The following is a 57,671-nucleotide window of genomic DNA, read 5'->3' on the forward strand; positions in this document are numbered from 1 at the left end:
AGAACCCTCCCGGCCCTCTCCCCCCCCCCCCCCCCCTTGCTCTCCCCGTTTCCCCCCCTCCCCCCAAGAGAGGAACCCCCCGCGAACCGGGAGCACGCCCGGGCCCGCTTCCCTCAAGACAGCGCCGGAGGGCGTGCGGCGCGAGTTCACTGCAAGCGATACTCGGTCCCGGCGGCGCCGATGTGGTGAACAATGGGCCCATGGCGAATGTACTTGGACGCACCCCTTCCCGTGACGAAGGCCGCACCCTGCCGCGCGGTGAGACCGTGGGCCGCTACACGGCCTACCTCGAGGCGCAGAAGGCCGTTGACTACCTCGCCGACCACAAGTTTCCGGTCGAGCGCGTCTCGATCATCGGCAACGACCTGAAGACCGTCGAACGGGTCACCGGACGGCTCAGCTACCCGCGGGTGGCCCTGGCCAGCGCGGCAACCGGCGCGTGGTTCGGCTTCTTCGTCGGGCTGATCCTCACGCTCTTCGGCGGCAGCGAACCGTACAGCAGCGTGCTCTCCTCGATGGCGCTCGGCGCCATGTTCTGGCTTCTGTTCGGGGTGATCACCTACGCATTCCAGCGCGGCAAGCGTGATTTCACCTCCACGAGCCAGGTCATCGCCACCAGCTACGACGTGATCGTCGATCCGTCGGTCGCCGGTGAGGCGCGCCGCCGGCTCCAGCAGCTGCCCATGAACGGGCAGGCGCTGCACCCCGGCGGACCCGCGGCCGGATGGGACCGGCCCGCCGAGGGCCCGGCCGGTGGATTCCAGCCCCCCGCCCCGCAGGGCGGATTCCCCCCGGGGGCGCCGGAGGTGCCCCCCGGGCCGGCCGCTGCCGGCGCGCCGGCTCCGGCCGGCTCCCCGGGCGAAACCGCCGAACCTGCGGCGCCCCGGCGCGGCAGGTACCCCGACCTGCCCGACGGCCGGCCCCAGTACGGGGTCCGGGTCGACACCCCCGTGGAGGACCGCCCGCGGCCCGAAGGCACCCCCGGCGGGGATACCCCCGCCGCAGCGACGGAGGAACCGGCCGGCGGTCACGGCCAGCACGGCTCGACGAGGGTCGAGCCTCCCCGCGACGGCCGGTAGGACCCCGGCGGCAGACAAAGAGCCCGGCACCGAATGGTGCCGGGCTCTTTGTCTGCCGGTTCGGGCGGCGGTGGAGCGGCTACTCCCCGGTCGGGCTGTAGATGCCCGCCATCCAGGCTTCGACGTCGTCCGGGTCGCGCGGCAGGGCGGCGCTGAGGTTGACCGGTCCGTCAGCGGTCATGAGGATGTCGTCCTCGATGCGTACGCCGATACCGCGGTACTCCTCGGGCACCGAGAGGTCCTCGGCCTTGAAGTACAGGCCCGGTTCGATGGTGAACACCATCCCTTCGGTGAGCACGCCGTCGAGGTAGAGCTCCCGGCGGGCCTGCGCGCAGTCGTGGACGTCCATGCCGAGGTGGTGGCTCGTGCCGTGGGGCATCCACCGCCGGTGCTGCTGGCCTTCCGGGGCGAGCACCTCCTCGAGCGGCACGGGAAGCAGGCCCCAGTCGTTGAGCCGCTCGGCGAGGACCGTGACGGCCGCGGTGTGGATGTCGCGGAACCTGCGCCCGGGCCGGGCCGCGGCGAAGGCCGCGTCGGCGGCTTCAAGGACCGCCGAGTAGATCCTGCGCTGGACCTCGGAGTAGGTGCCGTTCACCGGCAGGGTCCGGGTGACGTCGGCGGTGTAGAGGCTTTCGGCCTCCACCCCGGCGTCCAGCAGGAGCAGGTCCCCGGCCGAAACCCGGCCGTTGTTCCGGATCCAGTGGAGCACCGTCGCATTGTTGCCCGAGGCGGCGATGGTGTCGTAGCCGAGGTCGTTGCCCTCCTCCCGGGCACGGGTGAAGAACGCGCCCTCCACCACGCGCTCCCCGCGGGGGTGGGAGATGGCCCGGGGGAGCTGCTTCACCACTTCGTGGAAGCCGTTGACTGTGGCGTCCACGGCGGCCTGGAGCTGCTCGACCTCCCAGGAGTCCTTGATCAGGCGCAGCTCCGACAGGGCTTCGGCAAGTTTTGCATCGAGGGCGTCGGACTTCTCGAGGTCCACCCCGGTGTTGATGCGCGAGGTGTCCACGAGCGCGTCGGCATTGAGGTCGACCTCGCGCAGCAGCCGGATGGCGATGCCGCCGATCTGCGGCACGCCGGCGTCCTTGGTCACTGCCGTCTCGAGGTCGTCCAGATCGGCCGTCTGGAGTCCGAGCAGGGCCGAGACCTGGGCGCGGGAAAGGCGCGGGCCGATCCAGAACTCGCCGTAGCGCGCATCGGCGTAGAATTCGGCGCTGTCCCGGCCCGCCAGCTCCCGGAAGTACAGGGTGGCTTCGTGGTTGCCGCCGTCGTCGCCGGTCCCCGGCTCGACGGGTTCCATCACCAGTACCGCGTCCGGCTCATGGTCAAGGCCCAGTCCGGTCAGGTGGGCGAACCCGGAGTGCGGGCGGAAACGGTAGTCGGTGTCGTTGGATCGGACCTTCAGCGGTCCGGCCGGGATGACCAGCCGCTCGCCCGGGAACTGCTCCGAGATGGTGCGGCGGCGCTGCGCGGCGAAGCGGGCCACGGGAGCCTCCTCGGGAAGGCCGGCGTCGGAGGGGGCCCAGCTGCCCGCCATGAAGGCCTTGAACGCGGCGGAATCCGGGCGCTGGGACCGGTTCTCGTTGCGGCTCGACAGCGGCTGGTCTTCGGGGGTGACCGGGGTGGCGTCGGCCCCGGTCCTGGACACGTTCGGAATCTCTGCTGTACTCACGAGTCAATGGTCCCACCGGTCCCGCGGGCGGCCAAACACGCGGTCGCGGCGGCACGGCGTTCCGGTGCGGGCCGTTCGTCCCGGGAAGGGGGAATCGGCCTCCGCTGGCGTAGATTGGGTTGGTGAGAATCGACCTGCACACGCACTCCAACGTCTCGGACGGTACTGAAGACCCCGCGGTGCTGATCGCCTCGGCACGGCGTGCCGGCCTCGATGCCGTCGCACTGACAGATCACGACTCGACGGCGGGGTGGGCCGAGGCCGCGGAAGCCGCCGCGGCCGAAGGGATCCAATTCATCCCCGGCATGGAGGTTTCCTGCCAGAGCGACACCGGCATCAGCGTGCATGTGCTTTCCTACCTGCACGACCCCGCGCACGCGGGCCTGCTGGCCGAGGTAGAGAAGTCGCGGGCGGCGCGGCTGTCCCGCGCGCAGCGCATGGTCGAACGGCTCGCCGATGATTTCCCCATCAGCTGGGAACTGGTCCAGGACCACGTGGCGGAGGGGGCGACGGTGGGACGCCCCCACATCGCCGACGCCCTCGTCGCCCTGAACGTCGTCGCGGACCGCTCCGAGGCCTTCGAACGGATCCTCACCGTGCGCTCGAAATACTGGGTGGGACATTACGCACCGCACCCGGCGGTCGCGGTGGAACTGATCCGGCAGGCCGGGGGCGTGCCGGTGTTCGCCCATCCCTCGGCATTCGCCCGGGGGCGGGTGATCGGCGACGCGGTCCTCAACGAAATGATCGATGCGGGCCTGCTGGGCCTGGAGATCGACCACCGCGACAACCCGGAGGACGCGCGGGCCGCGCTCCGGCGCACCGCGGCCGAACACGACCTGCTCATCACCGGCTCCAGCGACTACCACGGCGCCGGCAAGCCGAACCTGCTCGGGGAGAACCTGACCGCTCCGGAAGCCCTCGAACGGATCATCGAGCGCGCGGGCGGCCGTCCCGTCCGGTAGGGGCGCGCCCGGCCGCGGTCGAGGCGGGCCCCCTCAGGCGCTGCTGCGCCCGGCCGGTTCGCAGTAGGGCGCAAGGCGCCGGCGCATGATCTCCACGGCCTGCGGGTTCTGGTCCACGCACACGAACCGGCGCCCCAGCTTCGCGGCGACGGCGCCCAGGGTGCCCGAGCCGGCGAAGAAGTCGAGGACCCAGTCGCCTTCGCGGCTGCTCGCGGCGACCGCCCGGCGCAGCAGGCCCTCCGGTTTCTGCGTCGGGTAGCCCGTCTTTTCCCGGCCGGTGGGCGAGACGATGGTGTGCCACCACACGTCTGTGGGGAGTTTGCCGAGTGCGGCCTTCTCCGCGGTGACCAGCCCCGGCGCCATGTACGGTTCCCGGTCCACCTCCGCGCTGTCGAAGTGGTACCGGGCGGGGTCCTTGACGTAGACGAGGATATTGTCGTGCTTCGCCGGCCACTTCCGCTTGGCTCGGGCCCCGTAGTCGTACGCCCAGATGATCTCGTTGAGGAAGCACTCCCGGCCGAACAGCGCATCGAGCATCACCTTGGCGTAGTGCACCTCGCGGTAGTCGAGGTGCAGGTACAGGGTGCCGTCATCGGCCAGGAGGCGCCAGGCCTCGATCAGCCGCGGGGCGAGGAAGTCCCAGTAGTCCTCGAACGCGTCGTCGTAGCTGGCGAGCATCCCCTTGACGGTGGAGTAGCTCAACCCCTTGAACCCGACCCGGTCCCCGGTGCCGTCCGCATTGCGGACCATGCTCATCTGCTGCCGGCGCTGGGCCCGCCCCGTGTTGAAGGGCGGGTCGACGTAGATCATGGTGAAGGCGCCGTCGGGCAGCGTGGGAAGGTAGGCGGCGTTGTCTGCGTGGACCACCAGGTTGCTGCCGCCCGGGGTCCAGGCAGGTGCGGTCATCGGGTGCTACTCCTCCGAGCCGCGGGCGGGGTTGGCGACGACTTCGCCGTTGCGCCGGCGGGTGCGGGTGCGGCGGGTCCGCTCGGCGGAGGCGGTCTTCGGCGCGCCCGTGTCGGCCGCGCCCTCGGCCGCGGGGGAGCGGCGGCGGCGGGCCGCGCCGTTCTCGCCGGCCTCGTCCGGGGAGGACTGGCCGGCGGAGCTGCGGGCGCCGGAGCGGGAACGCGAACGGCTGCGTCCGCCGTCACTGCGTCCGCCGTCGCCGCGGGCGCCGTTACGTGCGGGACCGTCGCCGCGGCCGGCCGGTGCGCCGGTGCGGGCCTTCTTGCCGGTCTCGCCGAGGTCCTCGAGCACCTCGGCGTCGATGCCGGCCAGTTTGCGGGCGCCGCGCGGGAGCCGACCCTTGGTGCCCTCCGGGATGTCGAGGTCGGTGAACAGGTGGGGCGAGGAGGAGTAGGTTTCGATCGGCTCGGGCGAATCGAGCCCCAGGGCCTTGTTGATCAGGCCCCAGCGCGGCACGTCGTCCCAGTCGACGAACGTGACGGCCGTGCCCTTCTTGCCGGCGCGGCCGGTGCGGCCGACGCGGTGCAGGTAGGCCTTCTCGTCCTCGGGGCACTGGTAGTTGATCACGTGGGTGATGTCCTCGACGTCGATGCCGCGGGCGGCGACCTCGGTGGCCACGAGCACATCGATCTTGTCGCCGCGGAAGGCGCGCAGGGCCTGCTCTCGGGCGCCCTGGCCGAGGTCGCCGTGGATGGCACCGGCGGCGAAGCCGCGGTCGATGAGTTCCTCGGAGAGCTTCGCGGCGGTGCGCTTGGTCTTGGTGAAGATGATGGTGCGGCCGCGTCCGCGGGCCTGCAGGATCCGTGCGACGACCTCGGCCTTGTCGAGGTTGTGGGCGCGGTAGATGACCTGGCGGATGTCCTTCTTGGTGATGCCCTCGTCCTCGGGGTCCGCGGCGCGGATGTGGGTGGGCTGGGTCATGTACCGGCGGGCCATGGCGACCACGGGTCCGGGCATGGTGGCGGAGAAGAGCAGCGTCTGGCGCACCGGGGGCGTGGCGGCGATCAGCGTCTCGACGTCGGGCAGGAAGCCGAGGTCGAGCATCTCGTCGGCCTCGTCGAGCACGACGATCTTGACGTTCTTCAGCACGAGCAGCTTCTGGCGGTGCAGGTCGATGAGGCGTCCCGGGGTGCCGACGACGACCTCGACCCCGCGCTGCAGCGCCTCGATCTGCGGCTCGTAGGCGCGGCCGCCGTAGATGGTGACGATGCGGGCGTTGCGCTTCTTCGCCGCCGTGGTGAGGTCGCCGGCGACCTGCACGGCGAGCTCGCGGGTGGGGACGACGACGAGGGCCTGGGGCGCGCCGGGGACGGGGAGCTTGTCGTAGCCCTCATCGTCGGGGCCGACGACGCGCTGCAGGGCCGGGATGCCGAAGCCGAGCGTCTTGCCGGTTCCGGTCTTGGCCTGGCCGATGATGTCGTGGCCGCCCAGCGCGATCGACAGGGTCATCGCCTGGATGGGGAAGGGGTGGAGGATTCCCGCGTCGGCCAGGGACTCGACGATATCGGGGCGCACGTTGAAGTCGGCGAAGGTCTCGGGGACCTCCTTGTGGGGCTCTTCGGTGGTGACGAGCGTGTCCTCGACGTCGATGGCGTCGTCGCTGTTATCGGCAAGGAGGTGGTGCGAATCCGCAACCGGGCTGTTCTGAGTGTTCAATTACGTACCGTTCATTAAGGCCGAGCGGCCACCGAGGCTCAACGGGTGGCTGGGATTGGCATCCAGCTCGGAGCACATCGGAGGCGCAGGGCGTCCAGTGGAAGCCGATCGCGGGCTTGCAACTGCGTGCCGGCTGGGAGGCGAAGCGCCAGCGCCGACTGGGAAAAACTCGGGACCGAGTAGGTACTGCGGGTCATCGGGGTAGATCGATAACGACCGGGCATCCATTACTACGAGGCAAGTCTACCCTGTGGGCGTGGTGGGAACGGGCACCGCGCCGTCCGTGGCGCCGGGTGCGGCAAGTTCGAAGCGCACGGTGCGGCGGGCGGTGTCGGCCTCGACGAGCCGCACGCTGACCAGGGAGCCCGCGGTGAGCTCGCCGTAGCACTTCGCCTCGATGGCCGGATCGATCAGCTGCACGGTGCCCGACGGGCGGCTGCGCGGGCCGGCGTCGCCGTTGCCGTGCCGCGACCCGGTCAGCACCACGGCCCGGAAGTGCTTGCCCACATCATCGCGCAGGAGCGCGGCAGCCAGGGCGTCCATGGCGCCGGACTCCATCCGCGCCGAGGTCGAGTTCGCGGCGGCCATCTGGGCGTTCAGCTCGGGCAGCGCCTCGCGCGCCCACTGCGGCACCGGCCGGCCGGCGCACAGGGCCTCGCAGATCACCAGCACGAACCGGTCCACGAGGCGGCGCAGCGGCGCGGTCGTGTGGGCGTAGGGTGCGGCGATGGCGGCCTGCACCACGGCCTCCGGCACCTCCCCGTCAAAGGCCGTGTACCCGGCGCCACGGAACAGCGACGCGGCGGCGTGCATCAGGGCCAGCTGCTCGGGCCGGTCGGTGTCGAGGCTGCGCAGGAACCCCCCGTACGCCATTCCCTCGGGCCAGGCCCTGCCGCAGGCGGCGGCCTGCCGGCGGAACTTCGCCAGCGCCGCCTCGTCCGGAGCCGGCATGGTGCGCAGGATGCCGATGCGGCCCTCGATCATGATCTGCGCGGCCGCCATCCCGGTCATCAGGGAGATCTGGGCGTTCCAGTCCTCCGAGGGCAGGGCCGGGGCGGTCACCAGGAAGTATCGGCCCCGCTCGAAGCCGATCTCCTGCGCGGGCAGGTTGAGGCTGGCCCCGCCGCGCTGCAGTTCGAGCTCGATGCGCTTGAGGCCGATCTCGCGCAGCAGCAGGAGGTTCTCCGGTGCCCGGCCGGAGCGGAGGCTTTCCTCGACCTCCGCGTAGGTCAGCTGCGTGCGGCTGAGCACCGAGGCGCGCCGCACGGACGCGGAGGTCACCGCGCCGGAGGAATCCAGGTCGAACTCCCAGACGTAGGCCCCGCGCACCACCTGAGGCAGCAGGCTTGCGGCGTTCTCGGCGATGACTTCCGGGTGCAGGGAGATCCGCCCGTCCGGGGCGTACACAGTCTGGCCGCGCAGGCGCGCCTCCGCATCGACGGCTCCACCCGGCCGGACGAAACCCGGAACGTCGGCAATGGCGTACCAGACCCGGTAGCCCGTTCCCCGGCGCCGCAGGTGCACGGCCTGGTCGAGGTCGACCGATCCGGGCGGATCGATGGTGATGAAGTCGAGGTCGGTGAGGTCCTCGCCGGGGGGCTGATAGGCCGCGACCGCGGCTTCGGCCTCGGCCAGCACCTCCGGCGGAAAGGCGATCCGCAGCTCAAGTTCGTCCCGCAGGGCGCGCAGGGCACCGGTCAGGTGATGCTGTGAGGCGCTGTCCCCGGGATCCAGATGCGAATACGGCACACGCTCACCGTAATACAAGCGCCCGGCTCCCGGCAGGGGAGGCAGGCGGTCCGGCCGCTCCACGGGCCGTGCCGGCGGCGCGCGGCCCACGGAGGCCAGGCACCTGCGGCCCTTCTGTAGTGTTAGCAGCATGAACAACCGCACGAACGAAGGCGTCCCCTTCGCCCCGGATGGAGCCGGAGCCTCCGCTCCGGCGGACGCCCCCGGCCGGGTGGAAAACCCCCGCTACGCCCGCTTCATCGCCGACCTGCTGGGGGTCATCGCCTACGGGGAGCTCTCCGGATTCGAACGGCTTTCCTCGGACGCGCGGTTCTCCCCAACGCTCGCCGACCGGGCGGGCATCGGACGCCTGGCCGTGCAGGAGTTCCAGCACTTCGAACTGGTCAGCAGCCACCTCGCGGAGCGCGGGGTCGACGTCGAGCAGGCGATGGCTCCGTTCGTGGCCTCGGTGGACGCCTTCCACGAGCGGACCCGGCCGGCGGACTGGTTCGAATCCCTGATGAAGGCCTATGTCATCGATGCGATCTCGGGGGATTTCTACCGGGCGCTGGCGGACCGGCTCGACGACGACACGCGGGGACTGATCGGCAGGATCGACGCCGACGACGATACCCCGCTGCTTGGCCGGCGCCTCAAGGAGGCGCTCGCGGACGACCCCCGGCTCGCTTCCCGGCTGGCCCTGTGGGGGCGGCGGCTCGTGGGGGAGGCCCTGACCCAGGCCCAGCGGATCGGGATTGAGCGCGAATTCCTCGGCGGGCTGCTGTTCGCCGATACGGCGGACCCGGCCGCGCACACGACGGCGCTGTTCGCCCAGCTCACGCGCAACCATTCGCGCCGGATGAGCGCCCTGGGCCTGACGGCCTGACGCCCCGGCCCGCCGCCGGCGGGCCGGGGAGGAAGCCCTAGAGGGCCCCGAAACCGACGCGGCGCTGCTCTTCGGCGCCGATCTCGACATAGCCCAGGACCTTCGAGGGAACGATCACCGTGCGGCCCTTCGAATCGGTGAGCCGGAGCTCGGATCCGCCGTTCATCGCCGAGGCGACCACCTCCGCGATCGCTTCGGCGGACTCCGAGGACTCCAGAACAATCTCCCTGTTGACGTTCTGAATACCGATCTTTACTTCCACGGCGGGTGCCTCCTGTGTAGTGAACCTATAAGCCCTTGGAAACCTACTCTAGATCTCCTTGGGGAACCGACTGATTCCGCGCCAAGCTAAACGGTAGATCAGCTCACTGGCCGTATCGATGTCGAGGCTGCCGTCGGTCTCCAGCCAGAACCGGGCGCTGATCTGCGCCATGCCGGCCAGTCCGCGTCCGAGCAGGGTCGCCTCCACCACCGACAGTTGGGTGTCTTCGGCGATGACCTCGGCGATGGCGCTGGCGAAGTGGGCGTTGAACGCTTCAAGGCGGGCGCTGACCTCCGGGTCATTGCTGACGTCGGATTCGAACACGAGGCGGTGGGCCTTGCTGTCGCGGGCGATGAAGGAGAAATAGGCACGCATCGTGGCCTGCACCCGGACCTTGTTGTCTCCGGTGGATCGGAGGGCTTCAAAGAGCAGGTCGGTCAGTTCGGCGAGGTGGTTCTCCAGCAGCGCCAGGTACAGTTCGCGCTTGCCGGGGAAGTGCTGGTACAGCACCGGTTTGCTGACCTTGGCCGCCTCGGCGATGTCGTCCATGGCGGCGCCGTGGAAACCATGGGCCACGAAGACTTCGTGCGCGGCACTGAGGAGCTGGCGGCGGCGCTCGTCGCGCGGCAGCCGAAGCGCTTTTCCGTTTGGCGAAACTTCTGCGCTCACGTCCTGCAACCTCTGTTCTGTGGTCCGTCCCGGCCTAGTTTACCCAGCGTGCCCGCCGGGGCCGATTCGGCTGGCAGGGACGAGCGCGCGGGCATACATTGAAGGCATGAGCGCACACCCTCGAACCGCCGGCGCGCCGGGGCTTCCTCCGCTGCCGCCGCTGGTCGATCCGCACCCCGGACTGACCGACGAGGAGGTCATCCGGTACTCCCGCCACCTGCTCATCCCCGAATTCGGCCTTCAGGCCCAGCGGCGGCTCAAGAACGCCAGGGTGCTGGTCATCGGGGCCGGGGGCCTCGGCTCGCCCGTCCTGCAGTACCTCGCCGCCGCCGGCGTGGGCACCCTGGGCATCGTCGACGACGACACAGTGGAGATCTCCAACCTGCAGCGCCAGGTGATCCACGGGGTCACCGACCTGGGCGACCTCAAGGCCGCCTCGGCGCAGCGCAGCCTGGCCGAACTCAATCCGCTCGTGGAGGTGGTCCTGCACACCGAACGGCTGACCGCCGGAAACGCCCTTGATGTGATGGGCCGGTACGACCTCGCCGTGGACGGCACCGACAACTTCTCCACCCGCTACCTCGTCAACGACGCCGCCGCACTGCTTGGAATGCCCTACGTATGGGGTTCGATCCTCCGCTTCGACGGGCAGGTGAGCGTGTTCTGGGAGAAGCACGGCCCCGGCTACCGGGACCTGTACCCGGAGGCGCCGCCGCCCGGCTCGGTCCCGTCCTGCGCCGAGGGCGGGGTCCTGGGCGTCCTGTGCGCCTCCATCGGCTCCCTCATGGGCACCGAGGCCGTCAAGCTCATCACCGGCGTGGGACGGACCCTGCTCGGGCGGGTGCTGATCTTCAACGCCCTCGAGATGTCCTGGCAGGAGATCACGGTGCGGAAGGACCCCACGGCGCCGCCGGTCACCGGGCTGGTCGACTACGACGCATTCTGCGGGCTGGGGCCGGCCGCCGCGGAGGAGGTGCCGTCGATCGGGGTGCGCGAACTCGCGGAACTGCTGCGCGGCAGGGAACGGGGCGAGGAGGCGTTCGACCTGATCGACGTCCGGGAACCCGGCGAGTACGGCATCGTCCGGATCGAGGGCGCCCGGCTGATCCCGAAGGACGAGGTCCTGGCCGGTGGCTACACCCCGGAGCCCTCCCTGCCGGTCTACGTGCACTGCAAGTCCGGCAAACGTTCGGCGGAGGTGGTGCGCCACCTGAGGGGCCAGGGGCACCGTCAGGTCTTCAACGTCGACGGCGGCATCCTGGCGTGGGTGTCCACTGTGGAACCGGGCCAGCCGGTCTACTGACGGAGGGTTGTCCGGGCCGCGGCGGTCAGGCTGAGGCGGCCGCGGGCGGCTCGTGGCTGATCGGGCACTGCGCCGCGTCGCCGCTGCCGGCCGGGTGCGGAATGCCCGCCGGGTGGAGTGCCGGGCGTGCGGGCGCCCCGGAGGGTGCCGCCGGGGCCGATGCCTCGGCCGGGCGCAGGTCGATGCCGTAGAGGGCCTCGAGCGCTGCGGTGTAATCGTCCTGGCGTCCCTCGGCGGCGAGCTCACGGGCACGCACGGTGGGGATGTGGAGCAGCTGGCGCACCATGCGGCGCAGGGCCAGCTCGACCTCCTCTGCCGCGGCGGTGCAGCCGTGCTGGGCACGCACCCGGTCCATCTCCGCATCGAGCACCTGCTGCGTGTGCCTGCGCAGGGCGACGATCGCGGCGTCCATCGCGCGGGTGTTCTGCTGCTCCTCGAAGGCCTCGGCCGCCTGCTGCACCAGTTCGCCGGCCTGGCGCAGGGTCTCCGCCTGCTCCTCGGGGGCGGCGAGCCGGACCGACTCGAGGGTGATCAGCTCGACGTTGTCGAGATTGGCCACGGCGGGATCGAAATCATGGCTCAGCGCCAGGTCGATCACCACCAGGGGGCTGCTTACGCCCTCCCGGATCGCCGCGAGGTCCGAGGCCTCGATGCGGGCGTCGCTGCCGCTGCAGCCGAGAATCACGTCGGCCCCGCGGATGGCCCCGGCCAGGGAGTCGGCGTCCAGGGCACGGCCCCCGCGGGAGGCGACGAACGCCTCCGCGCGGCCGGAGGAGGAAAACACGGCGATCCCGCCGGCCTTCTTTTCATTGAGCAGGGCCATCGTGGCACCGGCATAGGCGCCGGTCCCGAACAGGACAACCGATTTCTGCGACCAGTCGGCGCTGCCGGAGATGTCGCCGGCGAGTTCGAGGGCCACCGAGACGACCGAACGGCCGTCGCTGCCGAGCACGGTGCGGGCCCCGACGTCCTTGGCGGTCCGGGAGGCGGCTTGGAAGAGGCGCACCAGCCCCTTGCTGGCCGCGCCCGAGGCCTGCGCCTCGATCAGGGCACGGCGGACCTGCCCGGCGATTTCGCGCTCGCCGACGACGGCCGAGTCGAGGCCGGCACCGACGGCGAACAGGTGCTTGGCCACCGAGCCACCCTTCTTGGTGACGAAGGCGGAGGACACCGAGGACTCGGGGACGCCGGAATAGCTGCTGATCGTGGAGATGATGGCGGAGCGGGCGGCCTCGGCGTCCTCTTCGGACGGGGCCTCGAAGTAGATCTCGAAGCGGTTGCAGGTCGACAGCACGACGGCGCCGGACACCGGGCGGCCGTCCGCGAGCACGACTGAGGGGACCTGGGGCGCTCCCACGCTGAGGCGGGCAACGGTTTCCAGGTCCACATTCGAGTGAGTCGCAACGAGAGAAAGTAGAACCACAGCTCTCCAAGCATAGCGATCCGATGGTTGCGGATGGTAATAGGAAACCCTAAGTGGAGCCCTTGTTTCACGGCGTTCCGGGGCCCGACCGCGGAATCCCGGGGGCGCGGGCGGGGGTGATTTTCGCCACCCCGCAGGGTGCCGCGGGCGGTGCCGGTTAACGATCGCCGGTGATCTTCGGCAGAATCAGGGTATGACCCTTGGAGCATCACACCCGCTGGTGGACGGCCGCACCGCGAATTCCCCGCTGATCTCGGCCTACCGCGGGCGGAAACCGGCCCGCAGGCCCGTCTGGTTCATGCGCCAGGCCGGCAGGTCCCTGCCGGAGTACCGGGCGCTGCGCGAGGGAACGGCGATGCTCGAGGCCTGCCTCGATCCGGCGATGGCCGCCGAGATCACCCTCCAGCCAGTGCGCCGCCACGACGTCGACGCCGCGATCTTCTTCTCCGACATCGTGATCCCGCTCAAGCTCGCCGGGGTCGACGTCGACATCGTCCCGGGGGTGGGCCCGGTCCTTGGGACGCCGGTCCGGACCGCCGCCGACGTCGCGGCCCTTCCCGTGCTCACCGACGAGGCCCTCGAACCGATCCGCGAGGCCGTGGCCCGGACCGTCGCCGAACTGGGCAGCACCCCGCTCATCGGCTTCGCCGGGGCGCCCTTCACCCTGGCCGCCTACATGGTCGAGGGAAAGCCCTCCCGCGACCACCTTGGCCCGCGCACGATGATGCACTCCGATCCGGAGACGTGGCGGGCCCTTAGCGAGTGGGCCGCCGACGCCTCCGGGCGGTTCCTGCGCGCCCAACTCGAGGCCGGCGCGAGCGCGGCGCAGCTCTTCGATTCCTGGGCGGGTTCCCTGGGGCTCGCCGACTACGTGCAGCACGCCGCGCCGGCCTCGGCCCGGGCGCTGGACCACGTCCGCGGCCTCGGTGCGCCGCTGATCCACTTCGGTACCGGGACCTCCGAGCTGCTCGGGGCGATGCGCGACGTCGGCGTCGATGTGATCGGCGTCGACTACCGGCTGGATCTCGGGGAGGCCAACCGGAGGCTCGACGGGAGCGTCCCGCTGCAGGGCAACATCGACCCGGCCCTGCTCGGCGCTCCCTGGCCGGTGCTTGAAAAGCACGTCCGGTCCGTGCTGGAGGCGGGGGCCGCGGCGCCGGGCCATGTGGTGAACCTCGGCCACGGCGTCCCGCCGGAGACCGACCCCGACGTGCTGACGCGTGTGGTGAAGCTGATCCACTCGGTGGAGCCCTAGCCATGGCGGCGGGCAGCGCACGACCGGCAGTCGTCGTCGTCGGCGGTGGGCTGGCCGGCCTCGTCGCGGCACGGGTGCTGATGCTGCGCGGGGCCCAGGTCACGGTGCTCGAGCGCTCGGAAGCCTTCGGCGGCAACCTCGGCGGACGCGAACTCGGAGGGTTCGTCCTCGACAGCGGCGCCGAGTCATTCTCCACCCGCTCGGCCACCGTGCCCGACCTCGCCGCCGAACTGGGCCTTGCGGACCGCATCGTCACCCCCGAGGCGCCCGGGGCCTGGGTGCAGCTGCCGGCGCGGGACCTCCCCTCGGGGGCCCACCCGCTGCCCGCCTCGGGCATCCTCGGCATTCCCGCCGACCCGGCCGAGCCCGGCACCGCCGCCCTGATCGGACGCGCCGGGGTGCTGCGCGCCGCCCTGGACAAGGTGCTGCCCCCGGGCGCGCTGGCCACCCGCCCCGCGGTGAGCCTCGGCGAACTCGTCCGGACCCGCATGGGCGAGGAGGTCCTGCAGCGGCTGGTGGCGCCCGTCGCCGGAGGAGTCTTCTCGGCGGACCCCGACACCCTCGACGTCGACTCGGTCGCCCCGGGCCTGCGGCCGGCCATGGCGCGGCTCGGTTCCCTCGGTGCCGCCGCCGGTGCCCTGCGGCAGGCCGCGCCGGCGGGATCGGCAGTGGCGGGGCTGCGCGGCGGCATGGTCCAGCTGCGCGATGCGCTCGTCGCCTCCCTCCGCGACGGCGGGGCCGACCTGCGCACCTCCGAGACCGTCCTGGCGCTCCGGCGCACGCCCGGGGGCGGGTGGAGCGTCTCCACCGAACACTCAACCCTCCAGCGCAGCGTCAGCGCCTCCGCGGTGGTGCTCGCCGCCGACGGGCAGGGCGCCGTCGACCTGCTCTCGGGGGTGCTGCCGCAGGTCGCCGCGGACCGCCCCGACCCGGTGCCCGGAGTCGCCCTGGTCACCCTCATCGTCGACCAGCCCGAGCTCGACGCCAGCCCGCGGGGCACCGGCGTCCTGGTGGCACGCGGCGTCGCCGGCGTCCGGGCGAAGGCACTGACCCACTCCACGGCCAAATGGCAATGGCTGCGCGAGCAGGCCGGTCCCGGCTCGCACATCCTGCGGGTCTCCTACGGGCGGGCCGGGGACCCTCCCGGCGCCGCCGGCGCGTCCCTGCGCGACGAGGACCTGTTCGGGCACGCGCTCGCCGACGCCTCAGCGCTGCTCGGGGTGCCCCTGGAGGCCGCCGACGTCGTCGATTGGGATATCGTGCGCTGGGCCGGTGCGCTCCCGCACGCCGCCGTGGGCCACCGGGAGCGCGTGGCCCGGCTCCGGACCGCGGTGGCCCCGCTCGCGGCCCTGGAGGTGACAGGCGGCTGGCTCGCAGGCACCGGACTGGTATCGGTCATCGACGACGCCGCCGCCCGGGCCCGCGCCCTGGCCGGGGAACTGGGCCTCCCGGAGGGCCCGCAGGAGGCCCCGCTGTGATCTTGCTCACTTTCTACATCTTGTAGAACATCGAGATTTTCTTTGCTCCAGCGCAGGGGGCAGACTAGTAGCATGAGCGAGCTAACCGGCGACCGGGTCTCCCAGACCACTTCCTCCGAACCTTCCGGAAGCGCCGGTGACGAGCCGCAGGCGGCGCAGTTCTTCACCCTGTGGACCGTCTTCCGGCGCGCGGCGTCCGGTTCCGGCGCGGCCGCGGCGGGCCTGCCGCTGGCGGAGGTCCTGGCCACCTTCGGCGGCAACGGGGTCACCGTCCGCGGGTTCTACGACGTCTCGGCAATGCGCGAGGACGCCGACGTGATGGTCTGGCTGCACGGCCCGCGCCCGGAGGACCTGCAGGCCGCCGTGCGCCGCATCCGCCGGTCCGAAACCTTCGCCGGCACCACCATCGCCTGGTCGGCCATGGGCGTCCACCGCGACGCCGAGTTCTCCAAGAGCCACGTCCCCGCCTTCGCCCGGGGCATCGAGCCGGCGGAATGGGTCTGCGTCTACCCGTTCGTGCGCTCCTACGACTGGTACATCCTGCCCACCGAGGAACGCCGCGAGATGCTCTACGACCACGGCATGAAGGGCAGGCAGTATCCCCAGGTCATCTCCAACACCGTCTCCTCCTTCGCGCTGGGGGACTGGGAGTGGATCCTCGCCCTCGAGGCCCCCGAGCTCGTCGACCTGGTCGACCTCATGCGCCACCTGCGCGAAACCGAAGCGCGCCGCCACGTGCGGGAGGAAGTCCCCTTCTACACCGGCCGGCGCATCACCCCCGACGAGATCGCAGAGGTGCTCAAGTGACCCAGACCTTCCACCCGCTCGACGGCGTCGACGAATCCGGCCGGATGGCCCCGAAGAACTACGACGCGATCGTCCTCGCCTCCTTCGGTGGACCCGAGGGCCAGGACGACGTCCTGCCCTTCCTGCGCAACGTCACCCGCGGGCGCGGGATCCCCGATGAGCGCCTCGAGGAGGTCTCCCACCACTACCGCGCCTTCGGCGGAATCAGCCCGATCAACGGGCAGAACCGCGCGCTGCGGGCCGCCATGGAGGCCGAACTGCGCCGGCGCGGCATCGACCTGCCCGTGTACTGGGGCAACCGCAACTGGGCGCCGTTCATCGCCGACACCCTGCGCGAGGCCTACGACGCCGGTCACCGGCGCATCCTCGCCGTCACCACGAGCGCCTACTCCTCCTACTCGAGCTGCCGGCAGTACCGCGAGGACCTCGGCATGGCCCTCGTGGAGACCGGCCTCGAAGGCCTGCTCGAAGTGGACAAGACCCGACAGTACTTCGACCACCCCGGCTTCGTCGAGCCCTTCGTCGAAGGCGTGACCGAAGGCCTCCGGAAGGTCCGTGCGTCCCTGGCCGAACGCGGCGAGGCCGACGCCCCCGTGCACATCATGTTCGCCACCCACTCGATCCCCACCGGCGACGCCGAGGCCTCAGGCCCCCGCGCCGCCGAGGGCGGCCCGGCCTACGAGGACGGCGCCTACGTCGCCCAGCACCTGGCCACCGCGCAGGCGGTCCTCGACCGCATCCCCGAGGCCGAAGGGGTGGACTGGTCGCTGGTCTACCAGTCCCGCTCCGGCGCCCCGCACATCCCGTGGCTCGAACCCGACGTGAACGACGCGCTGCGCGAACGCGCCGAAGCCGGCGTCCGCGGGGTCGTGATCGTGCCGCTGGGCTTCGTCAGCGACCACATGGAGGTGGCCTGGGACCTCGACACGGAGGCGCTCGAAACCTGCCGCGAGCTGGGCCTGGCCGCCGACCGGGTTCCCACCCCCGCCACCCACGAGAAGTTCGTCGCCGGCCTGATCGACCTGGTCTCCGAGCGCACGATCGAGAACAACATCGCCGAAAGGCCCGCAACGACCGCCCTGGGCCCCTGGTTCGACGTCTGCCGGCCGAACTGCTGCGCCAACCGCCGGGGCGAGAAGCCGACGATCGCCGCCGTGGATTCGACCGTGGGAACGCCCCTTCCCAACCCCGGATCGTAATGTCCCCGGACATCCGAGTCGGCACGCGGGGCAGCGCCCTGGCCCTCACCCAGACGACCACCGTCGCCGAGCGGGTCGCCGAACTGGCCGGCCGGAACTACGAGCTGGTGCGGATCCGCACCGACGGCGACGTGCTGACCGGGCCCCTGTCCCAGATGGGCGGCACCGGGGTCTTCGTCGTGGCGCTGCGCGAGGCGCTCCTTGACGGCCGGTGCGATCTCGCCGTCCACTCCCTGAAGGACCTCCCCACGACCCCCGCCCCCGGGCTGCGGGTCGCCGCGGTGCCCGAGCGCGCCGATACCCGCGACGCCCTGTGCGCCCGCGACGGGCTGACCCTGGCCACCCTGCCAGACGGCGCCCGCGTGGGCACCGGCTCCCCGCGCCGGGCCGCCCAGCTGCGGGCCGCCCGCCCCGGGCTTGAGGTCGTGGACATCCGTGGCAATGTCGACACCCGCCTGGGCCGGGTGGTCGGCGCCGGGACCGGTCCCGGAGACCTCGACGCCGTCGTCCTGGCCGCCGCGGGGCTTTTCCGGCTCGGCCGGCACGCCGCCATCACCGAATACATCGACCCCGCCGTCATGCTGCCCGCCCCGGGGCAGGGCGCCCTGGCCGTCGAATTCCGGACCGGCGATGAGGACGGCGACCTGGCGGCCGCCCTGGCCGCCTACGACCACGCCGACACCCGCGCCGCCGTCACCGCCGAGCGGGCCGTGCTGCTGCGCCTTGAGGCCGGCTGCTCCGCCCCGATCGGGGCCCTGGCCTCCGTGCAGGGCGACACGCTGACCCTCGAGGCCGTGGTGGCCGGCCTCGACGGCACGCGCCTGCTGCGGCGCAGCCGCTCCACCGCCAACGACGGTCCCGAGGCCGCGGCCCGGCTGGGCGTCGCCCTCGCCGAGGAACTCCTCGAGGCCGGGGCGGCCCGGATCGCGCCCCTGGGCAGCTGAGGGCCGTGCCGTTGCCCGCGAGCCAGGACCTCGGCGGCCTCCGGGTGGTCCTGACGCGCACCCCGGGCCGCTCGGCGGGCTTCGCCGACGAGTTCACCCGGCGCGGGGCGCTCCCGCTGTGCCTGCCGCTGATCGATTTCGAACGGCCCGCCGACCCTGCCCCGCTTGACCGGGCCCTGGCACGGCTCGCCGCCGGCGGGTACGACTGGCTGGTGGTCACCAGCGCCACCACGGTGACCGCCCTCGAAGCCTGCGCGCGGCGCACCGGCTCGACCCTGGCCGGCGTCCTGCCCGCCGCGACCCGGGTCGCCGCCGTGGGGGAGGCCACCGCGGCCGCGCTGGCCCGTGCCGGGATCCGGGTGTCGCTCACCCCGCACGGGAGTTCAGCGCAGGGCCTGCTCGCGGAGCTTCCGGCCGGTCCCGGAACGCTCCTCCTGCCGCAGGCGTCCCTCGCCGACGGGACGCTGGACTCCGGCCTCGCCGGCCGGCGGTGGCAGGTGGACCGCGTCGAGGCCTACCGCACCGTCGACTACCCGGCCGATCCCGCACGCCGCCTGGCCGAACCCGGGCCGCCGTCGGCCGGTGCGCCGGCCGTGCTCGACGGCGCCGCCTACCGCGAGCTGGCCGGTGCCGGCACCCACGCCGTGGTCCTCACGTCGCCGAGCACCGCGCGCCGGTTCGCCGCCCTGCTCGGGGGCGCCTTCCCCGCCGGCCTGGCCGCGGTCGCCATCGGACCCAGCACGGCCGCCGAAACCGCCCGGGTGGGGCTGCCGCTCGCCGCCACGGCCGGGGCGCCGACGCCCCGGGGCGTCGCCGACGCCGTGGCCGGCGCCATCCACCCGTTACCACCGACGAACGGAGTTTCCCCATGAGCTTTCCCCAGCACCGGCCGCGCCGGCTGCGCAGGACACCGGCGGTCCGCCGGCTCACCGCCGAATACCGGCTCAACCCCGCCGAGCTGATCCTCCCGGCGTTCATCCGGGAGGGCCTGAGCGAGCCCGCGCCCATCTCCTCGATGCCCGGCGTCGTCCAGCACACCACCGACACCCTCCGGCGCGCCGCGGCCGAGGCCGTCGGTCTCGGCGTCGGCGGCATCATGCTCTTCGGCATCCCGGCGCGCCGGGACGCCACCGGCAGCGCGGGCATCGACCCCGACGGGGTGCTCAACCGGGCTATCGCCGACGTGCGCGCCGAGGTCGGCGACGACCTCGTGGTCATGAGCGATGTGTGCCTTGACGAATTCACCGACCACGGACACTGCGGCGTCCTCGCCGCGGACGGCTCGGTGGACAATGACGCAACCCTGGCCGTCTACGCGCAGATGGCCGTGGAACAGGCCAACGCCGGCGCGCACGTGCTCGGCCCCTCCGGCATGATGGACGGACAGGTCGCCGTGATCCGGCAGGCCCTCGACGCCGCCGGACACGCCGACACGGGCGTGCTCGCCTACTCGGCGAAATACGCCTCGGCGTTCTACGGCCCCTTCCGGGAGGCCGTCGACTCCCAGCTCACTGGGGACCGCCGCACCTACCAGATGGACGCCGCGAACCGGCGCGAGGCCCTGCTCGAGGTCGAACTCGACCTCGAGGAAGGCGCCGACATGGTCATGGTCAAGCCGGCCATGAGCTACCTCGACATCCTGGCCGACGTCGCCGCGATGTCCCCGGTCCCGGTCGCCGCGTACCAGGTCTCCGGGGAGTACGCCATGATCGAGGCCGCCGCCGCGAACGGCTGGATCGACCGGCGCCGGGCCATCGAGGAATCCGTCCTCGGCATCCGCCGGGCCGGAGCCGACATGATCCTGACCTACTGGGCCGCCGAGCTGGCGCTCTGGCTCAACGAAACCCGCAGCTGAAGGAAGAGACAATGAGCACCTCGGAAGAACTCTACGACCGCGCCCGGGCCCTCATGCCCGGCGGCGTCAACTCGCCCGTGCGGGCCTTCGGCTCGGTCGGCGGCACCCCGCGCTTCCTCGTCGACGCCCACGGCGCGCGCGTCACCGACGCCGACGGGAAAACCTACGTCGACCTCGTCGGCTCCTGGGGCCCGGCCCTGCTCGGACACTCCCACCCGGCGGTGATCGAGGCCGTGCACCGCGCCGTCGACCACGGGCTCACCTTCGGCGCCTCCACCCCGGCCGAGGCCGACCTCGCCGAACTCGTGAAGGAACGCGTCCCCGCCGTCGAACTGCTCCGCATGGTCTCCACCGGCACCGAGGCCACGATGACGGCGGTGCGCCTGGCCCGCGGCTTCACCGGCCGCAGCCTGATCATCAAGTTCGCCGGCTGCTACCACGGGCACGTCGACAGCCTGCTCGCCGCGGCCGGCTCCGGGGTGGCCACCCTCGCCCTGCCCGGCTCGGCCGGGGTGACCGAGGCGACGACCGCCGAGACCCTGGTGCTTCCCTACAACGACACCGCCGCCGTCGAGGAGGCGTTCCGCGAACACGGGGAGCGGATCGCCGCGGTCATCACGGAGGCGGCGCCGGCGAACATGGGCGTGGTGACCCCGGGGAAGGGTTTCAACGCCTTCCTCTCCCGCATCACCACCGAACACGGCGCCCTGTTCATCGTCGACGAGGTGATGACCGGGTTCCGGACCCACCCCGGCGGATACTGGCGCCTGACCGGGGGAGCGGCCGATGCCGCCGAGCCGTGGACGCCGGACCTGCTGACCTTCGGCAAGGTGATCGGCGGGGGCATCCCCGCGGCGGCCCTGGGCGGCCGGGCCGACGTGATGAACCACCTCGCCCCGCTCGGGCCCGTCTACCAGGCCGGGACGCTCTCGGGGAACCCGCTGGCCATGGCCGCCGGCGTCGCGACCCTGACCGCCGCGACCGACGAGGTCTACCGGAACATCGACGCCCGCTCGCTCGAACTGTCCACGGCGCTCTCGGCCGAACTCGACCGTGCCGGGGTCGACCACTCGATCCAGCGTGCCGGGAACCTCTTCAGTGTCGCCTTCGGCACCTCGGCGCGGGGCGTGAGCAACTACGCCGACGCCCAGGGCCAGGAGTCCTACCGCTACGGGCCGTTCTTCCACTCCATGCTCGACTCCGGGGTGTACCTGCCGCCGTCGGTCTTCGAGGCCTGGTTCCTCTCCGCGGCGCACGATGACGCCGCGATGGAGGAGATCTTCGCGGCGCTGCCCGCAGCCGCCAAGGCCGCGGCGGCCGCCCAACCCGCATAAAGGCCGTTAAACGCATCCACTGCGCAGTACGTACCGGAAGAACCCGTCGGGGCCGGTTGCTACTGCGCAGTGGATTTTTTTGGCGGATGAGGTCGAGCGGATGCCCGTTCCGCCTAGAAGGCCGGAGTCACATCTCCGCTGGGCCACTCCTGCTCGATGAAGGCGCGGACCTCATCGGAGTGGAGCAGCTCGTCGAGCTTCTCGATCCGGGCATCCCCCTCGGAGGAGGTGTTCCAGGCCAGGAAGTTCGCGTACGGGTTCTCCTCGGTGGACTCGACGATCAGGGCGTCCTCCGTGTTCAGGCCCGCGTCGAGGATGTAGTTCCCGTTGATGATCGCCAGGTCCACGGAGGGATCCTTGACGTCGTTGAGCAGCAGTTCGGGCTGGTTCTCGACGAACTCGTAGCCGTTCGGATTCTGCGCGTCGGTGAGCGCGAGGACCGAGGCGTCCTCCTCGATGCCCGTGAGCAGTCCGGCGTCCTGGAGCAGGGTCAGTGCCCGGGCCTGGTTCGAGGGGTCGTTCGTGATGGCGATCCGCGCGCCCTCGGGCAGCCCGGAGACGTCGTCGTGCTTTTCGGAGAAGGCGGCGTACGGCTCGATGTGGACGCCCTCCCCGTGGGAGAACTCGTAGCCCTGACCCTCGACCTGCTGCTCGAAGTAGGGCAGGTGCTGGAAGTAGTTGGCGTCGAGGTCCCCGTCCTTCAGGGCGATGTTCGGGGTCGTGTAATCGTCGAACTCGACGATCTCCAGGTCGATGCCGGTGTCCTTGGTCAGGTTCTCGTCGACGAACTCGAGGATGCGGGCGTGCGGCAGCGGGCTGGCTCCGACCGTGACGATGGCCGGATCGGCCGGATCGAGGGAATCGACGGTTCCGCTGTCGGCCGCGTTGGCGCCGCAGGCGGAGAGCGTGAGGGAGGCTGCAAGGCCGGTGGCGGCAAGGGAGAGGAGTTTACGCACGGGTGCGTCCTTTCGGGTGTCCGGCGCCCAGGGGCCGGAAACGGGGCAGCTAGCGGCTACTGGCTGCCGATCCGCAGTGGCCGGACGCGGGTCCGGTCTGCGGAAACTTTGGAGGGGCGGGAATCCGCCTAGGCGGAGACCTCGGGGGTCCGCCGGCGGCGCCGTCCGGCTCCCGCGGTGGCGGCGTTGCGGTGGTCCACCCGGGCCATCGCGCGGTCCCCGACCAGCTGGATCAGCTGGACGATCGCGACGATGATCACGATGATGACGACCATGACGGTGGTGTCGAAGCGTTGGAGCCCGTAGTTGTAGGCGAGCCGCCCGAGTCCGCCGCCGCCGATGATTCCCGCCATCGCGGAGTATCCGACGAGGGCCACCAGGGTGGAGGTGAAGCCCGCAATGAGGCCGGGCAGGGCCTCGCGCAGGAGCACCTTGGTGATCACCTGCATCCGGGTGGAGCCCATGACCAGCGCCGCATCGACCTTGCCGGCGGCGACGTCGCGCAGGCTCGTCTCGACGATGCGGGCGAAGAACGGAATGCTGCCGATGCTCAGGGACACCGAGGCCGCGACCGGACCGATGGAGGTTCCGGTGATCAGGCGCGCGAGCGGGATGAGCGAGACCATCAGGATCGCGAACGGGATGGAGCGCGTGATGTTCACGACGACGTCCGAGAGGATGCGGTGGGCCACCGGCATCGGGCGGAGGCCGCCCGGCGCGCTGGCGATCAGGAAGACCCCGAGGGGAAGGCCGATGAGCACCGTGAAGAAGCCGGAGATCGAGATCATCTGGATCGTGGCGGCGAATTCCTTGGGCAGCGCCTCGGTCAGCCCGGGGTTGGTGGTGATTTCCTCGAGGAAGTTCACGCTGCCACCTCCACGGTCACGCCGCGGGCCCGGAGGTGGGACACGACATCGTTCAAGGCGAGGGGCTCCTCCGGGGCGGAGCCGCCGGCGGGGGCGGGTTCCAGCCCGACGCGCATCCGGGAGAACTGCTCGCCGGCGAGGGTCTCGACGCTTCCCGCGAGGAGGGTGACATCGAGGGAGAAGCGCCGGGAGAGCTCGGAGAGCACGGGTCCCGAGCCGGAGCCGCCGGCCGTGAGCAGGTCGAGCACATGGCCCGAAGCGGCCGGGTCGAGCGGCGGCAGCGGCAGGAGGGCCTGGACGAGCCGGCCGTTCAGGGATCCGGCCACCTCGCGCAGGAGTCCCTGCTCGACGACGCGGCCCTTCTCAAGCAGGGACACGGAGTCGCAGATCCGCTTCACGACGTTCATCTCGTGCGTGATGATCAGCACGGTCAGGCCGAGGGTGTCCGAGAGCCGGCGGATCAGGTCGAGGATCTCATCGGTGGTGGCGGGGTCGAGCGCCGAGGTGGGCTCGTCGCACAGGAGCACCGTGGGGTCGGCGGCGAGCGCCCGGGCGATGCCCACGCGCTGCTTCTGGCCGCCGGAGAGCTGGGACGGGTAGGCGTCGGCGAATTCCGCAAGGCCGACGAGGTCCAGCAGGCGGGCGACCTTCGCGTTCCGCTCGCCCTTGGGAATCCGCACGAGTTCGAGCGGCAGGGCGACGTTGCCGGCCGCGGTGCGCGAGTCGAGGAGGTTGGCGTGCTGGAAGACCATGCCGATCCGCCGCCGCGCGGAGCGCACCTCGGATTCCTTCACCGAGGTGAGGTCCCGGCCGTCGATGGCGACCGATCCGGAGGTGGGGCGGTCGAGCAGGGTCAGGCAGCGCACCAGCGTGGACTTGCCGGCTCCGGAATGGCCGATCACGCCGTGGATCGTCCCGCGCGGGACCTCAAGGCTGACGCCGTCGAGGGCGGCGATGGTGCGCCCGCCCTGACGGTAGGACTTGCGCAGCTCGGTAACCGTAATCATGTGTCCTCATGGCTTGGCTGGCGATGGATTCGGCGCGGCGCTGCGGCAGGAAGGTGACTCATCGATGTTCGCATGGACGCGGAACGCCGCGAAATTGTGTGGGTCGAATCACATGGGCCGCGTCATCTGCCGTAAGAAAGCCCGGTGCGGGCGGTTCCCTGCGCCGGGCCGGCCGGCAGCGGGAGCAGGCAGGGCCCTTCCGGAGCGGAACCGACCGGGCCGGCCGCTGGAAGAATCAGCCGGCGATGAGGAAGGACTCCTCGGCCGGGTCCGGGATCACCGGCCAGGCGCGCTCCACCACGGCGTCGGGATCGGCGCGGCGCAGGTACTCCTCGAGGTTCGCCGCCTGCCGGTCCGCCCAGACCACCTGCGCCTCGTGCAGGTCCGCCGCGGGACGGGCGAGGGTTGGATAGCGGACCGCGAGGGCCTCGGCGACCCGCAGGGTGGCCAGCACGTCCGCCGCCGAGGTGTGGGCGTTCTCGAACCCGATGCCGTAGTGGGCGCACATTGCGGTCAGGGTCCGCTTTCCACGCCGGTAGCGGTCCACCTGCTTGTCCATCACGTAGGGGTCGAGCACCGGTGCCGGCGTCGGCGCGGCAAGGCCGTGCCGGGCGCTCTCGCGGGCCAGGACCGTGAAGTCGTACCGGGCGTTGAACGCCAGCACGGGAATGCCGGCGCCGAACAGCCGCCGCAGGACCGCCCCCGCCTCGGCCACCACGGTCCCGGCCGGCTGGCCGTGGGCACGGGCGTGGGCGGTGCTGACACCGTGGATCGCCGCTGCCTCCTCGGGGATGGGGATCCCCGGATCCGCAAGCCACTCATGCTCCTCGACCACCGACCCGCCGCCATCGACCACGAGGATGGAGGCCGTGACGATGCGCGCCTCCAGCGGGTCGCGCCCGGTGGTCTCGAGGTCGAACGCTGCCCGGGGGGAGGAATGCCAGCTGGTCATGGAGCCCACGCTAGCGGCCCCCGCCGACGTTTCCGGCGGCGACGCTCCGGCTAGGCTTGAACCCATGAGGAGAACGGCCGACTACCGCGAGTCGGTGCTCGATGTGGCCCGGCTCATTCCGCCCGGACACGTGCTGACCTACGGGGACATCGCCGAACTGCTCGAGGCCGGCGGACCACGGCAGGTCGGAGCGGCGATGAGCGGCAGCGGACCGGCGGTGCCCTGGTGGCGGGTGATCCGGGCGGGCGGCCTTCCCCCGCGCGGGCTCGGAGGGGAGGCCCAGCCCCGGTATGCCGCCGAAGGCACCCCGCTGCGGCGGTCCGGAAGCGGCCGGCCCGAGGACGGCGGGTACGCGGTCGAGCTGCGCACCGCCCGCTGGACGCCGTCCGCGGCGGAGATGGGGGAGGTGGCGCGGATCCGGGAGCGGCTGCGCGGGCAGCCCCAGACCGACACAGCGCCCACCCTCGCCTGAATTGTCGGTAACGCGTGATGGGCTTAAGGCATGACCACCACCCTTGCCGGCCCCGGAACCGACGCCCCCTCCGGCCCGTTCCCGGACGCGCGGGCCTCCGGCGGCCCCCGCGGCCTCGCGGACGCGGCGTCGGTCGTCACCGCCCCGCCCGGCCCCGGGGGGACGCTGGTACTCGGCGGCCCGGGCTCCGGGAAGTCCCGGCTGCTGGTCGACCTGGCGGTCCACCGCATCAACTCCGGCCAGCTCGAGCCGTCCGGGCTCCTGCTCCTGGCGCCCACCCGCGCCGCGGCCGCACGGCTGCGCGATGAGCTGACCAGCAGCCTCGACCGCAGCCTCAGCACCGCCCCGGCGCGCACGTGGGGGTCCTATGCGTTCGACCTGATCCGGCGGGCGAAGATCGAGGGCCGGATGCCCCACCTGAGCCGTCCGCCCCGGCTGCTCTCCGGCGCCGAACAGGACCTCATCATCAAGGAACTCCTCGCGGGGCACGGCGGCGGCGGCGCCCCCGCACCGGCCTGGCCGGCCAGCCTTGCCCTCGCCCTTGGCACGCGGGGGTTCCGGCAGGAAATCCGCGAACTGTTCGACCGCGTCAGCGAATACGGAGCCTCGGCGGAGGAACTCCACGAGTGGGGCCTGCGCTTTGACCGGCCCGACTGGTCGGCGGCCGCCTCCCTCTACCAGGAGTACCGCGACGTCCTCGACCTGAGGATGCCCGAGGCCTTCGACCCGGCCGGCATCCTCACCGGGGCGCGGCAGCTGCTTGAGCAGGATCCGGAGTTCCTCGCGGAGGAACGGGAGCGGTTGAAGCTGGTCCTCGTCGACGACTACCAGGAGGCGAACCCGGCGATCCATGCCCTGCTGGGGCTGCTGGCCCGGGGCAGCGAAGCGGTCATCACCTCCTGTCCCGACACCGCCGTTCAGGGCTTCCGCGGGGCCCGCCCCGAACTCACCGGGCGGCTCGAGGAACTGCTCGACGCCGGCCGGGGGCTGCGCACAGTGGTGCTGCCCACCTCCTTCACCCTGCACGAACCGCTCCTGGCCGCGTGGCGGAACGTCGCCTCCCGCATCGCCACGGCCGGCGCCGGGAGCGCCTACCGGCAGCTGGCGGGCCGGCCGGCACCGGAGGGCGCCCGGCCGGGACCGGCCCACGCCGGCCCCGGGACGGCGGCGGGGGAGGGGACGCCGGGAGTCGAGGTCCACCTCGTCGACTCCGTCTTCCACGAACAGCGCTACCTCACCCAGCGGATCCTCGAGGCGCACCTGTACGACGGGCGGAGCTTCGATGACATCGCCGTCATCGTGCGCAACGGCGGCCAGGTCCAGGCGGTGCAGCGTTTCCTGACAGCCCAGGGGCTCGCCGTCAACGTGCCGGCCGCCGAAACGGCGATCCGGGACGAACCGGCCGTCCGGCCCCTCCTGGACATCTTCTCGGTGGTCGTCGGCGCCACCGAAATCACCCCCGAGCTGTGTGTGTCGCTGCTGACCTCGCGCATCGGCGGCGCGAGCCCGCTCGAGCTGCGGCGCCTGCGCCAGGTGCTGCGCCGGGAGGAACTCACCGAAGGCGGGGGGCGCACCAGCGACGAACTCCTCGTCGAGCTGCTGTCGGCGCCGGTGCCGGCGGGCACCCTGCCCCGGGAGGCGCGTCCGGTCCAACGCGTCGCCCGGATGATCCAGGCCGGCCGGGACGCGCTCGCCGCCGCCGGCGACCCGGCGTCGGTGGTGTGGGCCCTGTGGTCCGCCTCGGGGTTGTCCGCCACCTGGTCCGCGGCCGCCGTCGCCGAGGGGCCTTCCTCGGCACGTGCCGACCGCGACCTGGACGCTGTCCTCGCCCTGTTCCAGGCCGCCGAGCGTTTCGTCGACCAGATGCCGGGGGCCCCGGCCGGGCTCTTCCTCGAGTACCTCCTGAGCCAGGAACTCCCGATGGACACCCTCGCCCCCCGCGCCCACCGCAGGGCCTCGGTGTCCGTCCTGACCCCCGCCAGTGCCGCCGGGCGGCACTGGCCCCTGGTGATCGTCGCGGGGCTGCAGGAGGGGGTGTGGCCCAACCTCAGGCTGCGCGGGGAGCTGCTCGGCTCGGGCGAACTCCGGGCTTTGCTCGACCACGGCCCCTCCTTCCGCCGGCACCGCGATCCGCTGAGCCTGCTGCAGGACATTCGGTTCGACGAGCTGCGGACCTTCTCCACCGCGGTGTCCCGCGCCACCGAGCAGCTGCTGTGCATCGGGGTGTCCTCCCCGGACGAGCAGCCCTCGCAGTTCCTCGACCTGGTGGACCCGCTGCCGCCCGGGGTGGACGAACGCGCCCGCACCGAGGTGCAGCGGCCGCTGACCCTGCGGGCCCTGGTGGCCGAGCTGCGGAAGTTCGTCCAGGACCCGGGCCGCAGCCCGGGACTTGCCGCGGAGGCGGCACTGCACCTGGGCCGGATGGCCGGGGTCTCGCCCCCGGTGCCCGGCGCGCACCCCTCCCAGTGGTGGGGGCTGCTGCCGCTGAGCTCCGATGACCCGGTGGTGCCGCCCGACGCGGCCATCCCGGTATCCCCCTCCAAGGTCGAAGCGGTGCTCCGTTCCCCGCTGAACTGGTTCGTCTCGGCCGCGGGAGGGGAACCGGCAACCGACTTCGCCCGCTCCCTGGGAACCCTCGTGCACCAGATCGCCCAGGACCTGCCGCAGGCCAGCGGCGGGGAGTACCTCGCCGAACTGCAGCGCCGGTGGCCCACGCTGGGCATGAAGGAGAACTGGGAGGGCAAGATCGATTACCGGCGGGCCGAAACGATGGTGCGCAAGCTCGCCGCCTACGTCGTGGACGCCCGCCAGGCGGGCCGCTCGCTCGTCGCGACCGAGGTCGACTTCACCGTCGATATCCCCGTGGCCGCCGGCGACGCCGAACGCACCGCGCGGCTCAAGGGCCAGATCGACCGGCTCGAGATCGACGCCGCGGGGCGCCTCGTGGTGGTGGACCTCAAGACCGGCAAGTCGGCGCCGGCCAAGGCCGAGCTCGGCCAGCACCCCCAGCTGGCGGCGTACCAGGCCGCGGTGAGCGGGGGCGGACTGCTCGAGGCCGCCGGCTCGGACACCCCGGGCGGCGCGGCGCTGGTGCAGCTCGGGACGACGGCCAAGGGCGCCGCCGTGCAGGAGCAGCCTCCCCTGGAGCCGGGGGACACCTGGGCGACGGACATGATCGGGCAGGCGGCGCTGCTGATGGCCGCGGCCCAGTTCGACTCGGTGCACGACCCGGGCCGGTCCGGTTTCGGCGGCAGCGGGTGCCGGCTCCCGGAGATCTGCCCGCTGTGCGCCGAGGGAAAGCAGGTGACCGAATGACCCGGGTCCAGGACCAGCCGGCCGGCCGGCACGCAGAAGGCACGGACGGCGCTGCCGGCACCCCGGCGGAAGGCATGCGGTTCTCGGCCCGCGCGCTGGCCGAGCTGCTCCACACCGACCCGGGCTCGCCCGTGCAGTACCCCACGCCCGACCAGGCCCGCGTCATCGAGGCGCCGCTGGAGCCGCTGCTCGTGATCGCCGGAGCGGGGTCGGGCAAGACCAAGACCATGGCGGACCGGGTGGTGTGGCTCGTGGCCAACGAGCTGGTGCGCCCCGAGCAGATCCTCGGGGTGACCTTCACCCGCAAGGCCGCCGGGGAGCTCGGGACCCGGATCCGGCAGCGCCTGGCGGCCCTGTACCGCACCCTCGACGGGCCGGACGCCGCGGGGCCGGACCGGCTCGACCCCACCGTGTCGACCTACCATTCGTTCGCCAACGGGATCGTCCAGGACTATGGGCTCCGCATCGGGGTGGAGCGCGATTCGGTCATGCTCGGAACGGCACAGGCCTGGCAGCTGGCGGTGTCGGTCGTCGAGGCGTACAGCGGGGAGTGGAGCCACTTCACCGCGGCGAAGTCGACGCTGGTGAACGCCGTCCTCGGCATGGCCGGGGAGTGCGCCGAACACCTCACGCCCCCCTCGGCGGTGCGCGCGGCCCTGCGGGAGCACATCGACGCCATCGAGCGGCTGCAGTCCGCCCCGTCCGCGCGCAGGCCCACGCTGGCGGCGGTGAACCTCCTGAACAAGCTGAAAACGAGGGTGAGCGTCACCGAACTGGTCGACCAGTACGCGGCGGCGAAGCTGGCCCGGAGGCAGCTCGACTTCGGTGACCTGGTGGCGCTGGCGGCGAGGATCGCCCAGGAGATCCCCGAGGCGACCGAGATGGAACGGCAGAAATATCAGGTGGTCCTGCTCGATGAGTTCCAGGACACCTCCCACGCCCAGATGGTCCTGTTCTCGCGTCTTTTCGCGGACGGCAGGGCCGTCACGGCCGTCGGGGATCCCCACCAGTCCATCTACGGCTTCCGGGGAGCGTCGGCGGGCCAGTTGGGCACCTTCCGCACCGCGTTCCCGGTGGGGGCGCCGGGCGGGCCCCTGGCGCCGTCCCCGGTATCGAACCTCTCCGTCGCCTGGCGGAACTCGACGGCGATCCTGGCGGCCGCGAACACCGTCTCGGCCGCCCTGAACGTGCCCGCACCGTGGCTCCGGTCCGCGCCGTCACTGACGGTACCCGGACTGGTTGCCCGGCCCGGCGCACCGGTGGGGGAGGTGCGGATCGGCAGGTTCCTCGCGGACGCGCCCGCTGGCGGCCCCGCCGCGGGTGGACCCGGGCCGGTGCCCAGCGGACCCCGGCGGCCCGCCACCGAGGCCGAGGCCGTTGCGGCCGAGGTGATGTTCCACTCCCGCCGGAGCTTCGAGCGCGACGAACAGGGCGACAAGCTGCGCCCGACCATCGCGGTCCTGTGCCGGGGCCGGAAGCAGTTCGAGCCGATCCGCCGCGAGCTCGAGCGGAACGGCGTTCCAGTGCAGATCGTCGGGCTGGGCGGGCTGCTGCGGACCCCCGAAATCGTCGAAATGCTCGCGGTGCTGCGGGTCCTTGGCGATCCCGACCGGTCCGACTCAATGCTCCGGCTGCTCGCCGGGGCCCGCTGGCGGCTCGGCCCGGCCGACCTCATGGCGCTCGGTGACTGGTCACGCCAGCTCGCCCGCAGCCGGGAGGCGGCCGGGCGCCCGGCGCGCGCGGCGGAGGAGCCGGCCGGGGACGGCGCCGTCATCGCGCCGGACGCCGCCGAGAGCGGCAGCCTGGTCGAGGCCGTTGACCACCTCCCGCCGGACGGCTGGGAGTCCGCGGCCGGCCGCAGCCTGAGCGCCGCGGGACGGGAACGGCTCGCGCGCCTCCGCGACGAGCTGCGGCGGCTGCGGGACTACGTGGGGGACGACCTCGGCACGATCATCGGGGAGGTGGAACGCAGCATCCTCCTGGACATCGAGGTGGCGGCCAAGCCCGGTGTGGGGATCCACGACGCCCGCCGGAACCTCGATGCCTTCTCCGAAGCGGTGGCCGGATTCACCTCGACGGCGGAGCGGGTCGACCTGCCCGCCTTCCTGGCCTGGCTCGAGGCGGCCGACGCCGAGGAGGACGGGCTTCCGGTCACCCAGCTCGAGGCCAGCCGCGATGCGGTCCAACTGCTCACCGTGCACGCCTCCAAGGGCCTCGAATGGGATGTGGTTCTCGTTCCGGGGCTCAATGACGGGTCCTTCCCGAGCGGGACCGCCTCGCGGTGGAGCAGCGGCGATTCGGCCATACCCTGGACGCTGCGCGGCGACGCGCCCGAGCTGCCCCACTGGGACTGGGACCAGCCCGACCCCAAGGAGTGGCTCGAGAGCGAAAAACGCTACGCCGACGACGCCCGCGCCCACGCCGAACGCGAGGAACGCAGGCTCGCCTATGTGGCCTTCACCCGGGCCAAGCACGTGCTGGTCTGCACCTCCTCCGCGTGGGGCGGCGGACGCACCCGCCCGACCCCGGCCTCGGGCTACCTGCTGGACCTGCTGACCCTGGCCGAGAAGGGGGAGGAAGGGTTCACGGTCCTGCACTGGCTCGCCGGCGACGAGGAGGGCGATGAGAATCCGGCCGCCGCCGTCCCGCAGCGCGCGGCCTGGCCCGTGGATCCGCTCGGTCCGCGGCGGCCGGCCCTGACCGGGGCGGCGGACGCCGTCGCGCACGCGGCGCGGGCCTTCGCGGAGGCCGACGCGCAGGCCCGGGAGGCATGGGCGGCTCCGGACGGCAGGTGGAGCCGGGAGGTGGAACTCGCCCTTGCCCGGCGCGCCCAGGACGAGGAAAAACTCCCGGTGACGCTGCCGGCCCACATTTCGGCCTCAACGCTCGTCGAGCTGGGGGAGGACCCCGCCGCGGTGCTGGCGCAGCTGCGCCGGCCGGTGCCGCGCCAGCCCGGCTCCGCGGCCCGCAAGGGAACCGCCTTCCACGCCTGGATCGAGGAGTTCTACGGCACCAGCGGCATGCTCGACCTGGGGGAGTACCCGGGCGCCGCCGATGCCCATGTCGACGAGGCGCTGGGACTCGAAGACATGGCGGAGATCTTCCGCAACTCGACCTGGGCCGCCCGGACCCCCGCCGGGATCGAGGTGCCGATCGAGACGAAGGTGGGAGGCGTCATCGTGCGCGGGCGCATCGATGCGGTGTTCCGGGACGCCGACGGAACCTGGGACCTGATCGACTGGAAGACCGGGCGGCCGCCCAGCGAGGCCAAACGGGCCGCCAAGTCGGTCCAGCTCGCCCTCTACCGGCTGGCCTGGGCCCGGCTCAAGGAGGTTCCGCTCGAGTCCGTCCGGGCGGCGTTCTTCTATGTCGCGGACAACGCACTGATCCGCCCGCACGACCTCGCCGGGGAGGCGGAACTCGAAAGCATCATCGCCGCCGCCGTCGAACTCGGCGGGTAGGACCGCTCCGGGAGGCGGGCCGCCGGGACCGGGTGGGACAGGACCGCTCTGGGGGGCGGGCCGGGGCCGGGCGGCTCAGGGGCCGGCCCTGAGAGCGGGCCGGGGAGCCGGCGGACCCTAGCGGTGCGAGGAGATGATCGGCAGGGCCGACGTGGCCAGGTGGTCGGTCGACCCACCGGCCGGGGCGGCCCCCGCCGGGCGGAGCAGGGTCACCGCCGGAAGAGTGTCCTGCGGGCTGCCGGGGTGCCCGCCGGAGGCCCCGGCGGCGGCCCGGCTGCCGGTCCGCTGGCCCTGGGAGTCCGCTCCGGCGCTGCCGGCCGGCTCGTCCCCGGAGCGCTCCGCCGGACCGTCCTGCGCATCGGCCGGTCCGTCATCAGGCCGCCCGGGCGCCGACACCGGGGCGGCCGGTGCCGGGACAACCGTAGGGGGAACGACGATCGGTGCGATCATCGCCGGGGTGATCACGGTGGGTGCCACCGTCGCCTCCGGCCCTCCGGTGCTGCCTGCCGCCGTCGTCGTGCCGGCCGCCGCCGCTGCCGGGTTGGAGGCCGCGGACGTGGCGCCGCCTGGAGCGCCGTTCCCGACCCCGCCCTGCGGGGCCGAGTCGAACGCGACGACATCCGCCTCGAGGGAGGCCATCATGTCGTGGGCCTCGGCGATCATCTGGGGATCCTCCATGGCCAGCCCGCGCACCATCCACTGCGCCAGGGCGAACTCCGCGGCCAGGGACGCACGCCGGGCCAGGTGCGGGTCGGCCGCCCCGCGGGCCTTGGCGTAGGCGGCGTAGACCGAATCAACGAACGCCGGGTCGGCGACGGCGGCGAGCCAGGCGAAATCGTCGGCGGGGTCGCCGATGCGCAGGTCGGTCCACCCCGTCACGGCGGAGATCCGGCTGCCCGAGACGAAGAGGTGGTCCTCGTGCAGGTCCCCGTGGACAACGGTGGGGCTGAACCGCCACAGGGTGACGTCCTCCAGGGCGTGCTCCCACCGCCGCAGCAGGACCGAGGGGATGCGGCCGGTCGTCGCCGCCTGGTCGAGTTCGTTGAGCTTGCGCTGCCGGAACTCGTTCGCCTCGTAGCTTGGCAGGTTGGCCCGCTGCACGAGGGCCTTGGGCAGTTCGTGGATGGCCGCCAGCGCCCGGCCGATCTCGGCCGCCATGCCGCGGCCCCCCGCAGCGAGGGATTCGAGGTCTCGAGTGCTGCCCTCGAGGTGCGAATAGACGAATGTGCTCAGGTTGCCCTGGCGGACACTCCCGGCGATGTGCGGGATGAGGAAGGGAAGCTCGGCCCGGACGGCGGGGGTGAACGCCCGCAGGGCCTGCAGCTCGGTCTCGAGGCGCATGCTGGCCTCGGGGTGGCGGGGGGAGCGGACCCTCCATTGCTTGCCGGCGGCGTCGACCAGCAGGGCGGCATCGAAATCGGCGCTGTCATCCGGGGCTCCGGTAACACCGGTGGGTGCGAGCCCAGGCACAGCGGCGCTGGCAATGGCAGCAAGTTCCATGGGAGTCCGTTTCACATTGTCAACGGTAGGTGCATCAGTGCACGACGGGAGAATCCAGCGGCGGCGAGTCGCCAGATGCCTTGAATATCCGCGACTTCTCCTCCACCGCCGCGGGGGCCAAATGTCTTTTGGGAGACCGAGTTAGTACCGTAGATGCATGAGCGAACCCCTGCGCACCCTCCTCCAGCCGCCGCTCGTTTCCCTTCCCCTCGCCCGCTCCCACGCCGACCGCGGCTCCGATTTCCGGCTCACCCCAAACCTCTTCGGGCTGCTGTGGGACGCGCCCGGGACCCTGGTGCTGGTCCTGGCCGACGGGCGCACCCCGCTCGCCGGCGGGGCGCTGCGGCTCTTCGGGACGGCCGAGGTGGCGCGGCCGGAGAACCCGGTCTACCTGGGCCGGATCCTGCCCGGCGCCCCGGCGGCCGGCAGCCACGTGGTGCTGGTGATGCTCGATGGGGTCGATGAAGCCCTTGCGCCCCGGGAGGACTGGCACGGCCTGCGCGACGTCGCCGCCTCCCTCGACGCCCGCGACGCCGGCCTGTTCGTCGAGGCGGCAGCCCTGGCGCACTGGCACCGGACCCACACCCACTGTCCCCGCTGCGGCAGCCCCACCGTGCCCGAGGACGGCGGGTGGGTGCGCCGCTGCCCCCTCGATGACTCCCTCCACTACCCGCGCACCGACCCCGCGATCATCGTCTCGGTCATCGACGACGCCGACAGGATCCTGCTGGGCTCCGCGGTGTCCTGGCCCGAGAACCGGTTCTCGACCCTCGCCGGCTTCGTCGAACCCGGCGAGTCACTGGAGTCGGCCGTTGTCCGCGAGGTGGCCGAGGAATCCGGCGTCGACGTGCACTCCCCGCAGTACCTCGGATCCCAACCCTGGCCGTTTCCCGCCTCCCTGATGCTCGGCTACACCGCCGTGGCGGCGGGGACCTCCCTGACCCCGGACGGCATCGAGATCGAAACCCTGAGGTGGTTCACCCGCCGGGAGCTGCACGAGGAACTCCGCGACGGAAAGATCACCGTGGCGGGGGAGATCTCCATCGCCCGCGCCCTGATCGAGCGCTGGTACGGCGGACCGCTTGAGCACGAACCGGACGGGGCCCGCCTGCCGTGAACGACCAGCCGTTGGAAGAACGCATCCTCGAGGGCCTGGACAACGAACAACGCGCGGTGGCCACCACGCTCGCCGGGCCCCTGTGCGTCCTGGCCGGGGCCGGCACGGGCAAGACCCGGGCCATTACGCACCGCATCGCCTACGGCGTCCACACCGGGGTCTACAAGCCCCAGCAGGTCCTCGCCGTCACCTTCACCGCCCGGGCGGCCGCCGAAATGCGGACACGGCTGCGCGACCTGGGCGCCGGCGGGGTCCAGGCGCGCACCTTCCACGCCGCGGCCCTGCGCCAGCTCCAGTACTTCTGGCCCTCGGCCGTCGGCGGGCCGCTGCCGGCGCTCGTCGACCACAAGGCCCAACTGATCGCCGAGGCCGCGCGGCGGCTGCGCCTCTCGACCGACCGTGCGGCCATCCGCGACGTCGCCGCCGAAATCGAGTGGGCGAAGGTGTCGATGCTGATGCCGGACAGCTATGTCGCGGCCGCCGCGGGACGCTCCGAACCCGCCGGCATGGACCTCACCACGGTCGCCCGGATCTTCTCGGCCTATGAGGACCTCAAGCTCGACCGGAACCTGATCGACTTCGAGGACGTCCTGCTCACCACCGTCGGGATCCTGCAGGAGGACGAGAAGGTCGCGGCGACCGTCCGCGGCCAGTACCGCCACTTCGTGGTCGACGAATACCAGGACGTTTCCCCGCTGCAGCAGCGCCTCCTCGACCTGTGGCTCGGCGACCGGCAGGAGCTGTGCGTCGTCGGCGATGCCAGCCAGACCATCTACTCCTTCACCGGCGCGACCTCGCGGCACCTGCTCGAGTTCACCCGCCGCTACGAGGGCGCCCAGGTGGTGCGCCTGGTGCGCGACTACCGCTCGACGCCGCAGGTCGTCCGGCTGGCCAACACGCTCCTCGCCGCGCGCAGCAGCGAGGTGGACCGCCGGGCCGGGGCCACCTCCTGGTCGGCGCCGCTCGAACTCATCGCCCAGCGCCCGGCAGGGCCCGAACCGGTGTTCACCGAATGCAGCGACGACGACGCCGAGGCCGCCGAGGTCGCCCGGAAGATCGGCGAACTGCTGGCCGCCGGGGTGCCGGCGAGCGAAATCGCGATCCTCTACCGGACCAACGGGCAGTCCGAGGCCTACGAGCAGGCGCTCGCGAGCGTCGGCATCGGCTACCAGCTGCGCGGCGGGGAACGCTTCTTCGCCCGCCGCGAGGTGCGGGACGCGCTGCTGCAGCTCCGGGCGGCGGCCCGGACCGAAGGCAACGACGACGTCCCCCAGCAGGTGCGCGATGTCCTTGCCTCCCTCGGCTACACCTCAACGGCGCCGCAGACCTCGGGGGCGGTCCGGGAAAAGTGGGAATCCCTTGCCGCGCTCGTCGGCCTGGCCGACGAGCTCTCCCGGACCCGGGAGGCGTTCTCCCTCCGGATGTTCGTCGCGGAACTCGAGGAGCGGGCGGCCGCCCAGCACGCGCCGACGGTTCAGGGCGTCACCCTCGCCTCGCTGCACTCCGCCAAGGGCCTCGAATGGGATGCGGTGTTCCTCGTGGGCCTGAGCGAGGGGCTCATGCCGATCTCCTTCGCCGACACCCAGGAAGCGGTCGACGAGGAACGCCGGCTGCTCTACGTCGGCATCACCCGGGCGCGGGCCCACCTTGCGCTGTCCTGGTCGACGTCGCGCTCACCCGGGGGGCGGGCCAGCCGGAAACCGTCGAGGTTCCTCGACGCCCTCCGCCCCGCCGGGGCGGGCGGCCGTCCGTTCCGGCAGCCGGCCGCGCGCAAGGCACGCAAGGCCGCGGCACCGGCGGTGTGCCGGGTGTGCGGGAAGGCGCTCAGCACGGGCTCCGAGCGCAAGATGGGCCGCTGCGGCGACTGCCCGGCAACGTACCGCGAGGAGACGTTCGAGGCGCTCCGCGGCTGGCGCCTCGAGGAGGCGCGGGACAAGGATGTTCCGGCGTTCGTCGTCTTCACCGACGCCACCCTGATCGCCATCGCCGAGGCCAAGCCGCAGACCCTGGAGGAGCTCGGTGAACTGGCGGGGGTCGGCTCGGCCAAACTCGAACGCTACGGCGAAGCGGTCATCGACATCATCAGCCGCAATGACTGAGCCGGCGGCCCCGGCCGGGCCACTGCCGGTCGAGGTGCGCCGGTCGGCGCGGCGCCGGCGCACGGTGAGCGCCGACGTGCGCAACGGGACGGTGATCGTTTCCATCCCCGCCTCCTTCACCCGGGCCCAGGAGCAGGAGTGGGTCGCCCGGATGGTGTCGAAGCTCCAGGGCCGCGGCGCCGCGACGGACGCCGACCCCAGTGCCCTCGCGCAGCGCGCCCGGCAGCTGGCCGGGCGCTACCTGGGGGGCCGGGGCATCCCCGACACCATCGCCTGGGTCACCAACCAGAACACCCGGTGGGGCTCGGCCACCCCGGCGCACCGGTCGATCCGGCTCTCGCACAAGCTCCAGGGGATGCCCGGCTGGGTGGTCGACTACGTGATCCTGCACGAGATGGCGCACCTGATCGAATCGTCCCACGGCCGGGCCTTCTGGCGCCTGCTGGAGTCCTATCCGGAGACCGAGAAGGCGAAGGCCTTCCTCGCCGGGGCGGCTTTCGCGGCCGACCACGGCCTGGCTGGGCGCTAACCGCACCCGGAGGCGCTCCCCGGGATCGCCGGGCGACGAACGCGGCACCTCACGACGAACGCGCCACTTAACGACGAACGCACCGGCAATAACCGGTGCGTTTGTCGTTAACGGGTCCGTCCGCCGCTATGGAGTGCGTCCGTCGGTGCCGCCGTCCCCGGCCGGAGGCTCATCCCCGCCGTCGGGCCCCTCCTCGGGGGCAGCGGGCTTCTCGAAGTCGCCCGCGAGCAGGCGCTCCAGTGCCGCGTCGACGTCGGATCCTGCCGATTCGATGAGTTGCCGGCGTGCGGTGAAGCCCGCCGGATCGTCGAGGTCCTCGGCGGTGGGCAGCAGGTCCGGGTGCTCCCAGATCGCGTCGCGGCCCTCGAGTCCGCGCTCCTCGGTGAGATGGGCCCACAGCGCTGCGGCGTCGCGCAGCCGGCGCGGACGCAGCTCAAGCCCCACAAGGGAGGCGAAGGCGTGCTCGGCCGGCCCGCCGCTCGCCCGGCGCCGCCGCACGGTCTCGCGCAGCGCCGCCGCCGCAGGGAGGTTGACCGTGGCCGCCGCGGTGATCTCGTCGACCCACCCCTCAACCAGGGCCAGCACCGTCTCGAGCCGGGACAGCGCCGCGTCCTGCTCCGCCGTGCGCTCGGGCATGAAGACCCCCTGGGAGAGGGCCGCCTGCATTGATTCGGGGTTGGTGGGGTCGATGTCGCGGGCGGCGTCCTCGATCTTCGTCATGTCGATGTGGATGCCGCGGGCATACCGTTCGATGGTGCCCATGAGGTGCCCGGCCAGCCAGGGCACCTGGGTGAACAGGCGCACGTGGGCGGCCTCGCGGACCGCCAGGAACAGGGTCACCTCCTGCTCGGGGATGTCCAGGCCCTCCCCGAAGGAGCGCACGTTCGCGGGGAGCAGCGCCATCTGCCCGTCCGCAAGGGGGACGCCGATGTCGGTCGAGCCGAGCACCTCCTTGGAGAGCGCGCCCACGGCCTGGCCGAGCTGCATCCCGAACATCGCCCCGCCCATGTTCTGGAACATCGACGCGCCGCCGCCTGCCATCCCCAGGATCGACTTCATCTCATCGGGCAGCTGCTCCGAGAGCGTGTCCGAGAGCGCCTTGGAGATGCTCACGGCCACCGGCTCGGTCAGCTGCCGCCAGGTGCCCATCGTCGCTTCGATCCATTCGGCCCTGGACCAGGCCCGGCCGAGCTGACCGGTGGCGGGGAACGCGGTGAACGGGTCGATCCACATTTCGGCGAGGCGGAGGGCCTCGTCGATGGATCGGCGCTGCAGGGACGTCACCGAAGGGTCGTTTTCCGACGCGGCCACCCGCCGGGCGTGCTCGTGCGCCAGCTGCCAGTTCACGGGTCCGCTGCTGGGGGCCGAGAACATGGCCTGCACCTGCTGCATCATCATCGCCATCGCCTGGGGGTCCGACGGCAGTCCGGCCGCCTTCGCGATCTCCCGCGGGTCGAATCCCTCGGCGTCGCCGCCGAGCAGCCTCGCGATCATTTCCGACAGCGGATCCTTGGGGGAGTCGTCGCCGTTGGAGGGGTTGGATGGGTTGGTCACTAATACCACCGGTCCTGGAAGTCGCTGAAAAGGCCTGCCCGTCCTGCATGCCGTGGCACCGGTCCGCGCAGTTGTTGTGCCAACGTTACCGGCAGGGGAGCGGGCTTGTCCTAGAACCCCTCCGGGAGTTCGCTGAGGGCAAATACCGCGCCCGGGACGGTGCCGGGACGTGAACCGTTTAGGGTTGTAGAGCAGATTCCCCCGTCATCCCGTGCCCCGCTGGCGCAGCCCGAACAGGCCGTGCCAGGGAAAAGGAAACCGTATCGTGTCACAGCCCGTCCGCTCCGGAACCTACGAGCCCGTGGAGCCGGAGCGCCCCCGCGACCCCCGGGTCAGGGCCATGGTGACCTCCGGCGCGCTCACGCTGGCGCTTGGCGCCGCGGCGGTCCTGCTGCCCGCCCCGTACGTCCTGGAAGCCCCCGGCCCGACGTTCAACACCATCGGGGAGGCAAGGTCGCAGCCCCTGATCGAAATCTCCGGCCGGGAAACCTTCACCCCCGAAGGACAGCTGGACCTGACCACCGTGTACGTCAGCGGCGGACCCAACGGTGACGTCAGCATCTTCGACGCCTTCCGGGCGTGGATCGACCCGGAGCAAACAGTGCGCCCCGAGGAGCTCGTCTACGCCCCGGGGACGACACGGTCGCAGATCGAGGAACGCAACACCGTCTCGATGATCTCCTCGCAGGAATCCGCCATCGCCGCGGCGCTGGGCCACCTCGACATCCCCTACGAGGAGTCGCTGACGGTCGTGGACCTGGCCGAAGGGTCGGCGTCCGAGGGCCTCCTCGAGCCCGGCGACACCATCACCTCCATCTCGGGCACCGCCGTGCGCAACATCGACACCCTGCGCAGCACCCTGGCCGACACCGGCGGCGCCGGGGTCGACCTCGGGGTCCTCCGGGCCGGCTCCCCCGAGAAGGTATCGGTTACGCCGAAGCAGTCACCGGAAGGGGACTACCAGCTGGGGGTCCTGCTGACCTCGGAGTTCGAGTTCCCCTTCGACGTCACGATCGCCCTTGACAATGTCGGGGGTCCCTCGGCCGGATCGATGTTCGCCCTGGGGATCATCGACATGCTCACCGAGGGGGACCTCACCGGCGGCCGCCACTTCGCGGGCACCGGCACCATCGACTCCACCGGGGCGATCGGCGGGATCGGCGGGATCCAGCAGAAGCTGGTCGGCGCGCGCGACGACGGCGCCGAGTTCTTCCTCGCCCCCGCCGAGAACTGCGCGGAGGTGATCGGCCACGTACCGGACGGGCTGAAGGTGGTCAAGGTGGCGACCCTCGAGGAAGCGGTCAACGCCGTGGAGGTGCTGGGCTCGGGCCGGGACGGTTCCGGGCTGCCGACCTGCCGCTGACCTCCTCTGTCGCCGGCGTCCGGCCCCGGTTCAGGACACGATTGTGGAACGATTCCGGGTGAAGCGGCGTAATTGGACACCCAGTTGCACCGCCCGCGCGGGAACAGGGCAGAATGGAACCACGAAGGCAGAGACTGCGCCATGTTTCCGGCCCGTGGGGCCTGCGGCAGACCGTTGTGTGCTCGTCGTCGTGACCCACAGCCGCCAACGATGAGGTAAATGTGACATCCGGACCAGACCGGCCCTTCGGCAGCAGGCCGAGCCCCTCGAGTTCAACCGCGACCGCACCCGCCCGACGACGCAGCCCCCTGATTCCCACGGCGATCGTGCTCGCGGTCATCGTCATCGCCTTCGTGTACCTGTCGCAGGTCTACGCCGACATCCTCTGGTACAACCAGCTGGGCTTCCTGGGCGTCTTCCTCACCGAAAACCTCGCCCGCATCGCCCTGTTCGTGGCCGCCTTCGTGATCATGGCCGGCGCGGTGTACGCGAGCCTGCGCATCGCCTACGGCAGCCGGCCGATCTACGCGCCGGACAGCATCATGCAGGACAACCTCAACCGCTACCAGGCGCAGCTTGAGCCGATCCGCAAACTGCTCATGCTCGGCATCCCCCTCGTCCTGGGCGCCTTCGCCGGAACGGCCGCCGCCTCCCAGTGGCAGCAGGTCCTCCTGTTCATCAACCAGGAGCCCTTCGGCGACACCGACCCGGAGTTCGGCCTGGACTTCTCCTTCTACATGTTCTCCCTGCCGTTCTACGGCTTCCTCATCGGTTTCCTCACCAGCGTCGCCATCATCAGCGCGATCGCCGCGGTGCTCACCCACTACCTCTACGGCGGGATCCGGCTCGAGGAGAAGGGCCTGTTCACCACCAGGGCCGCCCGGGTCCAGATCGCCGTCGTCGCGGCGTTGTTCCTCGTCCTGCAGGGCCTGAACTACTGGCTCGACCGGTATGCGACCCTGCAGAACACCGGCGGACGCTGGACCGGCGCCCTGTACACCGACGTCAACGCCGTCATCCCCACCAAGGCCATCCTCGCGGTCGCCGCCATTCTCGTGGCCGTGCTGTTCATCGTGGCCGCAGTCATCGGCCGGTGGCGGCTGCCGATCATCGGGACGGCGATGCTCATCATCACCGCGATCCTCGCCGGGGGTGTCTACCCCTGGGTGGTCCAGCGCTTCCAGGTCACCCCGTCGGAGCTGACCCTGGAGCGGGAGTACATCCAGCGCAACATCGACCTGACCCGGGTGGCCTACGGGCTGGACAAGGTCGAGGCGATTCCCTACAACGCGACGACGGACGCGGAGCCGGGGGCGCTGCGCGAGGACGCGGAGACGACGGCGAACATCCGCCTCCTCGATCCGAACCTCGTCTCCGACGCCTTCAGCCAGCTCGAGCAGTTCCGGCAGTACTACCAGTTCCCGCCGACCCTGAACGTCGACCGGTACACGGTCGACGGCGAGGTCCAGGACACCGTGATCGCCGCCCGCGAACTCAACCCCGAGGGCGTTCCCGCCGGCTGGGTCAACGAGCACGTGCTCTACACCCACGGCTACGGCGTCGTCGCGGCCCGCGGTTCGGTCGTCGAGGCCGACGGCAAGCCCTCCTTCACCCTCTCCGGCATCCCCTCCTCGGGGGTGCTCGGCAGCGATGAGTCCTACGAGCCGCGGATCTACTTCGGCGAAGCGTCCCCCGAATACTCGATTGTCGGTGCCCCCGAGGGCGCGGAGCCCCGCGAGATCGACCGCCCGCAGAGCGACGATTCCGACGAGGAGTCCAAGAACACCTTCGCGGGCGAGGGCGGCCCGAGCGTCGGGAACTTCTTCAACAAACTCGTCTACGCCATCAAGTTCCAGTCGACGGACCTGATGCTCTCGGACGCGGTCAACAGCGAGTCGCAGATCCTCTACGACCGCACCCCGCGCGAGCGCGTCGAGAAGCTCGCGCCGTACCTGACGGTCGACGGGAACTCCTACCCGGCCATCGTCGACGGACGGGTCAAGTGGATCGTCGACGGGTACACGACGAACGAGTTCTTCCCCTACTCCACGCAGCAGGAACTCGAGTCGGCGACCATCGACTCGCAGACGGCGGACAACCTCTCAACCCCGCTGCCGGCCGACCAGGTCAACTACATCCGCAACGCCGTGAAGGCGACCGTCGATGCCTACGACGGCTCGGTCGAGCTCTACGCGTGGGACGACCAGGACCCGGTCCTGAAGGCATGGAGCAAGGTCTTCCCCACCACCATCAAGCCCTACACCGAGATGTCGGCCGAGCTGATGGCCCACGTGCGCTACCCCGAGGACCAGTTCAAGGTGCAGCGGGAACTGCTGGCCCGCTACCACGTCACCAACGTCGACGTGTTCTTCGCCAACAGCGACGCCTGGAGCGTTCCCGACGACCCCACGGAGGGTGAGAGCGCCGACGTCAAGCAGCCGCCGTTCTACCTCTCCCTGAAGGTGCCCGGCCAGGACGAGGCGGCGTTCTCCCTCACCACCCCGTTCATCCCCTTCGTCGAGCCCGGCGGGGAAGCCCGCAACGTGCTGTACGGGTTCCTTTCGGCCGTCGGCGACGCCGGCAACGAGGCCGGGGTGAAATCGGAGGACTACGGCAAGCTGCGGCTCCTCGAGCTGCCGCGCTCGACCTCGGTGCCCGGCCCCGGCCAGGCGCAGAACCGCTTCAACTCCGACCCGACGGTATCCAACGCGCTTAACCTGCTGCGGCAGGGTGCCTCCGAGGTGATCAACGGAAACCTGCTGAGCCTGCCCGTCGGCGGCGGCCTGCTGTACGTGCAGCCGGTCTACGTCCAGTCCTCCGGGGCGTCGTCCTATCCGACGCTCCAGCGGGTGCTGGCGAGCTTCGGTGAGAAGGTCGGCTTCGCCCCGACCCTCGATGAGGCGCTCGACCAGGTGTTCGGCGGCGACTCCGGTGCCAGCGCCGGCGACTCGGAGAACGCGGGGGAGACCCCGCCCGCCCCCGGCACGCCGGAGGCCCCCGCCGAGGATCCGACCGCCCAGCAGGCCCTGCGCGATGCGCTCACCGAGGCGAACGAGGCCATCGAGGAGGGCCGGACCGCACTGGCCGAGGGCGACTTCGCGGCCTACGGTGCAGCCCAGGACAAGCTGAACGCCGCCCTGCAGCGCGCGCTGGACGCCGAAGGCGCCATCACCGGCACCGTCGTTCCCCCGGCCGAGGGGGAGGCCCCGGCAGAGGGCGAGGCCCCGGCCGAGGGTGAGGGCTCCGGAGAGCAGGCCGAAGGCGGCAACGGCTAGACCGCCCGGCACGGGCACCGATTTGCCTCTCCACTCCGCGGCCGGTAATGTTGAGACCGCGCCGCGGGGTGGAGCAGTTCGGTAGCTCGCTGGGCTCATAACCCAGAGGTCACAGGTTCAAATCCTGTCCCCGCAACGAAAAGAAGGTCCCTGCCAGGAAACTGGCAGGGACCTTCTGCTTTAACCACAGGCCCAATCCTGGGACTGCCGCCCCAGAGGCGGCTCAGCCGCTGCCGAGGGCCTTGAACGCGGCCAGCGCGCGCTGACGGGACTCGGCGAGGTCCACCACGGGCGGCGGATAGCCCGGAGCGGAGCCCTTCCACGGCTCGTGCAGGTTCTCGGCGTCGGCCAGTTCCGGTACGTAGCGCAGCACGTAGGCGCCGTCCGGGTCGAACTTCTTCGACTGGGTGACAGGGTTGAAAATCCGGAAGTAGGGGCTTGCATCGGCTCCAGACCCCGCCACCCACTGCCAGTTCGCGGCGTTGCTCGCGGCGTCCGCATCGACCAGCGCGTCCCAGAAGAACTGCTCACCGACCCGCCAGTCGATCAGGAGGTTCTTGATCAGGAACGATCCCGTCGCCATCCGCACCCGGTTGTGCATCCAGCCGATCTGCCACATCTGCCGCATTCCGGCGTCGATCAGGGGGTAGCCGGTGCGGCCCCGCTGCCACGCCTTCAGCTCGGCGCCGGTATCGGCCTCCCACGCGAAGGCGTTGAACTCCGGCCGGTAGTTCACCGTCGCGAGGTCCGGGTTGAAGTACAGGAGCTGCCAGCAGAACTCGCGCCAGCCGATCTCCGAAAGGTAGGAGCGGATGTCCTCGGCGAGCGGGCCGGAACTGCGCGCCCGGGCCGCGTGCCACACGGTGAACGGGCTGATTTCGCCATGGCGCAGGTACGGCGAGAGCCGGCTGGTGCCGTCGACGGCGGGAAGGTCCCGGTTGGTGGCGTAGCCCTCGACGAGGGAGTCGAGGAAGTCCGCGAGGCGGGCGGTGGCCCCCGCCTCGCCGGGGACCCAGATCTCCCGCAGGCCCTGCGCCCAGTCGGGGGTGGGGAGAAGCCCCCAGTCCTCCAGATCGTCCGAGGGCACCGCCGGGCCGGTGAGGCGCTCCGGGGTGGGCAGCGGCTGCCGCGGCTCCGGTTCCCGCAGGCAGGCGCGCCAGAAGGGGGAGAATACGCGGAAGGGCTCGCCCGATCCGGTGCGTACCTGCCAGGGCTCGAAGAGCAGGTTGGCCTGGAAGCTCGAGGCCTCGACGCCGGACTCCGCGCACTCCGCCTTGAGGGAGGCGTCAAGTTCCCGTTCGGCGAGCCCGTAGCGCCGGTTCCACAGCACGGCCTCGGCGCCGGTTTCCCTGATCAGGGCGGGCAGGACGGTTCCGGCGGGACCGCGGCGGAGCACCAGGGGGACGCCAATGGATTCGAGGGACTCGGCGAGGGCGGCGAGGGAGTGGTGAAGCCACCACCGGGAGGCGCCGCCCGGTGGCCGGATGCCGGGGGATTCCTCATCCAGGATGTAGGCCACAACGACCTCCCCACCGCGGGATGCCGCCTCGTGGAGTGCGGGATTGTCGGACAGTCGCAGGTCATCTCGGAGCCACACAACGGTTACGGCCATGGTCCCCAATGTACCCGCCGGCCGGGTGCTGCGGGCCGGAGATCCAGGCGGCCGGGCCGGGCACGCCGGCGCCGGGACGCTGCGTCCGCCGCAGCAGCCTCGCCGGTACCGGTCACAGCCGCCTCACCGCCCCACCGCACCAGGCACCGGCTCCCGGACGTCTTTGCAGAAAGAGAGCCGCAGCGCGGACGCTGCGGCTCTCTTTCCGGGTGCTGCGCTACGGCGCAGGGGCTACGGGGCGGTCGTCTCCGTGCCCTGGCTGATGGCCGACTGCGGCTGGGCCGGGGCGCCGGACTTCAGCGCGGCGAGCCGTGCCTCGATCTCCGACTGCTCCCCGAGGTCCTCGAGGCTCTCGAACTGCGAATCGAGGCTTGAGCTGGCGAGCTCCTGCTGCCCGCGCACCTTGGCTTCTTCCCGCCGAATCTTCTCCTCGAAACGCCCCACCTCGCTCGTGGGGTCGAGGAAGTCGATGCTCTTGACGGCGTCGTGGACCTGCTGCTGGGCCTGGGCGGTGCGGGCGCGGGCGATGAGCTGGTCCCGCTTGGACGTGAGTTCGCCCAGCTTGCCCTTCATCTGGTTCAGGCCGGTCTTCAGCTTGTCGACGATCTCGGTCTGGGAGGCGATGGTGGGCTCTGCACCCTTGGCCTCGTTCTCCGCGGCAATCTGCCGCTGGATGGCGACCTTGGCGAGGTTGTCGAACTTCTCGGCGTCGACGGCGTCGCCGGAGCTGCGGTACTCGTCCGCCCGCTTCGACGCGGCCAGCGCCTTGTTGCCCCAGCTTCGGGCGTTCTCCATGTCCTCGTTGTAGTCGTCCTGGATCATCCGGAGGTTGCCGATGGTCTGGGCGACGGCGCTTTCGGCCTCGGCGATGCTGTTGGTGTAGTCGCGGACCATCTGGTCCAGCATCTTCTGCGGATCCTCCGCCTGGTCGAGCACGGAGTTGATGTTTGCCTTCGCCAGCTGGGCGATCCGGCCGAAAATTGACTGCTTTACCATGAGGTTCCCTCTCGATCTGTGAATGTTTCCCGTGAGTACTGGTGCGGCGGCGCCGGAGCTGCCGCCGCGGGATTAGAAGTCGCCTCCACCTCCGTCGAAGCCGCCGAAGCCTCCGCCTCCGCCCTCGAAGCCGCCGAAACCTCCGCCGCCGAAGACATCCCCGCCGCCGTCGCCTCCGCCGCCGAAGAGTCCGCCGCCGCCGTTGAGGAGCCCGCCGAGCAGGATCCCGCCGAGCAGGGCTCCACCCATCCCGTCACCACCGCCGCGCCGGCCTCCGTACCCGCCGTAGCCGCCGTACCCGCGTCCGCCGAAGCCCGAGACGTCCTGCTCGGCCAGCTGTGCCGCCTGCTCGGCGAGCATCACCGCCTGCTGGGCATGGGACAGGGCGGTGACGGGGTCGGAGTCCTGGATGCCGACGGCGTAGTCGAGGTTGCGCCCGGCTTCCGCAAGGCGCGTGCGGGCCTCGCTGCCGACGCCGCCGCGGCGTGCGCGGATGTAGTCCTCGGTCCCCGAGATGCGCGAGTGAGCCGCCAGGAGGGTGTGCTGGAGGGATTCGCGGGCCCGCCGGGCCTGCTCGCTCTGGTCGCGCACTCCGCCGATCGCCGCGTCGAGCTGGCGGTGGGCGCCCTCGACCCGTTCGAGCAGGGCGATCGGGTCGATCGGGCCGGCCTGGCGCTGCGAGCGCACAGTCTGCAGCGCCGACTCCGCCGCCGCCACCGGCCCGACGAGGTCGTCGTGGCGCCCGGTGCGCACCATGGCGGTCGCCTGGGCGAGGTCCTGCACGGTGTCGGTGACCGCCCGGTCAAGCTCCTCCTGGGCGGCCTCGAGTTCGGCGGCCCGCTTGTCGATGGCATCGAGCAGCAGGTTGGCCTGGCTGACGGACTCCTCGGCGGCGCGCACGGCGACGACGGCGGGTCCGGTTTCACCGGCGTCCATCCGCGTCCGGGCCTCGGCGGCGGCGCTCTCCACGAAGGCGAGGCGCTCGCGGGCCTGATCGACGTTGTCCTGCACCTGGGAGGTGGCCGTGCCGGCGTACCGGCGCCGCAGGGCGGTCAGGCGCTCCTCCGCGGCGACGAACCGGGTGCCGGCCGCGTTGGCGGCGCTGCGTGCGGCCTCGAGGGCCTGCGGGGCGTTCCGCTCGAGCTCCCGCAGCGAATCGAAGTCGGCCTTGTGCGCCTGCAGGGACTCATTGACCGCCTCGCAGCGCCGGATGATGTCCCCAAGCCAGGCGCGCTGCTGTTCCTCGGTGTCGGGGATGTGGTCATCGAGCTGCTGCTGCAGTTTGAACGACTCGCTCATGTGCACCTTGGCGGCGGCGATGTCGGCGGCGAAGGGCTTGACCGCTGCCTCGCCGTAGGACGCCTCGGCGAAGCCGAGCTCCTGCTCGCTGGACTTGATGGCGTCGTCGGCGGCGACGAGCAGGCTTCCTGCCCGCTTGCGCAGGTCCTCCACGCTGAGCGAGGCGAGCGGGTCGACGACGGCGCCGTCGGGAGCCTGCCCCGGACCGTAGGTGATCTCCTTGGGCGCGGCCTGCCGCCGCCGGCGCGAACGCATGAAGAAGTAGCTGCCGGCACCGGCGAGTGCCACGAGGCCGATGAGGAACCCTGCGCCGCCCCCGCCGCCGTCGCCCGCCGTTCCTGCACCTGGGCCGCCGCCGGGGTCGGCCAGGACCGCCTCGGTCCCCTCCACGGCGGCGATACCCGCCTCCGCGTAGTTCTGCCCGTCGAGCTGGGGGTCGATCTGCTGGCTGAAGATCTCACCGGTCCGGGGCTCGACCTCGGTGCCGTTGCTGGCGATGAACCGTGCCTGGCCCGAGTCGACGGCGACAGCGAGCAGTGCGTCATCCGCTCCGAGGTTGCTTGCCTGTGCTGTCTCGATGGCCCACGACAGCGGATCGGAGGGGCTGGTGAAGGTGTCCACGTACACCACGTTGACGGTGTACCCGTATTCGGCCTCAAGGTCGGAGATGGCTGCTTCGACGTCGCTCACGTCGGTGGGCTGGAGCACCCCGGCCTGGTCGACCACCGTCTCGCCGTCCGGGAAGTCGATGGGATCCGCGGCGTGGGCCACCCCCGGCGACAGTGGCAGCGCGATCAGGGCGCTGAGTCCCGCGGCGGCGACGATCCGCCTGGTCATCCGTTGCATTCAGTACCCTTCAGCATGTTCCCCGGCCACGCCCGTCGGGAAGAAAGGCGACGGACGCCGGGGCTCCCTGAATTTTGATTCTATGGCCGGTGCTTTGGGCCGTCCACCGGCAGGAGGGGCCCGCACCTAAGCCTCGAGCGAAACACCCCCTTCGCACCGTCCCGGTTCCCGGGAGGACCCGGCCCCCACCGTGTGCCGGGATGAAAGACCCGGCGCGAAGGGGGAATAATGGGTAGCGGGGCCTTCGACTTCCGGCTGCTTCCCAGCGGATGTCCAGCAAAAGCTCCCTCAAGGTTCAGTCTCCCTCGCCATAGTGGAGACAACCGCGATGAAAGGAATTCGAATGGCTGACCAGTTTGGGGGACCTGCCGGTCCTGAACGCCCGATCCCGCCCCGACCGGCCAACCCTCCGACGGCAGAGCAGGCGCAGGTCGCCGGGCCCGCTGCCGCTCCGCATGCCTCCGGGAACCGCAGCGGCGGGTCCGGGCAGGCCGGTGCGGACGACACGGCGGCGCTTCCCGCGGGTCATGCCTCCCGGCACGGCGCTTCCTACGGCCAGGGCGCCTTCGGGCAGGCTCCCAACCAGCAGGGCGCCTTCCGGCAGGGTTCCTTCGGCCAGCCGCTGCCTCCTTCCCAGCCGCCCTCCCAGGTCTGGGGACAGCCCTCCGGCCAGCACGCATCCATCCGCACCAGGGACAAGAAACGCATTGGGGTTCCGGCCTTCCTGGCCGGTGTCCTCGCGGCGGGCCTGCTCGGCGGCGGCATCGCGGCCGGCACCGCCGGTTTGTTCGATACCGGGCCGGCGGCCGGATCCGATTCGGGCGGGCGCAGCGAGTCGGTGATCGTCAACAATTCCGACAGCGTCAACGAAATCACCGCCGCCGCCGTCAAGGCATCGCCCAGCGTCGTCACCATCGCCGTCAGCGGCAACGGCTCCGGTGGGTCGGGTTCGGGCATCATCCTCGACGAGGAAGGGCACATCCTCACGAACACCCACGTCGTCACCCTCGGCGGGCAGGTCGCCGACGCGGCCGTGGAGGTCAAGACCAACGACGGGCGGGTCTTCCGGGCCGAGATCGTCGGCACCGACCCGCTGTCGGACCTGGCGGTGATCAAGATCGAGGCGCCGGACCTGACCCCCGCGGCACTCGGAGATTCCGAGGAGCTGAACGTCGGCGACACGGCCATCGCGATCGGGGCGCCCTTGGGCCTAAGCGGCACGGTGACCGACGGCATCATCTCCACCCTCAACCGCACCATCAGCGTTGCGTCCTCGGCGGTGCCCGAGGAGCAGTCGGACGCCCCGGAGGAACAGGAGGGCGATGGCTTCAACTTCCTGCCCCCGGACGGGTCGCGGAACCCCCAGCCGCAGTCCCAGGGCTCCATCTACCTCAACGTCATCCAGACCGACGCCGCCATCAACCAGGGGAACTCCGGCGGCGCGCTCGTCGATTCGCAGGGCCGGGTCATCGGGGTCAACGTCGCCATCGCCTCCAGCGGAAGCGATGAGAGCGCCGGGAACATCGGCGTCGGCTTCTCCATTCCGATCTCCTACGCGGAGCGGGTGGCCGACGACATCATCGAGAACGGCCGGGCCAGCCACGGATTCCTCGGCGTGACGGTGGAGCCGGCGCCCGGGGAGAACGCCTCCTCCGGGTCAACCTTCTCCGTCGGCGCCCAGGTGGCCGGGGTCGAGGCCGGATCGCCGGCCGCCGACGCCAAGCTCCGCGAGGGCGACATCATCACCAAGGTGGGGGATTCGCCGATCGGCGACCCCCAGTCGCTCACCGCGGCGGTGCGCATGCAGCCGGTCGGTGAGACGGTTCCCGTGGAGGTGCGCCGCGGCGGGGAGAGCCTCACCATCGACGTGACCCTCGCCGAGGCCCCCGCAGCCTGACCCGACGGGGCGCCGACCGGGTGACCCGGCCGGATCGGGCCGCAACAACTTTATGGTTAGCTAGACCGCGGGACAGACTGCCACCTCAGGAAGGTTTCTCATGGACGAGGCCCCGACTCCGGGACTGAATATTGCCGTACTGGTCAAGCACGTGCCCGACGCGCAGTTTGACCGGCACCTCAACGGCCCCCGCAACACCACCGAGCGTTCCGAGAGCATCCTCTCCGAACTCGACGAGTACGCCCTCGAAGCGGCCCTCCAGCTCGTTGAGCAGCGGGGCGGGGAAGCGGCAGGGCACCGGATCACGGCGGTGACCATGGGCCCGGCCCAGGCCGCCAGCGCCGTGAAGAAGGCCCTGCAGATGGGCGCCGGTGAAGGGGTCCACCTCGCCGACGACGCCCTGGCCGGATCCGACGCCTCGGCGACGTCCAGGGCGCTGGCTGCGCTGCTTGGGCACCTCGGGACCTTCGACCTGGTCCTGACCGGAATGGCCTCCACGGACGGCGAGACGTCCCTGGTCCCGGCCCAGTTGGCCGAGCGGCTGGGCCTTCCCCAGGTGACCTTCGCCGCCGCCCTCGACCTCGAGGCCGGGGAGCAGGGGTGGACGCTCACGGCGCGCCGCGACGGTGACGCCTACTCCGAGACGGTGACCTGCCCCCTGCCGGCCCTGGTGTCGGTCACGGACCAGATCAACGAGCCGCGCTACCCGAACTTCAAGGGGATTATGGCGGCGAAGAAGAAGCCGCTGCGCACCCTGTCCCTGGCCGACATAGGGCTCTCCCCCGAGGAGGTGGGGTTCGCCGGATCCTGGACGGCCGTGGAGGCCGCCGAGCCGCGTCCTCCCCGCAGCCAGGGCATCCTGATCACGGACGAAGGGGACGCCGGCCTGCGGCTCGTTGACTTCCTCGCGGGGCAGAAGCTCCTCTAGCCCGCCTCCTCCCACCTCTTCTTCGAAAAGGAACCCCGCATGCCCACGGTACTTGTCTTCCTCCACGACCCCGGTGCGGTGCTCGCCAAGAGCGACCGCGAGCTGCTCACCCTGGCGGGGACCCTCGGCGATCCGGTCGCAGCGGTGGCCGCCGACACCGGAAGGCCCTTCCTTGAGGGCATTGGCTCATACGGGGTCGCAACCTGCTACCTCCCGGCCGATCCGTCGGTGAGCCAGTCCCTCGTCGCGGGCAAGGCAGCCTTCCTGGCCGAGGCGGTGCGCGCCGCCGGGGCGGATGTGGTCCTGCTCGGCAACGCCTACGAGGCGAAGGAGATCGCCGCCCGCGCCGGCGTCCGGCTGGAGTCGGGGGTGATCACCGACGTCGTCGCGGTGGCCGGCGACCTGACCGCCACCAAGTCCGTCTTCGCCGGGTCCTACACCTCGCAGTGCAGGGTCACCACCGGCATCCCGATCCTCACAGTGAAGCCGAACAGCGTCGAAGCGGCCGAGGCCGGGCTGCCAGCCCTGCCCGAAACCGTCAGCGTCGAGGTTCCCGCCCCGGCCGCCGCCGCAGTGATCACCGGGCGCGTCGAGAAGCCGGCCACGGGCCGCCCGGACCTCACCGATGCACGCGTCATCGTGGCCGGAGGCCGCGGGGTCGACGGCAATTTCGCGCCCATCGAGGAACTCGCCGACCTCCTCGGCGGTGCCGTCGGCGCGTCCCGGGCCGCAACGGACGCCGGGTGGATCGAACACTCGGCGCAGATCGGCCAGACCGGCAAGACGGTGTCCCCCCAGCTGTACATCTCGGCGGGCATCTCGGGGGCGGTGCAGCAGAAGGCCGGCATGCAGACCTCCCAGGTGATTGTCGCCATCAACAAGGACCCCGATTCGCCCGTCTTCGAGATCGCCGACTTCGGCGTCGTGGGCGACCTCTTCACCGTGCTGCCCCAGGCCGCCGAGGAAATCCGGAAGCGCAGGGCCTGAGGTGGCACCGGACGCCCCGCCCGCCGGCGGCATCCGCCGGGTGCTGTGCTTCGCCGCCCACCCCGACGACCTGGACTTCGGCGCGGCCGGCACCGTCGCCGCATGGACCGCGGCCGGGGTCGAAGTGAGCTACTGCATCCTCACCGACGGCGACGCCGGAGGCTTCTCCGAGGAGCACCGCAGCACCATCGTGGAGACCCGCCACGAGGAACAGCGCCAGGCGGCGCGCCTGGTGGGCGTCGAGGATGTGAGCTTCCTCGGTGAACGCGACGGCTACCTGAGCCCGACCGAGGCGGTGCTCCGCGGCATCGTGGCACGCATCCGCGAAGTGCGGCCCGACATCGTGGTCTCCTCCCACCCCGAGCGGAACTGGGACCGGATCCAGAAGAGCCACCCCGACCACCTGGCGTGCGGGGAGGCCGTCACCCGGGCGGTGTACCCGGCCGTGGAGAACCCGTATGCCTTCCCGGAGCTGGCCGCCGAGGGCCTTGAGGCCTACAAGGTGCCGTGGCTGTGGTTCTACGGGGGGCCCGAGGAGAGGGAGAACACCTTCGTCGACATCACCGGGTACGAGGACGTCAAGCTCCAGGCGATCCGGGCCCACATCAGCCAGCACCCCGACATCGACAGGATGGACGCCGCGGTGCGCGGCATGCTTGCGGGAAACGCAGTGCGCGGAGGACTTCCCGCCGGGCGCAGCGCCGAGGGCTTCCACGCCGTCGCCGTGAACTCCGAGCGGACGATCGCCGGTTTCTAGGCCGCACACGGAAGGGCCCGGGAGCGCACTCCCGGGCCCTTCCGCGTGCTCCGGCCGGATCGCCGGCCCGGTTCGGCTCAGGTGCGGAAGGGAATCTCCGCGATCACGGGCGTGGTGGGTGTCGGCGAGCCGCCGTCGGGTTCGACGGTGATGGCGATGCCGCGGAATGAACTGATCCCCTCGACCTCGGTCACCTTCGTTCCGGCGACGTCCTCGGCGTCCATCGTGCTCACCGAGACCGGGGCCGAACCGTCGGCGGGCAGCCGCCACATCTGGTAGACGGACCCTTCCGGCGGGGCCGGAACGCCCTTCAGCGTCACGACGGCGGCGTCCTCCTCCTCGGAAAGCGCGAGGCCGGCGGTGCCGCCGGCCGGAATCACGTAGGAGCCGGTGACCACGTCGGAGGCCTCAAGGACCTCCTGCTCAATGGAGGTCTGGCCAAGGTTCTGGGCGACGGTGACGCCCCCGACGGCCACCAGCACGGCGGCCGCGGCGGCGGTCAGCCAGCGGGCCGCGGGGGAGGCCCACAGGCCCTTCGCCTTCCGCCGGCCTGCAAGCTCGTCGCCGGCGGCAGCCCCGCCGGCGGTGCCCGCGGGAGCGGGGCCGGACGGCGCCGGGGCGGTGCCCGTCCCGGCGCCGGTGCCTGCCGCCGGGGCGTCGGGAATCTGGCTCAGGATCCTCTCGAGCAGCCCTGCGGGAGGTTCGGCCTCCTGGGAGGCATACGTGGAGGCGATCGTCTCGCGGTTCGACCGGACCCGGTCGGTGAAGGCCTGCTGGAGGGCGCTGTCGCGGGTCAGGAACTCGTCGATGGCTGCGCGCTCGTCGTCCGTCACCGCGTCCAGGGCGTACATCTCGGCCCACTCGAGCACGTGCCCGCGTTGGAGGTCCTGCTGAAGGTCTTCTGCGAATTGTCTGTTCATGTCCTTGTCCTGCAATCAAACCACCCCCAGGCATGCCTTGAGCCGCAGCAAGCCGTCCCGGATCCTCGACTTGATGGTGGGCACCGCCACACCGAGCTTTTCGGCGACTTCCCGGTAGGTCAATCCACCGTAGTAGGCGAGCCTGACAGATTCCTGTTGGGTGGCTGTGAGGGTGTCGAGGCATTTCACGACGCTCTCGGCCTCGAGCCGCTGAGTCACCGTGTCGACGACGTCGTCGTGGTCGGGGGTCTGGGTCGCCGCACCGTACCTGGCCTCACGGTCGGTGGAGCTCTGCTCGGACCGGACCTTGTCCACGGCCCGCCGGTGGGCCAGAGTCATCAGCCAGGCCATCGGGCTTCCCGCCGCCGGGTCGAACCGGGCGGCGCTGTTCCAGACCTGGAGATAGACCTCCTGGGTGGCGTCCTCGCTGAGCTCCGGGTCGATCAGGACCCGCCGCGCCAGGCCGTAGACCCGCCGGGAGGTCTGCCCGTAGAACGCGGCGAACGCCTCCCGGTCCTGCTGGGCGATCCGCAGCAGGAGGTCGGTCAGCGTCGGCTCGGCGGCCGTGCCGGCGGCAGGATTATCGGCCGGCCCACCGGCGGGGGTTCTCCCCGCTGTGGCCCGGCTTACTCGTGGCGTGTCCATAGGGTCCAAGCATAGAGCGCCGACGGACCGGTGCCGAGCATTCCCCGCAGGGGCGCGGTGCACCGCAGGCAGCCGTTCCAAGACCCGATTCACCTCATCCACCACCCTCAATGTGCTCCGGAAACCGCTCAGGCCGCTGCATCCGCACCGTCGGCGCGGATGGAGCCCCGGACCGGCGGTCGCTGCTGGTCCGGAGCGTTGCTGATGCTAGGAATTCGGAGCCGCGGGGCGCCCGGATGGGCCGCCCGGGGCAATCGGACGCCGCGGATCCCGCCCGGTCAGGAGGGGGAGGGGCCGGGTTCGGCGAGGCGGGCCGTGGCGACGAGGGAGTCGGCGTTCAGCACGAAGTCCCCACCCAGCAGGGCGGTGAACCGCTCACGGATCCGCCCGCGCAGCTCCGGCGCCACGGGGAGCACCGTGCGGTAGCCGCTGCCGAGCACCAGCGACCAGGCCATCTCCGGTTCCAGGGGAACCGACAGGGCGACCTCCTGCACGTCGACCTCGCCGAAGCCATGCCCCCCGAGCCAGTCCCGGAGCTTCTCCTCCGAGGCCAGCTTCTCCCAGTTCGCGGTGAACTCCGGACGGTCCTGCCGGGCGGTGCCGGGCTGTTCCGCGGCGCAGGCCTCGAGCAGGATCGCCTCGAACCCCTCAAGGGCGCCCTCGTTCCAGGTGCTCAGGGCGAAGCGCCCGCCGGGGCGCAGGAGCCCGGCCATCCGGGAGGTGGTCCCGGCCATGTCCGGGACCAGGAAGAGCCCATAGCAGCACAGGACGGCGTCGTACGGATCGGCGGTCCAGTGCGCCGGATCGTCGACGGTGAAGCGGATGTTCTCGAGGTTCAGCGCCTCGGCCTTGGCCCGCGCCAGGTCAAGCATGGCCGCTGACGGGTCGACGGCGTCGACGACGCCGTCCGGGCCGCACAGCTGGGCCGCGGGGATGGTTCCGGCGCCGGTGCCGGCCCAGGCGTCGAGGATGCGCTCGCCGAGCAGGACGTCGGCGGCGGCGACCACGGCGTTGGCGATCGGGTTCCACAGGGCCGGTGCCAGCAGCTCGAAGTCCTCCGCTCCCTGGTCCGGCAGGGCTGAGGCGTGGCGTGGGGTCATCTGTGGGCTCCTAGGGTGGGTTCAGCGGTCGGCGCCGGCGAAGCCGTGCTGGCGCCAGGCCTCATAGAGGGCGATCGAGGCGGTATTGGCAAGGTTGAGTGAACGCCGCGCGGCGAGCATCGGAAGCCGCACCCTCGCTGTGACGTGGGGGTCGTGCTTGACCTCTTCGGGCAGGCCCACCGATTCCGGACCGAACAGGAGCACGTCCGAGGGCCGGTAGCTGATGTCCGTGTACGACACGTCTCCCTCCGCGGTGAACGCGTACACCCTCTCGGGGGCGAGCGCCCGCCAGGCGGACTCGAGGTCGGGGTGCACGCGCAGGACGGCCAGGTCGTGGTAGTCGAGGCCCGCGCGGCGCAGCTTGGAGTCCTCGAGGCTGAACCCGAGCGGCTCCACGAGGTGCAGTTCGGCTCCGGCTACTGCGGCGAGGCGGATCGCATTGCCGGTGTTGCCCGGGATTTCGGGGGAGTGGAAGAGGATACGGAACACCGCTCCATCCTAGCTCCCGGCCGCCGCAAGCAGCCGACCCAGCACCGGAAGCTGCACGGTATTGGGTTGGGGCCCGGCGGCCAGGAAGGCCTTGAGCGTGCGGGCGGCGGTCCCGGCGTTGACCACCTGCACCAGCGAGGGGGTCGAGCGGTCGAACCCGGGCGGGGTGTCGATGACGGGGTCGAAGGGATTGTCGCGGGCGCCGTGGACCAGGATCCAGCCGGTGACGTTGCATTCGGGGAAGAGTTCCTGGACCTCCCTCACCGTGGCGGGCATGCGCAGCGTCACGGGACGGCCCTGGTGGCGCAGGGAGCGGCCGTCCCAGTGGAAGTTCCCGGGGGTCGCGGTGAATGAATCGATCACCGCGATCCGGTACCCGGCGAGCACCGCGTGGCCGGCGGCGGTCCGGGCGCGGTTGGCGAATACGAGGCCGTTCACGAGGCGCGCCGCCGGGAACCCCTCAAGCACCGCCGCCTCCACCAGGGCCGCGGTGCGCTGCTCCCCGTCCCAGCGGGCCCGCGCCTCCGCGCCGAGCCGCGCGATCAGCCCGGGTTGGCGCGCGGCGCCGTGCGCCTGCCGGCCGGCGAGGACCAGCGGCAGCACCGGGGGCTGGTCGGGTGAAAAGGGCGGAAGGTAGATGGGCGGGCGGGTGTGGACGCCGTCGCTGGCGGCCCCGGGGCCGGCTCCGCGGGGAGCGGGCCCGGCCGTGCCGAAGGTGCGGGCCCCCGTGCCGTCCGGGCGTGGGGGTGCGCCGAACCGCCCGCGCTTGTCGTACTGCTCCCGCCGCGCCGGGTCGGAGAGCGTCTCGTAGGCGACCGCCACCGAATGGAAGAGCTCCTCACTGCCGCCGAGGTCGGGGTGGGCCGTCCGGGCGGCCCGGCGGTAGGCGTCCTTGACCTGCTTGGGCGTGGCACCCGGCGCTATGCCCAGGATGTCGTAGTAGGAGGGGTCCGGCCGCTCGGGCATCGCACACCTTTCATTGCAGGAAACTTCGACGACTTGGGAAACCAGGGCACCGCCGGGGCCTCAGGTTCGAACGTACCGCGCATACAACGCCGAATCCTCGGAGAGAAGGGAGGCGAGCCGCAGCGGCGCCGGCTGCCCGAGTCCCGCGCCGTTGGAGATCCGCGGCCCGGCACCGCCCACGAGCAGCGGGCTCAGGGAGAGGCACAGTTCGTCGACGAGGCCGGCGGCCGTGAAGGAGGCCAGGACCGCCGGCCCTCCCTCGCACAGCACGCGGGGGAGTCC

46 protein-coding genes and 1 tRNA gene (1 of these 47 running past the window's edge) are annotated in these 57,671 nt (G+C 71.6%); 25 read left to right on the top strand and 22 right to left on the bottom strand.

What is annotated here, in order from left to right:
* Window positions 1–200 precede the first annotated feature (200 nt).
* Complete coding sequence (locus ACX80W_RS04625; protein ID WP_459280876.1) at window positions 201–1,079, top strand: YflT domain-containing protein; 879 nt, start codon at window positions 201–203, stop codon at window positions 1,077–1,079.
* Between the two features lie 79 nt (window positions 1,080–1,158).
* On the opposite strand, the gene ACX80W_RS04630 is transcribed toward ACX80W_RS04625, so the two are convergent.
* Window positions 1,159–2,727: an aminopeptidase P family protein gene (locus tag ACX80W_RS04630; RefSeq protein ID WP_459281350.1), complete on the bottom strand. Its 1,569-nt coding sequence runs from the start codon at window positions 2,725–2,727 to the stop codon at window positions 1,159–1,161.
* Between the two features lie 146 nt (window positions 2,728–2,873).
* Between ACX80W_RS04630 and ACX80W_RS04635 the strand changes: the two genes are divergently transcribed.
* Complete coding sequence (locus ACX80W_RS04635; protein ID WP_459280878.1) at window positions 2,874–3,716, top strand: PHP domain-containing protein; 843 nt, start codon at window positions 2,874–2,876, stop codon at window positions 3,714–3,716.
* Between the two features lie 33 nt (window positions 3,717–3,749).
* On the opposite strand, the gene ACX80W_RS04640 is transcribed toward ACX80W_RS04635, so the two are convergent.
* The 3 genes from ACX80W_RS04640 to ACX80W_RS04650 all read right to left on the bottom strand — a co-directional run bounded on the left by ACX80W_RS04640 (window position 3,750) and on the right by ACX80W_RS04650 (window position 8,087).
* Window positions 3,750–4,622, bottom strand: coding sequence for a DNA-methyltransferase (locus tag ACX80W_RS04640; protein ID WP_459280879.1), 873 nt, complete (start codon window positions 4,620–4,622; stop codon window positions 3,750–3,752).
* Window positions 4,623–4,628: 6 nt separating this feature from the next.
* The gene (locus ACX80W_RS04645) at window positions 4,629–6,338 is read right to left on the bottom strand and encodes a DEAD/DEAH box helicase (protein WP_459280881.1); all 1,710 of its coding nucleotides are present in this window, start codon (window positions 6,336–6,338) and stop codon (window positions 4,629–4,631) included.
* 243 nt (window positions 6,339–6,581) lie between these two features.
* On the bottom strand, window positions 6,582–8,087 hold the full coding sequence (locus ACX80W_RS04650; RefSeq protein ID WP_459280883.1) for an RNB domain-containing ribonuclease: 1,506 nt from the start codon (window positions 8,085–8,087) through the stop codon (window positions 6,582–6,584).
* Between the two features lie 130 nt (window positions 8,088–8,217).
* On the opposite strand from ACX80W_RS04650, the gene ACX80W_RS04655 reads away from it, so the two are divergent.
* Window positions 8,218–8,952, top strand: coding sequence for a ferritin-like fold-containing protein (locus ACX80W_RS04655; RefSeq protein ID WP_459280885.1), 735 nt, complete (start codon window positions 8,218–8,220; stop codon window positions 8,950–8,952).
* Window positions 8,953–8,989: 37 nt separating this feature from the next.
* Here ACX80W_RS04655 and ACX80W_RS04660 read toward each other — a convergent pair whose 3' ends face one another.
* Window positions 8,990–9,214, bottom strand: coding sequence for a DUF3107 domain-containing protein (locus ACX80W_RS04660; protein WP_459280887.1), 225 nt, complete (start codon window positions 9,212–9,214; stop codon window positions 8,990–8,992).
* A gap of 48 nt (window positions 9,215–9,262) precedes the next feature.
* Window positions 9,263–9,883: a TetR/AcrR family transcriptional regulator gene (locus ACX80W_RS04665; protein WP_459280889.1), complete on the bottom strand. Its 621-nt coding sequence runs from the start codon at window positions 9,881–9,883 to the stop codon at window positions 9,263–9,265.
* A gap of 106 nt (window positions 9,884–9,989) precedes the next feature.
* Here ACX80W_RS04665 and moeB point away from each other — a divergent pair, with 106 nt between their 5' ends.
* Complete coding sequence (gene moeB, locus ACX80W_RS04670) at window positions 9,990–11,186, top strand: molybdopterin-synthase adenylyltransferase MoeB (RefSeq protein WP_459280891.1); 1,197 nt, start codon at window positions 9,990–9,992, stop codon at window positions 11,184–11,186.
* 25 nt (window positions 11,187–11,211) lie between these two features.
* Here moeB and ACX80W_RS04675 read toward each other — a convergent pair whose 3' ends face one another.
* Entirely contained in the window at window positions 11,212–12,609 is a 1,398-nt protein-coding gene (locus tag ACX80W_RS04675) for a glutamyl-tRNA reductase (protein ID WP_459280893.1), read from the bottom strand.
* A 193-nt stretch (window positions 12,610–12,802) separates the two neighbouring features.
* On the opposite strand from ACX80W_RS04675, the gene hemE reads away from it, so the two are divergent.
* The 8 genes from hemE (at window position 12,803) to hemL (ending at window position 21,481) form a co-directional block, all read left to right on the top strand.
* Entirely contained in the window at window positions 12,803–13,864 is a 1,062-nt protein-coding gene (hemE, locus tag ACX80W_RS04680) for a uroporphyrinogen decarboxylase (RefSeq protein ID WP_459280895.1), read from the top strand.
* Between the two features lie 2 nt (window positions 13,865–13,866).
* Window positions 13,867–15,342: a protoporphyrinogen oxidase gene (gene hemG, locus ACX80W_RS04685; RefSeq protein WP_459280896.1), complete on the top strand. Its 1,476-nt coding sequence runs from the start codon at window positions 13,867–13,869 to the stop codon at window positions 15,340–15,342.
* 72 nt (window positions 15,343–15,414) lie between these two features.
* Window positions 15,415–16,149 carry a hydrogen peroxide-dependent heme synthase gene (hemQ, locus tag ACX80W_RS04690; RefSeq protein WP_459280898.1) on the top strand — a complete coding sequence of 245 codons (735 nt, stop codon included), beginning with the start codon at window positions 15,415–15,417 and terminating at the stop codon, window positions 16,147–16,149.
* A 44-nt stretch (window positions 16,150–16,193) separates the two neighbouring features.
* Complete coding sequence (locus ACX80W_RS04695) at window positions 16,194–17,348, top strand: ferrochelatase (protein WP_459281352.1); 1,155 nt, start codon at window positions 16,194–16,196, stop codon at window positions 17,346–17,348.
* Complete coding sequence (gene hemC / locus ACX80W_RS04700; protein ID WP_459280900.1) at window positions 17,348–18,292, top strand: hydroxymethylbilane synthase; 945 nt, start codon at window positions 17,348–17,350, stop codon at window positions 18,290–18,292. The genes ACX80W_RS04695 and hemC overlap by 1 nt, the downstream gene beginning before the upstream one ends.
* An 11-nt stretch (window positions 18,293–18,303) precedes the next feature.
* The gene (locus tag ACX80W_RS04705) at window positions 18,304–19,164 is read left to right on the top strand and encodes a uroporphyrinogen-III synthase (protein ID WP_459280902.1); all 861 of its coding nucleotides are present in this window, start codon (window positions 18,304–18,306) and stop codon (window positions 19,162–19,164) included.
* A complete protein-coding gene (gene hemB, locus ACX80W_RS04710) occupies window positions 19,161–20,147 on the top strand; it encodes a porphobilinogen synthase (protein WP_459280904.1) in 987 nt (328 codons plus the stop codon). The genes ACX80W_RS04705 and hemB overlap by 4 nt, the downstream gene beginning before the upstream one ends.
* An 11-nt stretch (window positions 20,148–20,158) precedes the next feature.
* On the top strand, window positions 20,159–21,481 hold the full coding sequence (gene hemL / locus ACX80W_RS04715) for a glutamate-1-semialdehyde 2,1-aminomutase (protein WP_459280905.1): 1,323 nt from the start codon (window positions 20,159–20,161) through the stop codon (window positions 21,479–21,481).
* Window positions 21,482–21,594: 113 nt separating this feature from the next.
* On the opposite strand, the gene ACX80W_RS04720 is transcribed toward hemL, so the two are convergent.
* The 4 genes from ACX80W_RS04720 to ACX80W_RS04735 form a co-directional block, all read right to left on the bottom strand.
* Window positions 21,595–22,437 (bottom strand): MetQ/NlpA family ABC transporter substrate-binding protein, encoded by an 843-nt coding sequence (locus ACX80W_RS04720; RefSeq protein WP_459280906.1) that lies wholly within the window; start codon window positions 22,435–22,437, stop codon window positions 21,595–21,597.
* Between the two features lie 128 nt (window positions 22,438–22,565).
* Window positions 22,566–23,303, bottom strand: coding sequence for a methionine ABC transporter permease (locus ACX80W_RS04725; protein WP_459280908.1), 738 nt, complete (start codon window positions 23,301–23,303; stop codon window positions 22,566–22,568).
* Window positions 23,300–24,310: a methionine ABC transporter ATP-binding protein gene (locus ACX80W_RS04730; RefSeq protein WP_459280909.1), complete on the bottom strand. Its 1,011-nt coding sequence runs from the start codon at window positions 24,308–24,310 to the stop codon at window positions 23,300–23,302. The genes ACX80W_RS04725 and ACX80W_RS04730 overlap by 4 nt, the downstream gene beginning before the upstream one ends.
* A 235-nt stretch (window positions 24,311–24,545) precedes the next feature.
* Window positions 24,546–25,262 carry a 3'-5' exonuclease gene (locus tag ACX80W_RS04735; protein WP_459280910.1) on the bottom strand — a complete coding sequence of 239 codons (717 nt, stop codon included), beginning with the start codon at window positions 25,260–25,262 and terminating at the stop codon, window positions 24,546–24,548.
* A 64-nt stretch (window positions 25,263–25,326) separates the two neighbouring features.
* Here ACX80W_RS04735 and ACX80W_RS04740 point away from each other — a divergent pair, with 64 nt between their 5' ends.
* The 3 genes from ACX80W_RS04740 to ACX80W_RS04750 are packed head-to-tail and all read left to right on the top strand — an operon-like array spanning window position 25,327 to window position 32,510.
* The gene (locus ACX80W_RS04740; protein WP_459280911.1) at window positions 25,327–25,734 is read left to right on the top strand and encodes an MGMT family protein; all 408 of its coding nucleotides are present in this window, start codon (window positions 25,327–25,329) and stop codon (window positions 25,732–25,734) included.
* A gap of 30 nt (window positions 25,735–25,764) precedes the next feature.
* Window positions 25,765–29,049: an ATP-dependent helicase gene (locus tag ACX80W_RS04745; RefSeq protein WP_459280912.1), complete on the top strand. Its 3,285-nt coding sequence runs from the start codon at window positions 25,765–25,767 to the stop codon at window positions 29,047–29,049.
* The gene (locus ACX80W_RS04750; RefSeq protein WP_459280913.1) at window positions 29,046–32,510 is read left to right on the top strand and encodes an ATP-dependent helicase; all 3,465 of its coding nucleotides are present in this window, start codon (window positions 29,046–29,048) and stop codon (window positions 32,508–32,510) included. The genes ACX80W_RS04745 and ACX80W_RS04750 overlap by 4 nt, the downstream gene beginning before the upstream one ends.
* Before the next feature lie 117 nt (window positions 32,511–32,627).
* On the opposite strand, the gene ACX80W_RS04755 is transcribed toward ACX80W_RS04750, so the two are convergent.
* Window positions 32,628–34,010, bottom strand: a complete 1,383-nt coding sequence (locus ACX80W_RS04755) for a macrolide 2'-phosphotransferase (protein WP_459280915.1) — start codon at window positions 34,008–34,010, stop codon at window positions 32,628–32,630.
* 157 nt (window positions 34,011–34,167) lie between these two features.
* On the opposite strand from ACX80W_RS04755, the gene nudC reads away from it, so the two are divergent.
* The 3 genes from nudC to ACX80W_RS04770 are packed head-to-tail and all read left to right on the top strand — an operon-like array spanning window position 34,168 to window position 37,755.
* Window positions 34,168–35,127: an NAD(+) diphosphatase gene (gene nudC / locus ACX80W_RS04760; RefSeq protein WP_459280916.1), complete on the top strand. Its 960-nt coding sequence runs from the start codon at window positions 34,168–34,170 to the stop codon at window positions 35,125–35,127.
* A gap of 11 nt (window positions 35,128–35,138) precedes the next feature.
* Complete coding sequence (locus ACX80W_RS04765; RefSeq protein WP_459280918.1) at window positions 35,139–37,226, top strand: ATP-dependent DNA helicase UvrD2; 2,088 nt, start codon at window positions 35,139–35,141, stop codon at window positions 37,224–37,226.
* The gene (locus ACX80W_RS04770; RefSeq protein WP_459280920.1) at window positions 37,219–37,755 is read left to right on the top strand and encodes a M48 metallopeptidase family protein; all 537 of its coding nucleotides are present in this window, start codon (window positions 37,219–37,221) and stop codon (window positions 37,753–37,755) included. Before ACX80W_RS04765 ends, ACX80W_RS04770 begins: the two co-directional genes overlap by 8 nt.
* Window positions 37,756–37,881: 126 nt before the next feature.
* Here ACX80W_RS04770 and ACX80W_RS04775 read toward each other — a convergent pair whose 3' ends face one another.
* Window positions 37,882–39,249, bottom strand: coding sequence for a zinc-dependent metalloprotease (locus ACX80W_RS04775; RefSeq protein ID WP_459281354.1), 1,368 nt, complete (start codon window positions 39,247–39,249; stop codon window positions 37,882–37,884).
* Between the two features lie 325 nt (window positions 39,250–39,574).
* Here ACX80W_RS04775 and ACX80W_RS04780 point away from each other — a divergent pair, with 325 nt between their 5' ends.
* From ACX80W_RS04780 to ACX80W_RS04790, 3 genes are all read left to right on the top strand, one after another.
* A complete protein-coding gene (locus ACX80W_RS04780) occupies window positions 39,575–40,672 on the top strand; it encodes a YlbL family protein (protein ID WP_459280922.1) in 1,098 nt (365 codons plus the stop codon).
* A 221-nt stretch (window positions 40,673–40,893) separates the two neighbouring features.
* Window positions 40,894–43,947 carry a UPF0182 family membrane protein gene (locus ACX80W_RS04785; protein ID WP_459280924.1) on the top strand — a complete coding sequence of 1,018 codons (3,054 nt, stop codon included), beginning with the start codon at window positions 40,894–40,896 and terminating at the stop codon, window positions 43,945–43,947.
* A 62-nt stretch (window positions 43,948–44,009) separates the two neighbouring features.
* Window positions 44,010–44,083: transfer RNA gene (locus ACX80W_RS04790), tRNA-Met, on the top strand.
* Between the two features lie 87 nt (window positions 44,084–44,170).
* Here ACX80W_RS04790 and ACX80W_RS04795 read toward each other — a convergent pair.
* The 3 genes from ACX80W_RS04795 to ACX80W_RS04805 form a co-directional block, all read right to left on the bottom strand.
* Window positions 44,171–45,559 (bottom strand): cryptochrome/photolyase family protein, encoded by a 1,389-nt coding sequence (locus ACX80W_RS04795; RefSeq protein ID WP_459280926.1) that lies wholly within the window; start codon window positions 45,557–45,559, stop codon window positions 44,171–44,173.
* A 231-nt stretch (window positions 45,560–45,790) separates the two neighbouring features.
* On the bottom strand, window positions 45,791–46,555 hold the full coding sequence (locus ACX80W_RS04800; protein ID WP_159617998.1) for a PspA/IM30 family protein: 765 nt from the start codon (window positions 46,553–46,555) through the stop codon (window positions 45,791–45,793).
* A 72-nt stretch (window positions 46,556–46,627) separates the two neighbouring features.
* Window positions 46,628–48,700 (bottom strand): TPM domain-containing protein, encoded by a 2,073-nt coding sequence (locus ACX80W_RS04805; protein ID WP_459280929.1) that lies wholly within the window; start codon window positions 48,698–48,700, stop codon window positions 46,628–46,630.
* A 343-nt stretch (window positions 48,701–49,043) separates the two neighbouring features.
* Between ACX80W_RS04805 and ACX80W_RS04810 the strand changes: the two genes are divergently transcribed.
* The 4 genes from ACX80W_RS04810 to ACX80W_RS04825 all read left to right on the top strand — a co-directional run bounded on the left by ACX80W_RS04810 (window position 49,044) and on the right by ACX80W_RS04825 (window position 53,269).
* Window positions 49,044–50,597 (top strand): S1C family serine protease, encoded by a 1,554-nt coding sequence (locus tag ACX80W_RS04810; protein ID WP_459280931.1) that lies wholly within the window; start codon window positions 49,044–49,046, stop codon window positions 50,595–50,597.
* A gap of 100 nt (window positions 50,598–50,697) precedes the next feature.
* Entirely contained in the window at window positions 50,698–51,525 is an 828-nt protein-coding gene (locus tag ACX80W_RS04815) for an electron transfer flavoprotein subunit beta/FixA family protein (protein ID WP_459280933.1), read from the top strand.
* A 39-nt stretch (window positions 51,526–51,564) separates the two neighbouring features.
* The gene (locus ACX80W_RS04820; RefSeq protein WP_459280935.1) at window positions 51,565–52,512 is read left to right on the top strand and encodes an electron transfer flavoprotein subunit alpha/FixB family protein; all 948 of its coding nucleotides are present in this window, start codon (window positions 51,565–51,567) and stop codon (window positions 52,510–52,512) included.
* Between the two features lies 1 nt (window position 52,513).
* On the top strand, window positions 52,514–53,269 hold the full coding sequence (locus ACX80W_RS04825) for a PIG-L deacetylase family protein (RefSeq protein WP_459280936.1): 756 nt from the start codon (window positions 52,514–52,516) through the stop codon (window positions 53,267–53,269).
* 77 nt (window positions 53,270–53,346) lie between these two features.
* Here the strand turns inward: ACX80W_RS04825 and ACX80W_RS04830 are convergent, their stop codons facing one another.
* The 6 genes from ACX80W_RS04830 to ACX80W_RS04855 form a co-directional block, all read right to left on the bottom strand.
* A complete protein-coding gene (locus ACX80W_RS04830) occupies window positions 53,347–54,189 on the bottom strand; it encodes an anti-sigma factor (RefSeq protein ID WP_459280938.1) in 843 nt (280 codons plus the stop codon).
* Between the two features lie 15 nt (window positions 54,190–54,204).
* Complete coding sequence (locus ACX80W_RS04835; RefSeq protein WP_459280940.1) at window positions 54,205–54,834, bottom strand: ECF RNA polymerase sigma factor SigK; 630 nt, start codon at window positions 54,832–54,834, stop codon at window positions 54,205–54,207.
* 278 nt (window positions 54,835–55,112) lie between these two features.
* Window positions 55,113–55,934, bottom strand: coding sequence for a class I SAM-dependent methyltransferase (locus ACX80W_RS04840; protein ID WP_459280942.1), 822 nt, complete (start codon window positions 55,932–55,934; stop codon window positions 55,113–55,115).
* 21 nt (window positions 55,935–55,955) lie between these two features.
* Entirely contained in the window at window positions 55,956–56,423 is a 468-nt protein-coding gene (locus ACX80W_RS04845; protein WP_459280944.1) for a tRNA (cytidine(34)-2'-O)-methyltransferase, read from the bottom strand.
* Between the two features lie 9 nt (window positions 56,424–56,432).
* Window positions 56,433–57,389: a J domain-containing protein gene (locus tag ACX80W_RS04850; RefSeq protein WP_459280945.1), complete on the bottom strand. Its 957-nt coding sequence runs from the start codon at window positions 57,387–57,389 to the stop codon at window positions 56,433–56,435.
* Window positions 57,390–57,449: 60 nt separating this feature from the next.
* Window positions 57,450–57,671, bottom strand: the 3' portion of a protein-coding gene (locus ACX80W_RS04855; protein WP_459280947.1) for a pyrimidine reductase family protein. Its footprint extends 519 nt past the window's final position; the window shows 222 of its 741 coding nt (coding positions 520–741); the start codon falls outside the window, past its right edge; the stop codon is at window positions 57,450–57,452.

Source organism: Arthrobacter melezitosi (assembly GCF_054511055.1).

Excerpts from the sequence above, each read along its gene's own strand:
- hemB (WP_459280904.1), top strand. The coding sequence starts at position 19,161 with ATGAGCTTTCCCCAGCACCGGCCGCGCCGGCTGCGCAGGACACCGGCG.
- ACX80W_RS04820 (WP_459280935.1), top strand. The coding sequence starts at position 51,565 with ATGCCCACGGTACTTGTCTTCCTCCACGACCCCGGTGCGGTGCTCGCC.
- ACX80W_RS04840 (WP_459280942.1), bottom strand. The coding sequence starts at position 55,934 with ATGACCCCACGCCACGCCTCAGCCCTGCCGGACCAGGGAGCGGAGGAC.
- ACX80W_RS04770 (WP_459280920.1), top strand. The coding sequence starts at position 37,219 with ATGACTGAGCCGGCGGCCCCGGCCGGGCCACTGCCGGTCGAGGTGCGC.
- ACX80W_RS04835 (WP_459280940.1), bottom strand. The coding sequence starts at position 54,834 with ATGGACACGCCACGAGTAAGCCGGGCCACAGCGGGGAGAACCCCCGCC.
- ACX80W_RS04800 (WP_159617998.1), bottom strand. The coding sequence starts at position 46,555 with ATGGTAAAGCAGTCAATTTTCGGCCGGATCGCCCAGCTGGCGAAGGCA.
- ACX80W_RS04750 (WP_459280913.1), top strand. The coding sequence starts at position 29,046 with ATGACCCGGGTCCAGGACCAGCCGGCCGGCCGGCACGCAGAAGGCACG.
- ACX80W_RS04810 (WP_459280931.1), top strand. The coding sequence starts at position 49,044 with ATGGCTGACCAGTTTGGGGGACCTGCCGGTCCTGAACGCCCGATCCCG.
- ACX80W_RS04805 (WP_459280929.1), bottom strand. The coding sequence starts at position 48,700 with ATGCAACGGATGACCAGGCGGATCGTCGCCGCCGCGGGACTCAGCGCC.
- ACX80W_RS04815 (WP_459280933.1), top strand. The coding sequence starts at position 50,698 with ATGGACGAGGCCCCGACTCCGGGACTGAATATTGCCGTACTGGTCAAG.
- ACX80W_RS04740 (WP_459280911.1), top strand. The coding sequence starts at position 25,327 with ATGAGGAGAACGGCCGACTACCGCGAGTCGGTGCTCGATGTGGCCCGG.
- nudC (WP_459280916.1), top strand. The coding sequence starts at position 34,168 with ATGAGCGAACCCCTGCGCACCCTCCTCCAGCCGCCGCTCGTTTCCCTT.
- ACX80W_RS04775 (WP_459281354.1), bottom strand. The coding sequence starts at position 39,249 with ATGATCGCGAGGCTGCTCGGCGGCGACGCCGAGGGATTCGACCCGCGG.
- ACX80W_RS04695 (WP_459281352.1), top strand. The coding sequence starts at position 16,194 with ATGGCCCCGAAGAACTACGACGCGATCGTCCTCGCCTCCTTCGGTGGA.
- ACX80W_RS04755 (WP_459280915.1), bottom strand. The coding sequence starts at position 34,010 with ATGGAACTTGCTGCCATTGCCAGCGCCGCTGTGCCTGGGCTCGCACCC.
- hemC (WP_459280900.1), top strand. The coding sequence starts at position 17,348 with ATGTCCCCGGACATCCGAGTCGGCACGCGGGGCAGCGCCCTGGCCCTC.
- hemG (WP_459280896.1), top strand. The coding sequence starts at position 13,867 with ATGGCGGCGGGCAGCGCACGACCGGCAGTCGTCGTCGTCGGCGGTGGG.
- ACX80W_RS04625 (WP_459280876.1), top strand. The coding sequence starts at position 201 with ATGGCGAATGTACTTGGACGCACCCCTTCCCGTGACGAAGGCCGCACC.
- hemQ (WP_459280898.1), top strand. The coding sequence starts at position 15,415 with ATGAGCGAGCTAACCGGCGACCGGGTCTCCCAGACCACTTCCTCCGAA.
- moeB (WP_459280891.1), top strand. The coding sequence starts at position 9,990 with ATGAGCGCACACCCTCGAACCGCCGGCGCGCCGGGGCTTCCTCCGCTG.
- hemE (WP_459280895.1), top strand. The coding sequence starts at position 12,803 with ATGACCCTTGGAGCATCACACCCGCTGGTGGACGGCCGCACCGCGAAT.
- ACX80W_RS04795 (WP_459280926.1), bottom strand. The coding sequence starts at position 45,559 with ATGGCCGTAACCGTTGTGTGGCTCCGAGATGACCTGCGACTGTCCGAC.
- ACX80W_RS04640 (WP_459280879.1), bottom strand. The coding sequence starts at position 4,622 with ATGACCGCACCTGCCTGGACCCCGGGCGGCAGCAACCTGGTGGTCCAC.
- hemL (WP_459280905.1), top strand. The coding sequence starts at position 20,159 with ATGAGCACCTCGGAAGAACTCTACGACCGCGCCCGGGCCCTCATGCCC.
- ACX80W_RS04735 (WP_459280910.1), bottom strand. The coding sequence starts at position 25,262 with ATGACCAGCTGGCATTCCTCCCCCCGGGCAGCGTTCGACCTCGAGACC.
- ACX80W_RS04830 (WP_459280938.1), bottom strand. The coding sequence starts at position 54,189 with ATGAACAGACAATTCGCAGAAGACCTTCAGCAGGACCTCCAACGCGGG.
- ACX80W_RS04850 (WP_459280945.1), bottom strand. The coding sequence starts at position 57,389 with ATGCCCGAGCGGCCGGACCCCTCCTACTACGACATCCTGGGCATAGCG.
- ACX80W_RS04745 (WP_459280912.1), top strand. The coding sequence starts at position 25,765 with ATGACCACCACCCTTGCCGGCCCCGGAACCGACGCCCCCTCCGGCCCG.
- ACX80W_RS04655 (WP_459280885.1), top strand. The coding sequence starts at position 8,218 with ATGAACAACCGCACGAACGAAGGCGTCCCCTTCGCCCCGGATGGAGCC.
- ACX80W_RS04730 (WP_459280909.1), bottom strand. The coding sequence starts at position 24,310 with ATGATTACGGTTACCGAGCTGCGCAAGTCCTACCGTCAGGGCGGGCGC.